A 57671-nucleotide genomic window follows, 5' to 3' on the forward strand; every position below is an offset into this window, starting at 1 on the left:
TGGCTGACATGGCATCGCGCAACGTAGACGGCCTGAGCGCCGGCGCGATGCTGAACTCACCAAGGCTCGCGCCCATGATCGAGGGTTTGAAGGAGACTCCGGCGATTCTGCTCGGCTCGGGGGCTATCCGGGAGATGAGTCGATCGACCAATCCCTCGGATGCCGTCTCGTCGACAACCATCCAGCGATGCTTCGAGGCCATTTTGCCAAGTTCCGTGAGCATCACCGTCTTGCCGCTGCCGCGCGGTCCGGTGATAAGCATGAGCCGGTCGGGGGCGCCGGGGCCGTCGCCAAGTCCCTCATCGAAATCGTCGATGACCGATTCTCGCCCGATCAATACCGGAGGCATGACTCCGGCTGTCGGTTTGAACGGATTTGCCGGAAACGTCATAGAGGTCTCCCTTCTTTATATTCAGGGCGAATATTTTCCCATTATACCCAAAAATAGAACATATAGAAAATTAATAGAATAGTATGCAGTATCCAAACGATATGAGCGAGAATGTCTTGTATTGCAATGATACTGGCGATTTCTATGTAGAAATATAGAACAAATAGAACAAATAGAACATTGTGCCGAGTGCATCTCATCTCCGTGCCGCAATGCCCCGTTCGTCATCGATCGTAGGTAAACTGCCCCGTAACAACTCCAGCGAGGGAGTACAGCAATGGAGAACTTCGATTTCGTGCGCGACGTGTTTCCGGGTACGAACATCATCGACGACATGCTTGCGATTCTCGATAGCGTCAAGCGATCCGCGATTCCGCTGAGCAAGGCCGCGTGACCGTGTTCGGGCGTTCGTGTGTGACGTTGCCTCGAGGAGTCCTCTCCTCCGTGAGGTGATACATCCTCCACGGCGGTGCTGATTACGATATATCCATGCAAGCGCTATCACTCAAGTGATTGCTGAGATTTGATCGTTCTGACACGCCAATTATCGAACCGGTTTGATAAACGTGTTCGCTGAGAGTACACTGAATTTCGACCACACACATGCGTCAGACTGGAACGAAGGAGTTTCCCATGGCCAAAGCAGCCAAGTCCGCAACCGATTCCGTGTACAACGACCGTCTCGCCCGCCACTCCGCCGAACTCGACTGGCTGTTCATGGAGCTGTACAACGATCGTGCCGCTCTCGATGATCTCAAGGCCGCCATGGCCGACGCCTACGCCGCCCGCCCCGCCGACCTCAAGAAGCTCGACGCCAAGCGCGAGGCCGACCCCGACTGGTACAAGCGCGGCGACATGTTCGGCATGACCATGTACACCGACCTGTTCGCCGGCGACCTCAAGAAGCTCGCCGACCGCGTGCCCTACCTCGAGGAGCAGAAGCTCACCTACCTGCACCTCATGCCGCTGCTGCAGATGCCGCACCCGCAGAACGACGGCGGCTACGCCGTGGAGGACTTCGACAACGTCGATCCGACGCTCGGCACCAACGAGGACCTCGCCGCGCTCACCGCCAAGCTGCGCAAGGCCGGCATCAGCCTCTGTCTCGACTTCGTGATGAACCATACCGCGTCGAGCCACCGTTGGGCCAAGGCCGCACAGGCCGGCGACCCCGAGTACCAGGACTACTACTTCTGCTACGACGACCGCACCATCCCCGACCAGTACGACGCCGTGGTGCCGCAGGTGTTCCCCGGCACCGCGCCTGGCAACTTCAGCTGGAACGAGCAGATGGGCAAGTGGGTCATGACCCAGTTCTACCCGTTCCAGTGGGATCTCAACTACCGCAACCCCAAGGTGCTCATCGCCATGCTCTCCAGCGCGCTGCACCTCGCCAACCTCGGTGTTGAGGTGCTGCGCATCGACGCCGTGCCGTACATCTGGAAGGTGCTCGGCACCAACTGCCGCAACCTGCCCGAGGTGCACACCATCGTGCGCATGCTGCGCATCGCGCTCGAATGCGTCTGCCCGGCCGTGGTGCTCAAGGGCGAGGTCGTCATGGCCCCCAAGGAGCTCGCCGCCTACTTCGGCACCCCCGAGGCGCCCGAGTGCCACATGCTGTACAACGTGTCGATCATGGTGAACCTGTGGAGCGCGCTCGCCAGCCAGGACGTGCGTCTGCTCAAGACGCAGATCGACAAGCTCAACGCCCTGCCCGAGAACTGCTGGTTCGTCAACTACCTGCGCTGCCACGACGACATCGGCTGGGGTCTCGACGAGGACGTGGAGAAGGAGATCGGCATCGATCCGCTCAAGCACAAGGAATTCCTCTACCACTTCTACGAGGGATGCGTGCCCGGCAGCTGGTCCATGGGCGAGCTGTACAACTACGATCCAGCCACCAGCGACGCCCGCAGCTGCGGCACCACCGCCAGCCTGTGCGGCGTGGAGAAGGCGATCATCACGCATGACAAGCCGGCGCTCGAGATCGCCGTGGACCGCGACCTGCTCATGCATCGCGCCATGTCGTTCCTGCGCGGCTTCCCGATGCTCAACTGCGGCGATGAGATCGGCCAGCTCAACGGCTGGGACTACAAGGAGGATCCGGACCGCGTGGAGGACAGCCGCAACCTGCACCGCAGCAAGTTCGACTGGGAGAAGGCCGCGCTGCGCGAGGAGCCCGGCACCCTGCAGAACCAGCTGTGGGAAGGCATGGAGGGCCTGCGCGAGATGCGCGACGACCCGTGCTTCGCGCCCGACGCCTGGGTGTCCACTTGGGACACGCACAACGACGCCGTGCTCGCCGTGGTGCGCAAGTCCGGTGCGGACACGCTCGTTGGCCTGTTCAACTTCTCCCGCGCGACGCAGAACGTGTGGCTCGACGGTGCTGACGGCCTGATGCCGCGCAACGGTGCCGAGCTCGCTCCGTACGAGGCGCGCCTGGTCCGCTTCCACAACTGAGCGGTCGGCTGAAGACTGAAGCAAGTCCCCGAACCTCCCCCGAGGTCCGGGGACTTTTGCGTGTGAGGAGTGGGACGTGCCGGCCGCGCGTAGGGCATTGTAGCTGTGGCTCCCCTCCCCTCGGAGAGGGGAGCTGGCTGCCGGAGGCAGACTGAGGGGAGGGCTCCCATCCCATCCGCCGAAATACCCTTCCGGCACTACTCTGATCTCAGAAACCAAAACATCGTGAATCGCCCCGCGTGTGGATGAGCTCCCCGCTTTTCCCCGTATCGCCGTATCGCGATCGCCGTAGCCACACCGTAACCATACAAAGGAGCAACCAATGCCGATCCTGGGACTGGGCCATGACGTGGTGGACGTGGTGGCATTCTCCGAGCAGCTGGGCGAGCCAGGCGGCGGCATGCGGCGGCTCTTCTCCGCGCGGGAACTTCGACAGGCCTCCATGCGCGCGCGTGCGAAGCATGATGGTGAGGCCGTGCATCTGGCCGCGCGCTGGGCCGGCAAGGAGGCGGTGCTCAAGGCATGGTGCGAGGCTCTGGGAGACGGCCCTGCACCCTATACGCTCGATGACTTCCCGTGGGCCTTCATCGAAATCCTCGACGACTCGCGAGGCCGTCCGCAGGTTACGCTTGCAGCCCCTGTGCGGCAGGCTCTTGAGGCCTCGATTCCTTCTATGGGCGGCACTCTGCCTACGCCGGCAGCCACTCTCATCTGGCATATCTCTCTGAGCCACGACGGGCCGATCGCCTCCGCGGTGGCCATACTCGAAACACTTGAACACTGAGGTGCCGTTGCCGTGCAAGGCAGTAGTGAGGCGACAGAAACGCGAAGGCTGTCGATACCCTTTCCGGTCTCGGGTTCCTAGACTTTGTCATACCGATCAATCGTGAGAGGCGGGGCCTCGAACACGGTTCCGCCGCCGTGAAAGGAGGAACCACGATGACCAACTCCCATGGGTATCCCAATGATCCCAATCGTCCCAACTTCAATGGCACTCCCGGCGGTGGTCCCTCCGGCAGCGGTGCAGGCCCCGATCCCCGCGGTGAAGGCCCGTTCACGTCGGACAGCATCTACCAGCCGGTGGATCCGTTCCGCCTGATCGTTGAGGATCTGCCCCGCCGCGCCACGAACATCATCCGTTCGATCTACGGCGTGGTGGGTGCCGTGGCCATTCTCGCCGGACTCGCACTGTTGATCATGCCGGGCAAGACCATGCGCGTGGTGGCCGTGGTGCTCGGCATCTACTTCATCGTCTCCGGAGCGATGCGCGCGATCGGCGCCCTCGTCGAACCGTTCCTGCCCGGTGGCTGGCGCGTGCTCGACCTGCTGCTCGGCACCCTGCTGGTGATCGGCGGCGTGGTGATCATGAAGGACACCGCATTCTCGTCCGAGGCGCTCGCCCTGGTGGTGACCATCACCGTGGGTATCGGCTGGATCATCGAAGGCATTCTCACCTTGGCCGAATCGTGGGCGCTGCCAAGGTCCGGCTGGGCCATTGCGGCGGCGATCCTTTCGATTCTGGCCGGAGTGATCGTGCTGGTCAGTCCGGTGCAGTCCACCGTGTGGCTGGTCATGTTCGCCGCCTGCGCGCTGATCGTGCTCGGCGTGGTCTCCTGCGTGCGATCCTTCACCTTCGGCCGCAGCAAGTAGCGCAATGGTTGAGGCTCCCCTCAGCGAGGGGAGCCTCAGCGGGTTTGCGTGTTGCTAACCCACCTCATCCGTCACGCTTCGCGTGCCACCTTCTTCGGCAAGAATTGACGGACTTCGTCCGGCGTGTTCCCGCTCGCCTGTCAGCTCGCCTGAGTCCTACAAACGCCGCTGGCGTTTGCTATACGGACTCAGCCTTAGGGGAAGGATATGTATGGTGTCTTCCTCAACGAGCGAAGTCACGCAGTTGGCTCGTCCTCAGAACACGTATTCGCTCAGGCGGTGCATGGCTTCCTCCACGCGCGACTTGGGCAGCGCCAGGTTCATGCGGATCGCGCACGGATGCTGGAACTGGCGTCCGTCCTGCCACGCCACGCCCACATCCGAACCGCGCTTCTCCAGCTCCTCAAGCGTCACGCCATGTGCCGCACACCAATCCGTGCAGTCGAGGAACAGCATGTACGTGCCCTCCGGCTTGGCCACGCGAATCCCCTCGAAATGCGAACGAATGTAGTCCACCGCATACTCCACATTCTCGGTGAGCACGGCCCGCAGCTCGTCCACCCACACGTGCCCCTCGGGCCGGTACGCGCCGATCAGTGCGTGCATGGACAGCACGTTCATCGCGTTGTAGTGCGTCTTGCCGCTCACCGCGAGCACGCGGTCGCGCAGATACTCGCTGTAGATGATGTGGTAGCTGCCCACGAGTCCGGCCAGATTGAACGTCTTGCTCGGCGCATAGAACGCGATCGTCCGGTTGCGCGCGTCGTCGCTCACCGACTGCGTGGGAATGTGCTTGTGGCCGCCGAGGATGATGTCGGACCAGATTTCGTCGGAGATCACCACGCAGTCGTTGGCGCGGTACACCTCCATCGCCCTCTCGATCTCCCAGCGTTCCCACACGCGGCCGCACGGGTTGTGTGGACTGCAGAACACGGCCACATGGATGTTGTTCTCCTTGATTTTGCGATCCATGTCGTCGAAGTCCATGCGCCACACGCCGTCGGCGTCACGCACGAGCGGGCTGTGCACGATCCGGTAGCCGTTGTCACCGATCGAATGCGTGAACCCGATGTACGTGGGGGAGTGCAGCAGCACCGCGTCGCCGGGCGTGGCGAACGCCTTGAGCGCGCTGACCACACCGCCGAGCACGCCGTTCTCGTAGCCGATGTGCTCCGCGGCGAGTCCGGTCACGCCGTTGCGAGTGCGCTGCCAGTCGATGATCGCGTTGAAATACTCGTCGGTCGGCTGGAAGTAGCCGAACATCGGGTGCTGCGCGCGACGAATGATCTCCTCCTGGATCGTCGGCACGGTCGGGAAGTTCATGTCGGCCACCCACATGGGGATCACGTCGAATCCGGGTTTGGGCGCGGCCGGCGCCATGCCGGGCACGCGTCCCACGCCGTCCACCGCGATGGCGTCCTTGCCGTGTCGGTCGATGATCGAAGTGAAATCGTACGTGCTCATGTCAGCTCCTTTACTTCGTGGACGGGCCGCCGCGTGCGGTCCCGCATGGCCGTGTGTCGTGCCGTGTGTGGCGCTCCGACGTCCTTCGTCGTCGGAGGGCGCGGGGAAACAGGGCCATTGTACGGGGCGAACATCGTGCGTGTGCGAATCTTTCCACGGAATGCCATGCGTCGCCGCGAACGACTGATCGTGTGGAACACGCGGTCCGCGCACGGTTTGGCAAAATCGCGCAGGTATGTAATAATCGTGACTCGGAAGTTTGACTTGTCGACTTTCACGCGGATGTAGCTCAATGGTAGAGCCTCAGTCTTCCAAACTGATTACGCGGGTTCGATTCCCGTCATCCGCTCCAGAGAACCGTTGGGAAGCCAACGGTTTTTTTGTATCCGGCGTGCACCCGCCGCGTGCGTTGACGACGGACGGCCACGGCGCGACGGATGACGACCCGCGACGACCGACCTTCCGGAGGGCACATGGCAACCGAACAGCAGTCCACAGCACAGCAGTCCGCGGATTCCATGGAAACGGATCCGGCGACAACGAATTCTCCGACGACCGATCCGGCGACGACCGATCCGGACACGCAGATCGGCCCCGGACACCGTCCCGTCAAACGCACCGACCCGCGCGCCTCGCACCCGCGAGCGCTGTCGATGGCCGAGCGCGAACGCAAGGAATGGCACAAGGGCCGCTGGATCGTGTTCATCGTTTCGCTGCTCGTGGCGATCATCGTGCCGTACTGGGTGGGCCGATACATGGCCATGAACGGCACTCAGACCGTGGTCGACGCGATCTCGCCGATCGACCCGCGCGGCGCCGCGCTCATCTCGTGGGTGGTCACGTCGATGACGTTCATGACGCTCGGCATGGCGGTGATGGAGACGCGCAAGGTGATCTGGCGCGTGCTGTTCATCCTGTCGCTGGCCGTGGAGCAGCTGATCGCCGGCGTGTGTCTGCTGCGATTCAACTTCTGGTATTCCACGTACGTGGTGTACGGCAACGCGTCGCCGCCGATCAACGCGGCGAACCTCGGCATCCTCGCGTCGGCGATCGGCCTGGCCGTGTTCGCCGTGCTGTATGTGGGTCTGCTCGTGCTGATCCGTAAGGACTCGCCGCTCAACGTGCTCACGCGCAGCTGGTCGGCGCTCGCGATCTTCTTCGTGATCGAGCTGGCGGCGCTCGCGGTGGTGATGTTCGGCGGTCTCGTCACCGCGGTGTGACCTCGTTTTCTTCCTCTCCGCCGGATCGCGCTGACGGGTCGGAGAGGGGAACGCGAGTCGTGGTCCGAGGGGTGTGTATACTTGAATTTTGGCGTGTTTCGCCCGCGGATAGAGAGCGCCATGAGTATTCCGCTGATGGCACCGCGCAACAAACCAGACATAAGGAGGAGCTGTGGCTCTTAGCACCGCTGAAAAGCAGGCAATCATTTCCGAGTACGCTACGCACGAGGGCGACACCGGCTCGCCCGAGGTCCAGGTGGCGCTGCTGTCCAAGCGTATTTCCGACCTGACCGAGCACCTCAAGCAGCACAAGCACGATCACCACTCCCGTCGTGGCATGCAGCTGATGATCGGTGACCGTCGTCGTCTTCTCGACTACCTGAAGCGCAACGACATCGAGCGTTACCGTTCCCTGATCGAGCGCCTCGGTCTGCGCCGATAATGTATTCTTCCGCCCGAGCATAACCTGCTCGGGCGCTTTTGCATGCCGGCTTTCGGACGGTGGGATGACAAACATGAGGGGCCCCGAGAGGTTAGTGAGGGGCCGGGGAAGTATGGAATTCTGATGCGAGGAGCACGCGGCCAGGTATGCCGCGCCCGGTGTGCTGAGATGGTGAAGCGAACGGCCGACGGAACGAATGCGGCCGAAAACTGAACAAATCGCAATAATTGAATACATCGCGATAACTGAAGAACTTCAATAACTGAAGAACAAACAAGAACACGCAATAATCAAGCAAGTTCGAGTACGAAAAAAGGAGGAACCCGTGGAGGGTCCCGAAATCAAGGCCGTAGAGGCCGTAATCGACAATGGTTCATTCGGCAAGCGCACGCTGCGCTTCGAGACCGGTCTTCTCGCCCAGCAGGCGGACGGCGCCGTCGCCGCCTATCTTGACGATGATTCGATGATTCTGTCTACCACCACCGCCGGCTCCAGCCCGAAGGAGAACTACGACTTCTTCCCGCTGACCGTGGACGTGGAGGAGAAGATGTACGCCGCCGGCAAGATCCCCGGCTCCTTCTTCCGCCGCGAGGGTCGCCCGAGCTCCGAGGCCATCCTGGCCTGCCGCATCATCGACCGCCCGCTGCGCCCGCTGTTTCCGCACACGCTGCGCAACGAGGTGCAGGTCGTGGAGACCGTGCTCGCCGTCAACCCCGACGACGCGTACGACGTGATTGCCCTGAACGCCGCCTCCGCCTCCACCATGATCTCCGGCCTGCCCTTCGAGGGCCCGGTGTCCGGTGTGCGTCTGGCCCTGATCGACGGCCAGTGGGTCGCCTTCCCGCGCTGGAGCGAGCGCGAGCGCGCCGTGTTCGAGATCGTGGTCGCCGGCCGCGTGATCGAGAACGGTGACGTCGCCATCGCCATGATCGAGGCCGGCGCCGGCAAGAACGCCTGGAAGCTCATCTACGAGGACGGCCAGATCAAGCCCGACGAGACCGTCGTGGCCGGTGGTCTCGAGGCCGCCAAGCCGTTCATCAAGACCATCTGCGAGGCCCAGGACGAGCTCAAGCGCATCGCCGCCAAGGAGACCAAGGAGTTCCAGCTCTTCCCGGAGTACACCGACGATCTGTACAACCGCATCGACCAGATCGCGCACGGCGACCTCGACGAGGCCCTGTCCATCGCGGAGAAGCTGCCGCGTCAGGACCGCATCGCCGAGATCAAGCAGCACGTGAAGGACACCCTTGCCGGCGAGTTCACCGAGATGGACGACGCCGAGAAGGAAAAGGAGATCGGCAACGCGTTCAAGGAGCTGCAGCGCCAGATCGTGCGTCGCCGCATCCTCACCCAGGACTACCGCATCGACGGCCGTGGCCTGCGCGACATCCGCACCCTGTCCGCCGAGGTGGACATCGTGCCCCGCGTGCACGGCTCCGCCCTCTTCCAGCGTGGCGAGACCCAGATCCTGGGCGTCACCACGCTGAACATGCTCAAGATGGAGCAGCAGATCGACGCGCTGTCCGGTCCGACCACCAAGCGCTACATGCACAACTACGAGATGCCGCCGTACTCCACCGGTGAGACCGGCCGCGTTGGCTCCCCGAAGCGCCGCGAGATCGGCCACGGCGCCCTCGCCGAGAAGGCCATCGTGCCGGTGCTGCCGGATCGCGAGGAGTTCCCCTACGCCATCCGCCAGGTCTCCGAGGCCATCGGCTCCAACGGCTCCACCTCCATGGGCTCCGTGTGCGCCTCCACCCTGTCGCTGCTCGCGGCGGGCGTGCCGCTGAAGGCCCCGGTGGCGGGCATCGCCATGGGTCTGGTCTCCGGCGACGTGGACGGCCAGCACATCTACAAGACGCTCACCGACATCCTGGGCGCCGAGGACGCGTTCGGCGACATGGACTTCAAGGTCGCCGGTACTTCCGAGTTCATCACCGCCCTGCAGCTTGACACCAAGCTCGACGGTATCCCGGCCGACATCCTGGCCGCCGCCCTGCAGCAGGCGCACGAGGCCCGCGCCACGATCCTCGACCTGATCAACGAGTGCATCGACGAGCCGGCCGAGATGAGCGAGTTCGCCCCGCGCATCATCACCACCACCGTTCCGGTTGAGAAGATCGGCGAGGTCATCGGCCCGAAGGGCAAGATGATCAACCAGATCCAGGAGGACACCGGCGCCGAGATCGCCATCGAGGATGACGGTACCGTGTTCATCTCCTCCGAGGGTGGCGAGGCCGCCGAGAAGGCCAAGGCCATCATCGACCAGATCGCCAACCCGCACGTGCCGGAGGCCGGCGAGCAGTACAACGGCAAGGTCGTGAAGACCACGTCGTTCGGAGCGTTCGTGAACCTGACCCCGGGCACCGACGGTCTGCTGCACATCAGCCAGATCCGCAACCTCGCCAACGGCGAGCGCATCGACGCCGTCGAGGACGTGCTCAAGGAAGGCGACACCGTCGAGGTGGTCGTGCAGGGCGTGGACGATCGCGGCAAGATCTCGCTGGCCATCCCCGGCTTCGAGGACCAGGAGTCCGGCGCCGGCCGTGGCGCCTCCCGCGGTGGTGACCGTCGTGAGCGCGATGACCGTCGTGGCGGACGCCGCGATGACCGTCGTGACGACCGTCGCCGTGACGATCGCGAGGATCGTCGTCCGCGTCGTCGTCGCTACGATGACGATCGTTACGATCACGACGATCGCGACTACGATCGCGATGACCGTCGCCGTGGCGACCGTTACGATCACGATGATCGTGATGATCGTCGTGGCCGTCGTGATGACCGTTACGATCGCGATGACCGTCGTGGTGGCCGCCGTGACCGTGATGACCGTTACGATCGCGATGATCGCCGTGATGACCGTCGTGGTGGCCGTGGCCGTCGTGATGACCGCAACCCGCGCTACGCCGTGGATGACTCCTATGACGAGTACCGCGCCGACCGCGAGGAGCGTTCCGAGCGTCCGCGCCGTCGTGTGCGCCGCGACTTCGACCCCTTCGACGAGGACTGATCGCATCGGTCGCGTGATTGCAGTGTGATCGTGCCGACCGCGTCAGTCGTGTGACTGCGCGTTCGCACGATCGCGTAATCTGATCCCGTAATGCAAAGCCCGCCTAGACTCGACTCCCGAGCCAGGCGGGCTTTGCCGTATCCGATACGGCCGATCCTTATCCTTCCCCTAAGGCTGAGTCCGTGCAGCAAATGCCAACGGCGTTTGTAGGACTCAGACGAGCCGACAGGCGAGCGGGAACGCGCCGGACGCAGTCCGTCAATTCTTGCCGAAGAAGGTGTCAGCCGGCGGCTGACGGATGAGGTGCTACCTGATTGGATCCTGAACCTCCTGTGCACGTACCGTCTCTGCACCAAACTTGGTAGTCAATCCGAACCATTTTGGTAGTCACAACGAACTTGGAAGTCCAAACGCGACACTTTTCAGCATTTGTGCACGCTCACACGTCTCGTTTCGACTACTAAATCACAATGCGCGTCTCGTTCGGACTCCGAAAATCGTCAGCCTGCCCAAATCCAGCGCTTTTTCTACGCTGAACGTGGGTGCGGCCGCGCGTTCGGATGCTTCGAAAGTCCGACGCAGTCGCGGTTTTCGCACAGGACGGCACAGGACGTCGTGAACGACGACATGAACGAAGGAGCCAATATGACGTTGCAGCGCAACATCGGACCGTTTACTACTACGGCCATCGGCATCGGCGAGATGGGTCTGACCATCGAGGGCTATCCGAGCCACGAGCAGGCGCTGGAGACGATCCACGCCGGACTCGACGCCGGCGCCCGCATGATCGACACCGCGTGGGCGTACTATGCGCCGGGCGAGGAGGAGCAGACCGGCGAGAAGCTCACCCGCGAGGCGCTTGACAGCTGGAACGGCCCGCGCGACGAGGTGCTGGTCGCCACCAAGATCGGTCTGCGCCGCGACTTCGACGAGAACGGCAAGCCGATCTGGCCGCGTGACGGCAAGCCCGAGCATCTGCTCGAGTACGGCAAGCAGTCGGCGATGGCGCTCGGCGTCGACACGATCGACCTGCTGTACATGCACCGCCACGATCCGGAGGTGCCGTACAGCGAGTCGATCGAGGCGGTCCGCCAGCTGCTCGACGAGGGCGTGGCCCGCTACGCCGGCGTCTCCAACGTGACGATCGAACAGCTCGACATCGCGCGCGGCATTCTCGGCGACCGTCTGATCGCCGTGCAGAACCAGTATTCGCCGGTGCACCGCGAGACTCGTGACACGCTCGACTACTGCGCGAAGCTGGGACTGGCGTTCGTGTGCTGGAGTCCGCTCGGCGGCTTCCGCCACCCGTACGACGAGCACCTGTTCGACCCGTTCCGCGAGGTGGCGGCCGCGCGCGGCGTGAGCTACCAGCAGGTCACGCTTGCCTGGGAGCTGGCGCAGGGCGACCACATGTTCGTGATCCCCGGATGCCACCGTCCGGCCACGTTCCTCGATTCCTTCAAGGCCGGCGATCTCGTCCTCACCGACGAGGAGCTTGCCAAGCTCAACGCCTGAGCGTGCTCCGGCGTGGTTCATTGCTTAGGTCACCTCATCCGTCAGCCTTCGGCTGCCACCTTCCCCTCGAGGGGAAGGAAAGTGCGGAGCATTATGGTGTTGGCTCCCCTCCGGAGGGGAGCCTGCGCAAGGTGCTATAGCCCGCGCACCACGTCTGCGAGCTTGCGGGCGGCGGTCTCGAATTCCTCGGGCGTGGTGTACGCGTAGCTCAGACGCAGCGAATTGTCGCCCTCGAAGTCGTAGATGTCACCGGGGTTGAGCAGTATGCCCGCCTCCACGGCCTTGGTGAACAGCCGGTTCATCGGCATCGGCCGGTCGAACGTCAGCCAGATGTAGAAGCCGCCGTCCGGCACCGTCCAATGCGCACGGCATGCGTCGTCGGCACTCACTCCGTCGGCGCCCGCGCCGTCGTACATGCCGCACGTACCGTCCAGACCATTCCCGCCGAACAGGCGGCCAAGCGTATCCGACGCACTGTCGCGCCGGCGACGCAGCTCGGTCTTGAGTCCCGCCAGATACTCGTCGTACATGCCATTAGTGAGGAACCGGGCGAACACCCACTGTGAGAGCAGGCTCGCGCCGTAATCCATCTGCATCTTCACGTCGGCCATGCGATGCACGATCGGCTCGGGTGCCACGATCCACCCGATGCGCAGACCGGGGGCGAGCGCCTTCGACGCGCTGCCGAGGTAGATCACCATGCCGGTCTCGTCCATGGCCTTGAGCGGCAGCGGCTGACGGTCGCCGAAATACAGGTCCTGATACGCGCCGTCCTCGATGATCGGCAGACGGTGCGTCACGCAGCATTCGATGAGTTCGCGTCGCCGCGCCTCGCTCATCGTGCGTCCGGTGGGATTGTGGTTCGTTGGGATCGTGTACAGCACCGACCCCGATCCGCGTCGCCGTGCGCCCGCCGTGGCGCCGCTTCCGTTGCCGACGCCGCCTCCGCCGAGCGCTTCCGCCAGCCGGGTCACGTTCAGACCGTCGCCGTCCATGGGCACGCCCGTCAGATGCATGCCCGCCGACTGGAACACCTGCAGCGACTTGATGTAGCTGGGTGCCTCCGCGAACACGGTGGAGCCGGCGCCGAGCAGGCTCACCGAGATGATCTGCAGCGCCTGCAGCGCGCCGGACGTGACGAGGATCTGCGAGGCGTCGGTCTCGATGCCGAGTCCGCGCATGTGCTTGGCGATCGCCTCGCGCAGTTCGGGAATGCCCTCCGGTTCCGGGTATCCCATGGAATCGATCTCGTCGGCCGCCTGACGCATTACCGTGCGCCACATGTCGGTGGGGAACAGGCGCGGATCGAGTTCGCCGGTGCCGAGGCGGGCCATGTTCGGTTCGAATTCGAGACGGTTGATCGCCTGGATCGTGTCGTTGTTCGCCTTGAAGAAGCCGGACGACACGTAGTCGGCCCAGTCCGGCGCGCCGGGCAGCATGAGCGACCACGTGTTGCTTACGATGCGTGTGCCGGCGCCGTGCGCGCCCTCCACGATGCCGTAGTCGGCGAGCTCGTTCACGGCGGCGATCACGGTGGAGCGGTTCACTCCGAACCCGTCGGCCAGCGCGCGCTGCGAGGGCAATCGCGATCCGATGGGCCACGCGCCGCTGGAGACCTGCCGGCACATGTATTGCACGATCTGTTCGGTCACCGGCACGTTGAGCGTGCGGTCCGGTTTCCAGTCGATGACGAGCGGCGCCGGTCTGGCCATGATTCCCCTTTGTCTGGTTTCGTTTCTATTTTGGTTGGCTATTTGGCTGACGTGCCAAACATATTTTGGCTGGTTGCCAATTGTAATGTCACCCATAGAATGATGGATAGAAATTGACTGATTGCACTGTTTGCAACGATTGTGATCGTTGATGAATGGTGTGGAATAACGATTTTGGCTGAGTGTGTTTAATCCAACCAAAGCGATGTTGGATGACGCTGCGGCCGTGCTTGGATGGGAAGCGACAACTCATGGGATTCTACCTTCAGGGACTCACGATGGGATTGGCGTACATTGCGCCGATCGGCATGCAGAATCTGTTCGTCATCAACTCGGCGCTCACCAAGACGCGTCGCCACGCGCTCATGACCGCGCTGATCGTGATCGTATTTGATGTGTCGCTGTCGCTGTCATGCTTCTTCGGCATCGGCGCGCTCATGCAGCGTTACGACTGGCTGCGTCTGGCCGTGCTGGCCATCGGCGGCGCGGTGGTGATCGGCATCGGCGGCGGGCTCATGCGCCAGCGCGTGGACAATACGGCGCATGCCTCCGGCGTCGCGAAGGGCTCTGAGGGTGCTTCGGGTGCCAAGGACACGGGTGCGGCCGTCGCCAAGATCGAATCCCATGGCGACATGGCGCTGGGCAAGACCATCTCCACCGCATGCGTGGTCACCTGGTGCAATCCGCAGGCCATCATCGACGGCACGCTGATGCTCGGCGCGTTCTCCGCCACGCTCACCGCCGCCGAATCCACGCCGTTCATCGGGGGAGTGGAGACCGCATCCGTCGCATGGTTCATCGGGGTGACGCTGCTTGTCTCCGCGCTTCGTGACCGGTTCAGCTCCAAGGCGATCGGCGTGCTCAACAAGGTGTGCGGCGCGGTGATCATCGCCTACGGCATCAAGCTGCTCATCCAGTTCGCGCTCGCCGTGTTCTAGGGCGCCGCAGCCTACCTTTGCAGCTTCCGACCTTGCGCTCGCCGTGTTCCGGACTCGTTCCTTGGACGCGAGCCCCGTTTTTGGGCTTGTGTGTGGAATTGAGCGCATTTTTGGGAGGGAATGTTTGGTTTTTGGGAAGTGTGGTTGTTGGACCATTCAGAACTTGGAGATTGCTCCCTGATTCCCCCGAATTTGAGGAGCAATCTTCGAGTTCTGAATGGTCCTGTTTTTACACCCCAATATCCACGTTCAAAACCTCACATTCCCGCCCATAATATGGTGGGTTTTGTTCCCCCCCCCCTGAAGCCTCTGAAGGAGTAACGGTCAACGACCCCGCTCCCAAGGTCGTAAAAGGTCATCAAAACCAGGGCCGAGGATTCCCGAGCGTCTCCCTGGGACGCTCGCCGCCCTGCCTGTGCCTGACGCTAGACTTATGGGCGCTATGAACGTTATGAATGAATCCCTGAACACCGCGCCGGCCATGATCCGCCGCACCTCGCCCGAGGTGCTCGCCCCCGCCGGCAACCTCAAGTCCTTCAAGGCCGCCATCGACTTCGGCGCCGACGCCGTCTACTGCTCCGGCAAGATGTTCGGCATGCGCTCGGCCCCCAAGAACCTCTCTCTCGAGGAGATCGCCGAGGCCCGAGACTACGCCCACGCCCGCGGCGCCCGCATCTACATCACCTGCAACATCCTGCCCCGCAACGAGGAGATCGAGGGCATCCGCGAATACATCGGCCAGCTCGCCGACATCGGCGTGGACGCGATCATCGTCACCGACATCGGCGTGATGATGATGGCCCACCGCATCGCCCCGAACATGGAGCTCCACGTGAGCACGCAGGCCGGTGTGACCAACTGGCTCGCCGCGAACGAGCTGCACGAGCTCGGCGCCAAGCGCGTGGTCCTCGCCCGCGAGCTCAGCCTCGACACCGTGCGCGGCATCCGCGCCAACGTGCCCGACGACCTCGACATCGAGGCGTTCGTGCACGGCTCGATGTGCATGGCGTTCTCCGGCCGCTGCCTCATCTCCAACTACTTGACCGGCCGCGACGGCAACCACGGCGAATGCGCCCAGCCCTGCCGCTGGAAGTACCATCTGGTGGAGGAGAAGCGCCCCGGCCAGTACTTCCCGATCGAGGAGACCGACAAGGGCTCCTACATCTTCAACTCGCAGGACATGTGCATGCTCGAACATATTGGCGACGTGATCGACGCCGGCGTGACCAGCCTCAAGATCGAGGGCCGCGCCAAGAGCGTCTACTACATCTCCGCCATGACCAACGCGTACAAGTGCGCCGTCAACCTGTGCATGGAGGCCGACGACCCGCGCGACGTGCAGCTGCCCGACTGGCTCAAGGCCGAACCGTACAAGGTGTCGCACCGCGACTACAGCACCGGCTTCTGGTACCCCGAGCACAAGGTCGCGCAGAACGCCGACCGCAACGGCTACTACCGCGACTGGGTGCTCGTCGGCGAGACTCGCAGCTGGCAGGACGGCCGACTCACGTTCATGGGCCACAACAAGATCACGCCCGGCCAGACCGTGGAGATCCTTCGCCCCGGCCAGCCCCCGGTGCGCATCGAATCGGCCGACGACTCGTTCCTCGACGCGGACGGCGTACCCGTCGCCGCGGCCGCATACCCCACGCGCACGTTCTCCATGGCATGCCCCGAGCCGGTGGCGGACGGCCTCATGATGCGCTCGCCCGCACCCAACCGCACCCTCAGGCCGAATGATCCGGGCGGCCGAACACTTGATAATCGAATAGTTCAACGACTGAATAAACGAGATAAGGACCATACATGTCCAACGACAACACCACTGAATACGACAACGAAATCCTCAACAGCAGCACGATTCCCAGCCACGACAAGGCCGGCCGCCCCATCCCGGTGACCATCCCGATCCAGCTCGCCCCCGGCATCAAGGTCGTGTATACCACCCGACTCGGCGGCGTCTCCACCGGCGACTGGGCCGGCCTCAACCTCGGCGGACGCGGCGGCGACAACCCTGCGCACGTGGCCGCCAACCGCCAGGCGCTCGCCGACGAACTCGGCGTGAAGCTCTCCCTGATCGGCCAGGTGCACTCCGGCCTCGCCGTGGACGCCGACGAACTCTGGGAGGAGAACGCCCCCTACGGCTTCGACGCCTCCGGCACCGCCCTGCCCGACGGCACCGAGGCCCGTCGCGTGGAGGCCGACGGCCAGGTGACCAGCCAGCGCGGCGTGGCCCTCGGCATGTTCGCCGCCGACTGCCTGCCCGTGCTGTTCGCCGACCCCGAATCCGGCGTGATCGGCGCCGCCCACTGCGGCCGTCGCGGCCTGCAGCGCGGCGTGATCGGCGCCACCGTGGATCTCATGGTGGCTAAGGGCGCCAAGCGCGAATCCATCGTCGCCACGCTCGGCCCGTGCATCTGCGGCGAATGCTACGAGGTGGGCGAGGAGATTGCCGAGGACTTCCAGAAGCGCTTCCCGCTCACGCGCACGGTCACGCGCTTCGGCGGTGCCGGCGTGGACCTCAATGAGGCCGCGATGATCGACCTCGCCTTCGCCGGCGTGACCAAGGTGGGCCAGTCCCTGCCGCGCGTGAACGCCGCCACCCAGTACCTCGACGCCGACGAGGAGCTCGCCGAGCTGTGCCGCACCGACGGCGAAGGCCCCGAAACGCTGCGCGAACGCCTCGAGCAGATCCGCCACAGCATGTGCACGCTCGAGAACCCGCTGTGGTACTCGCACCGCCGCGCCACGCTCGCCGGCAAAACCCACGAAGGCCGCCTCCTAGCCCTGATCGTCCGCGAATAACTGCCCTCCCCGCTCCGAGGCCGGGGCCACCGTGATTTCCCAAAGGGAAGAGCCCACCCGCTACGCCCCATATACCTCGTATCGGAACGGCCGCAATTTCCCAACGGGAAGAGCGAAAGGCCGGCATATGGTGCTCGACTGTATCAGCGGAGGCGATGTGATACGCTCTGCGATCACATCGCCGGAGCGAGGCCAAACGGCCCGAGTGTGTCGAGCACCATATGCCGGCCTGCAGCGCCCCTCCATCGCCTGCAGCGCCCCTCCATCGCCTGCAGCGCCCCTCCATCAACCTTCGCAATCCCAAACCTTCGCAATCCTACCCAGCCTCCGCCCGCCCCAACCCCGCCCCCATACCTTCGAACACATCCGAACACCTCCGCACATCGCAAGTGAAAAATTCGGGCAGTTGTCGGCGGGTGGGCGTGGCATCCCCCCGAAGCGGCTACGGTGGTGCCCATGTGTGAGAAGAGCGATGTTTCCCAGAACGATGTGACCGTCCAGCAGCCGTCCGAACAGCTGCCGACCGACGTGCCCGTGGTGGCCGTGGTCCTGGCCGCCGGATTCGGCACCCGCTTCGATCCGGACAACCCCAAGCAGCTGGTGTCGGTGGGCGGCAAGGAGATCGTGCTCTGGTCCATCGAGGCGTTCGAACACAATCCGCTTGTTTCCGATATCGTCGTCGTGGTCAATCCGCGCGTGCACGAGCAGGTGGAGAATCTGATTATCTCCAACGGCATGAGCAAGGTGCGCATGGTGATCGAAGGCGGCGCCGAGCGTTCCGACAGCACGCAGATCGCATTGCAGACGCTGGCCGACGCCGGCATTCCCGGCGATGCGAAGGTACTGATCCACGACGCCGTCCGTCCGTTCGTCGAACAGTCCGCCATCCGTGGATGCATCGAGACGCTTAATCAGTTCCGCGCCGCAACCGTGGCCGTCCCGTCCACCGACACCGTGCTGCTGACGCAGGATCTCGGCGACCGCAAGATCATTTCGTCGGTGCCCGAACGTCCCGACACGTTCCGTGCGCAGACCCCGCAGGCGTTCCGTTTCTCCACGATCCGCGAGGCGTACGCCAAGGCGATGGGCGACCCCGACTTCCATCCCACCGACGACACGCGTGTGGTGGTCGACTATCTGCCCGGCACTCCGGTGGCCATCGTGGCGGGCGCCGACACGAATCTCAAGATCACCACCCTCGCCGACATCCCCGTGGCGGAGAGCATCGCTTCGAACCTGACCCAGGGCATGTCGAAGGAGGAGGCGCGCGCCCGCATGCACGCCATGCTGTCCGGCGCGCTCGACCAGATGCGTCGTTGATCGTGCGATTGCAACGGTAGTTACACTAGGAAATATGCAAGAATTCAACGTCGTCATTTCCGGATTCGACCATTACGAAGACATCGACATCAATCCGTCGGCCGAAGTGTGCGCGGCGCTGGAATCGCGCGGCGTGGAACCGTCTGAGGACAGTGCCGGCGACGTGCGCATCAACGTCACGTCCGTGCTGATTCCGCTGAGCTTCCAGAACGCGTGGCCCACGCTGCTGGAAACGATCGACCGCGTGCATCCGGACATGGTGCTTGCCACCGGACTCAAGACGCACGCGCACTCCGTGGCGTTGGAACGTTGCGCCACGAATCTGATCGACGCCACGCGCCCCGACGCGGACAACATCCAGCCGCGTCGCGCGCCGATCGACCCGGACGGTCCGGCCGCCTACTGGACGCGTCTGCCGTTGCGTACGATCCTGCACGACTTCTCCGACCAGAACATTCCCGCCACGTTGAGTTCCGACGCCGGCACGTTCGTGTGCAATTCGCTGTTCTACCGTCTGCTGGACTGGAACTCCACGCAGTCCACGGCGCTGTCCGGATTCCTGAGCTTCCCCAAGGTGAACGATGGCGGCAAGTACGGCTCTGGTCTGTCGTTGGATCAGATGATCGCTGCCGCGCAGGATGTGATCCGCGCCACCGTGGACTATGCGGTCCGTCCCGTTTCCGACGAGATCTGATCGCGGTCCGTCGAATCGGCGGAATCGGTGGAAATTCTGACGAGAATCGACGGTACTGGACCGACGATCCAAGCAATATTCAGGCCTGATGCGACCTCGTGTCGGGCCTGATTCAGTGATGCCGACCGCGATGTCGACGATAGCGTTAACAGCGGGCGATGACGCCCATCGAACAGCCTGTGATAAGTGTGTGTGACATCTGTGCCGAGTATGAGCGGTTGCGGCGCGGCAGAACGATGTGTGCGCTAAAGTTCCAAGCAGTCGGGGGTGAATTCATGCTCCCGTGCAATCGATCGAAGGTAGTGGCAAGGCAGGAGCTGTTATGGCAGAGGAATTCCCCGTCGTTCTGCGTGGATATGACAAGGAGAGGGTCGACCAGGCGATGGCCGGCATGCGCGAGAACACCGAGCGCATGCGCGAGCAGATCAAGGCGTACGATCAGCGTATTTTGCAGCTGGAGGCCGAGCTGCGTGAGGAGAAGTCCCGCAAGGCCGCTCCTCAGAAGAACTCCTTCGCTTCGCTGGGCGCCTCCGCCCAGCAGCTGCTCGCCTCCGCCGAGCAGACCAGCCGTGAACTGCTCGACCGTGCCAAGCAGGACGCGGCCCGCATCCGCAAGACGGCCCAGGAGAAGGCCGACACGATGCTCAACAACGCTTCGATCGACGCCTCGCAGGTGCAGGATGACGCCAAGACCGAGGCCGACGCCCTTCTGGCCAAGGCGCACACCGAGGCCGACACCATTCTTGCCTCCGCCAAGCAGACCGCCCAGCAGCTCAAGTCCGTGGCCGAGAAGCGCGCCTCCGAACAGCATGAGACCCTGCAGCTTGAGCTCGCCACCGCCCGTTCCGATCAGGAGAAGCAGCTGGCCGCCGAGAAGGCCGAGCATGAGCGCAAGCTCGCCGAACAGCGCACCGAACTGACCCGTGAGATCGCCGAGCAGCGCAAGACCGCCGACGAGGAGATCGCCAAGAAGAAGGCCGAATCCGACGACCGTATCCAGAAGGCGCTGGATCAGGCCAACGTGCGTCTCAACGAGATGCGCGACCAGGCCGGCAAGATGCTGTCGGACGCCAAGCGTCAGTCCGGTGAGATTCTTGAGAAGGCTCGCGCCGACGCCCGTCGTCTCACCGACGCCGCCGACGTGGAGCGCGCCGACAAGCTCGCCAAGGTGGGCGCCGAGGTGGAGCAGATCCGCAAGGACATCGCCGCCCAGCAGGACGAGGCCACCGAGAAGGTGAAGGAGGTGCTCGCCAACGTCAAGGAGCGTAGCGAGCAGGCCCGCCGCGAGGCTGAGGAGCTGCTGGCGCAGGCCAAGAAGGCTCGTTCCCAGGCCGACGACTACTCCGCGTCCAAGCATGCCGAGGCCGACAAGCAGACCAAGGAGCTGATCGAGGAGGCCACCCGCAAGGCCGAGGCCCAGGTTGAGCAGCGTCGTCAGGCCGCCGAGAAGGAGATCAACGGCCTGCAGGAGCACATCACCGCGCTGCAGAACCGCGAGGCGTCCATCACCGCGCGTGTGGACGAGCTGCGTTCGATCTTCGCCAACGCGTTCGGTTTCGGTGGCGTGGCCGGTGCCGCGGCCGGTGTGTTCGGTGCCGCCAGCGCCGAGAAGGAGGCCGTCGAGGGCGCCGCGTCCGAGGTGGCCGCTGCCGCCAAGTCCGATGACGAGGCCGCCGAGGATGAGGCCGCACTGTCCAAGTCCCAGGGTGAGGCTCCGGACGTGCCGGTGGCCAACGCCGTGGCCGAGCCCGAGCAGGTCGAGGAATCCAAGGAGAACCGCTGATGGGCAACACCGCTGATTTCGCTCCGCTGTCCGACGCCCGGCTGGCCGAGCTGCGCGAGGGCTTCGACTCCCGTGAGGCCAACCGCATCGCTATGAACGCGGTCACCGACGCCGGCATCGACAAGGTGGCCCGCAACTTCGACCGTGCCCGTCTGCTGCAGCGTCGATTCTCCGTCACCGTGGACAACGGCCAGGTCACCTCGCAGGCGCGTTCCGGCCGCTGCTGGCTGTTCAGCTCGCTCAACGTGGCCCGCTTCGTGGCCAAGAAGAACCTCGGCATCAAGGACTTCGAGTTCTCGCAGAGCTACGCCATGTACTTCGACAAGCTCGAACGCGTGAACTACTTCATGCAGGACGTGGCCGCGCTCGTGGCCGCCGGCGAGCCGTCCGACTCCCGTCTGGTGCAGCACCTGCTGCACGACGTGATGGGCGACGGTGGCCAGTGGACCATGGCGCTCAACGTGTACGTCAAGCATGGCGCCGTTCCCAAGGACCTGTTCCCGGAGACCGCGTCCAGTCAGAACACCGGTCAGATGAACACGAATCTGCGTGCGCTGCTGCGTGGCGCCGTGTGCAAGCTGTACGCGGGCGAGGACGCGCAGTCGGTGATCGACGAGACGCTGGCCGCCGCGCATCGCATTCTGACGATTCATCTCGGCACTCCGCCCACCAGCTTCGACTGGGAGTGGACGGACGACGATGGTGAGTTCCACCGCGTTGGCGAGATCACGCCCGTCGAGTTCTGGCACAAGTACGTGGACGCCGGTCTTGAGGACTACGTGTGCCTGGTGGACGATCCGCGTGCCGAGCATCCGAAGGGTCGGAAGATCGGCATCGAGCATCTGGGCAACGTGGTGGGCGGCGTCCCCACCGAGTACCTGAACGTGCCGGTCGAGTTCATGAAGGACTGCGCGCGCAGGATCATGTCCGAGCAGGGCATTCCCGTGTGGTTCGGTGCCGACTGCCATCCGATGATGGACCGCGAGAACGGTGCGTGGGCCACCGACCTGTTCGAGTACGGCCGCGTGTACGACGTGGATTACGCGATGGACAAGGAGGAGCGCGTGCGCTTCGCCGACTCCGCCATGAACCATGCGATGGCGTTCGTGGGCGTTGATGTGGCCGACGACGGCACGACCACTCGTCGTTGGCGTGTGGAGAACTCGTGGGGCGACAAGATCGCCGACAAGGGCTACTTCACGATGAGCGACGACTGGTTCAGCGAGTACGTGTACGTGTACGAGGTCGCCGTCCCCAAGTCCATGCTCCCCAAGGAATACCAGGAAGCCCTAACCCAGCCCGCCCTAATGCTCCCGGCCTGGGACCCGATGGGCGCGCTGGCCTGACGCCGAAGGTGGCAGGCCAGCGCGAGGAAACCGTAAAGCGAAACAGTCCAGTGGACTGTTTCGTAGGTTTCCCGTGGTGAATTGCCGACGCAATTCACCACAAACGCTTTGGTCCGATGCAGCGGCATAGCCTCGCGTCGGCCAATACGCGCGGAGGCGTTGGGAGACAGTCCAGTGGACTGTCGAGTAGCCGACCACGGAGTGCCGCCCGCCAAGGGCGGCACGCAGTCAGTAATACTGCCGGCCTATGGCCGTCAGTATGGAGGAAACCGTAAAGCGAAACAGTCCGGTGGACTGTTGATGCAATTGAGCGCATTCCCTCCCTCAGTCACGCTTCGCGTGACAGCTCCCTCCCGTGGAGGGAGCACTCGCCATATACCAATGTGCTCCCTCCACGGGAGGGAGCTGGCCAGCCGAAGGCTGGTCTGAGGGAGGGATACGCTCAAATCCCTCGCAATGACATAGGTCTGTGGTCGATGCCATTGCATCTGGCACATACACAATGAGGTCTCGATCCGCATGTAACGGATCGAGACCTCATTTTCGTATATCGACGGACTCTCCGCAGCCGGAGAGTCTAAATCACGCGTAGATGTTGCGGGCGCGCATGTCGCTGGGCAGACCTTCAAGCAGGTGGGTCACGGAATCGCTTTCGAACACGGAGCGGATGCCGGCGGCCAGCAGCGGGGCGATGGACAGCACGGTCACGCCGTCGAAACGCTTCTCGGCGGGCACCGGAACGGTGTCGGTGAGGATGATCTCACGGGCGCCGCAGGCCTTGAGTCGTTCCACGGCCGGGCCGGACAGCAGGCCGTGCGTGGCCACAAGCGTCACGCTCTTGGCGCCGGCGCCGCGCAGCACCTTCACGGCCTCACAGATCGTGCCGGCGGTGTCGATCATGTCGTCGACGACGATGCAGTCGCGGCCTTCGACCTCGCCGATGATGCCATGCGCCTCGGCGTGGTTCGGGCGGGTGATGTCGCGGGACTTGTGGATGAACGCAAGCGGACGGTTGTCGAGCTTGGCGGCCCAACGCTCGGAGACCTTGATTCGGCCGGCGTCGGGGGAGACGATGGTCACGTTGTCGAGCTCGCAGTGGTTGCGCACGTAGTCGATGAGGATCGGCATGGCGGTGAGGTGGTCGACGACGCCGTCGAAGAAGCCCTGCTCCTGCGAGGCGTGCAGGTCCACGGTCATGATGCGGTCCGCGCCGGCGGTCTTGAACAGGTCGAACACCAGTCGTGCGGTGATGGGCTCGCGGCCCTGGTGCTTCTTGTCCTGACGGGAGTAGCCAAGGAACGGCACGACGGCGGTGATGGAACGGGCGGACGCGCGCTTGAGGGCGTCGATCATGATGAGCTGTTCCATGATCCACTTGTTGATCGGATCAGTGTGGCTCTGGATCACGAACACGTCGGCGCCGCGCACGGGCTGGGTGAATCGCACGTACATCTCGCCGTTGGCGAAGTCGTAGGCGGTCGTCGGAAGAATGTCAAGTCCCAGACATTTCGCCACTGCCTCGGAGAGTTCCGGGTATGCGCGTCCAGTCACGACGGCGAGTTTGCGAATGGGGGTTTCTTCCAATACCGTGGCCATGTTGGCGATCTCCTTTCGACCTCAAGACATAGTAGTAGGTCGGCGCGTCATTTCCTCTATACAGGGTACGGGAATCTGTGGCGCGAATGGCCGAGGTCAGGCTTTTTCGTCAAACTCGTCCACGTTACGCACACGTAACCATTCGTTCATCCCACATTGTGGGACTTGGCTGCGTTTCGATCATCACTCCTCAGTGTGATCACACTGAGAAAACCGAACGGCGAGAATGTGAGACAAAACGGCGGTTCCCGCAACGGTCGTCTATAGTGGGGGAGTCCGTGCCCATGGGAGGGACGGTGATCGCGGGCGGTTCCCGCGACGATACGAATGCTATCCAACACATAGCAGTTTGAAAGAGGTGAGAAATATGGCAGCTCTTCGCGGACCTGACAGCAGCGAAGACGAACGGCGCAATCTCTCGGAGCGCGCGGTTTTTCCCGAAACGATGGATGTGAACATCTATCAGCTTGACCCTATTCCGGCACCTCGCTCCTTTATCCGTGACATCCCGCTGTCCGACAAGCAGCTTGATCTGGTGGCGCGTTCCCGTCAGGAGATCCGCGACGTGCTGCACGGCCGTGACGACCGTCTGCTTGTGGTGGTGGGGCCGTGCTCGATCCACGATCCGAAGGCTGCGCACGACTACGCGCAGCGTCTGGCCGGTCTCAAGAAGGAACTCGCCGACGATCTGGTGATCGTGATGCGCGTGTACTTCGAGAAGCCGCGTACCACGATCGGCTGGAAGGGTCTGATCAACGACCCCGATCTGGACGGCACGTTCAACATTCGCAAGGGCATGTTCCTGGCACGCAAGGTGCTGTCGGACGTGCTCGATCTGGGCGTTCCGGCGGCCACCGAATGGCTCGACCCGATCACCCCGCAGTACCTGTCCGACGCGATCAGCTGGGGCGCGATCGGCGCGCGTAACACCGAAAGCCAGGTGCATCGCGAGCTGGCCAGCGGCCTGTCGATGCCGGTGGGCTTCAAGAACTCCACCGACGGCTCGATCAAGGCGGCCGCCGACTCCTGCTACGCGTCGAGCTTCGAACACCACTTCCTGTCGATCAACCTCGACGGTCATGTGATCGCCGCCGAGACGAAGGGCAACCCCGACTGCCATCTGATCCTGCGCGGTTCGAGTCAGGGTCCGAACTACGACGCTGAATCGGTGGCCGCCTCGCTCGAGGCGCTGCGCAAGGCGAACGCGCCCGGCCCGAGCAAGGTCGGCCTGATCGTGGACGCCGCACACGGCAACTGCGGCAAGGACGAGGTGGTGGAGGCCCAGGTGGTCGAGAACCTCGCCGAGCGCCTCGCTGCGGGCGAGCGCGGCATCACCGGCATCATGATGGAGAGCTTCATCGAGGCCGGATCGCAGAAGCCGGCGCCGCTCGACCAGCTGGTGTACGGCAAGTCCGTGACCGATCGTTGCGTGCCGTGGGATCGCACCGCCGAACTGCTGCGCACGCTGGCCAAGGCCGTGCGCACCCGCCGCGAGAACGGCATCGACGTCACCGTCGCCGAGTAGCGGGGACCTGATTGGGGATCTGGGTATAACCGGATCACGAAGAGACCGATATGTCGTCCTTCATGATGCGGTTATACCCAGATTCGTTTGTAATCATGCGGTTTGACCCAGAACCAGTGTCCGTTTGACCCAGAACCCTGGTAGAACTCCGGCAGAATTCCGGCCGTTCACGGCGAACCGCTGAATTCCTTGCCAATTTTTGGCAACATGCGGCATTGTCATACTGGCGTTGGGCACGTTCTGCGAGACAATGAGTACGGCAATAATCATTTCCATGCGAAGAGGCAGAGAGAATATGAGTAACGAGACAGTCGTCGTGGTAGTGGAGAGCAAGGCCCCCACCAAGTTGAAGATCAATGATCGCAACCAACCGGTCGATCTGGAGCCGGGCAGCGTGCCCGTGCTGCGCTGGACGGTGCCGCTGGTGGACGTGGGCGTGGTCGTCGCAGGGGATGAAGCGACCGCGATCAACACTGTCGTGGCGTATCAGGTGATCGTGTCGTCCACGTACGACAAGGCCGAATCCGGTCATGGCGACGTGTGGGACTCCGGTCGCGTGGACGACAACGGATTCAATGGCGTGGCGCTCACCGATCTCGACATGTCGGCCAGCCGCCGCTACTGGGCGTCCGTGCGCGTGTGGCGCGGCACCGAGGACTCCAGCAAGCCCACCGCGTGGAGCGAACCCACCACGTTCGGCACCGGCGCGGGCGAGCACTGGTCCGCAGCCGAGCCGATCTGGGCCGATCCGCTCACCGCCAGCCCGTACCAGACCGTGGAACTGCCCGAGTCGATCGCCGGCGAGAACCGCGAGATCAGCACCGACGACCAGTTCGCCAAGCGCCCCGAACCCATGACCAGCGAACACAACTCGCGCGGCTGGGCGCTGTTCCGCGGCCGCATCACGCTGCCGAAGAAGCCGATCCGCTGGGCCACGCTCAACGCCACCGCATCCAGCGGCGCCCGCGCCCGCCAGTTCGTCTACCGCATGTGGCTCAACGGCCACTTCGTGGGCTTCGGCCCCACCTTCCCGATCGACGGCGAGACCCGCTACGACGGCTACGACGTGACCAGGTATCTGGTGTCCGGCCGCGACAACTTCGTGGGCGTGATCGCCTACGCGCTCGAGGATCAGCGCTTCATGGCGCAGCTCGACGTCATGTACGAGGACGGCACGCTCGCCCACTTCGGCACCGGCGAGGACTGGCTGTCCCGTGTGGGCAACAACGTGTGGTTCGACGGCGCCACCGTGGGCACGCATGTGTACGAGCTGCCCGCCGAGAACATTCAGGCCGCCGTCTACCCGCGCGGCATGTCCGAAGTCGGCTATGACGACATTGACTGGGCCGTCTCCAAGGTCAAGCCGGCCTTTGACGATCTCAAGGCCACGCCGTTCGACAAGCCCACCCTGCGCGAGCGCGAGGCCGTGAAGAAGTGGATCACCGACGATGGTCGTCTGATCGTCGACTTTGGTCGTGCGGTGGCCGGCGGCATCCGTCTGGCCGCGCGCGTGAGCCGTCCCACCGATCTGGTCATCCGATTCGGCGAGCGCCTGAACGATCAGGGAACCGTGCAGTACCGTCTCGACGCGTACAACGAGTACCAGGACGTATGGCATTACGTGCCGAACAAGCTCAACGTGCCGGTCACCGCACGCACGTGGGGACTGCGCGTGTTCCGCTACGTGGAGATCCTGCCCACGGAGAACAACGATGAGAACGCCGCGCTGCTGCGCGAACTGCTCGACAGCGACACCGCGCTCGAGGCGCAGGCCCTGCTCTACCCGTTCCACGGCCCGACAGACGGCTTCACGTCGAACAACGACACGCTCAACCAGGTGTGGCAGCTGTGCCGCAACACCGTCGAATCGCTCAACGTGAACATGTACGTGGACTCGTGGACTCGCGAACGCATTCCGTACGAGGCCGACGCATGGCTGCAGCAGCGCGCGCACATGTCGTTGGACGCCGACTCCAGGCTGGGCGAATACTCCATCGACTACCTGCTCGCCAACCGCACATGGCCCACTGAATGGCCGCTGTATCTGGTGCTCGCCGTGTACGACGCGTGGGTGCAGACCGGCTCTCTGCAGCAGGCCGCCGAGCAGTGGGACAGGATCGTCGCGATGCTGCCCGACAAGTATCTTGACGACAAGACCGGCCTGATCATGAAGGATCCCGGCAAGAGCAGCACCACGGACGGCGATCTGGTGGACTGGCCGCCGGTCGAGCGTGACGGGTTCGTCTTCGGCCGCGTGAATACGGTGATCAACGCGCTCGCCGCGCAGAGCTATGGCTGCGCTGGTGTGCTCGCCATGAGGCTCGGCAAGATCGACGAGGGCCGCAGGTACACGCGCATCGCGTCCCGTATGCGCAAGGCCATCAACAAGTATCTGTGGAACGACGAGGTGGGCGCCTACGCCGACGGTCTTGACACCGGCGTGGACGGCAAGCAGATCGCGCACTGCTCCGAGCATGCGTCCGCGTTCGCGCTGGCGTTCGCGCACGTGCCGGCCGACCGTCTGCCGCGCGTGGGCGCGTTCATCCGTTCCAAGGGCATGGCGTGCAGCGTGTACGTGGCGGCCGTGCTGCTCGAAGGTCTGTATAAGGGCGGTCAGGGCGTGTACGCGAACGAGCTGATCGCCGCATCCGAGGGCGAGCGTACGTGGAAGCACATGATCGATGCGGGTGCGGGCGCCACCATGGAGGCGTGGAGCCACGAGCTGAAGAGCAACACCACGTATTCGCATCCGTGGGCCGCGTCGCCGGCGTTCCTGCTGCCGCGCTACATGGTGGGCGTGCACCCGCTGGAGCCCGGATTCAGCGAGTTCGTGGTGGCGCCGCAGCCCGGTTCCATCAGCGAGGCGAGCGCCAAGGTGCCGATCGAATCGGGTGTGATCGAGGCCGGATACAAGGTGCTGGGCGACACCGTGCCCACGGCCGAGGACCAGACGGTGGACGGCATCGAGATCACGCTGGTCGTGCCGATCGGAACGACCGCCGACGTGATCGTGCCGCCGACCAAGTCCGGTGCGCCGATCGTGCTTGACGGCGTGGAGACCGTGGTCGCCGACGCGCGCTACGGCATTCCGTCCACGATTCCGCAGGGCGCGTACCCGGAGGGCGCTCGCCGCATCCACGGTCTGACCGCGGGTCGCCACGTCATTCAGGCGTAGCGGCTTTCGGAGCCTTGGGCTTTTCGCTCCCCTCATTGCATGGATCCGCACGATTCGTACAATGAAGGGAGCTTTTTCATATGAGACATGTGCATGATTGACGTGACGGTGATCGTCATGTCGGGGGAGGAACGCGATGACGGAGAATATTGAGCATACGGAACATACGGTGAGCGGGGCGAATGGCGGGGAGTCCGCCGACCGAGGCGAGGAGCTGCGTGCCATCCGTCGGGCTCTGGGCGAGGGCAAGAACCCGCTCAACGTGCAGGGCATTCCGCGTTGGGAAGACCAGGTGGGCATCAGCCGCATCGTCAACCGACGCATCATGGAGCTCGACCCGCTGCCCACGCCGGCCGAGGTGCTGTCCAATCAGCCGTTGGAGGGTGCGGCCCGCGAACTGGTCGCATCCTCTCGTGACGAGGTACGCGCCTGCCTGTACGGTCAGGACGATCGCCTGCTTGTGATCGTCGGCCCCTGCTCGGTGCACGATCCCAAGGCCGCGCTCGACTACGCGCGTCGGCTTTCCGCACTCAACAAGGAGCTCGACGGCGAACTCATGATCGTGATGCGCGTGTACTTCGAGAAGCCGCGCACCACCGTCGGCTGGAAGGGCCTGATCAATGATCCCGACGTGGACGGCAGCCACAACATCCGCAAGGGTCTGCTGCTCGCCCGTCAGATTCTGCTCGACGTGCTGGACGCCGGCCTGCCCGCCGCCACTGAGTTCCTGGAGCCCACCTCGCCGCAGTTCATCTCTGACGCCGTGACATGGGGCGCGATCGGCGCGCGCAACACCGAAAGCCAGATCCACCGTCAGCTTGCCAGCGGCCTGTCCATGCCCGTCGGATTCAAGAACGCGACCGACGGATCCGTCAAGGCGGCCATCAACGGCTGCTACGCGGCCGCGCAGGAGCACACGTTCTTCGGCATCGACCACATGGGTCGTGCCGCCGCCGTCGAAACGCTCGGCAACCCCGACTGCCATGTGGTGCTGCGCGGTTCGAGCCACGGCCCGAACTACGACGCCGAATCCGTGCGCGTCGCCATGGACGCGATCCGCGACGAGATGCCCGCCGACTCCGCCGCCGCCCACGGGCTCGTGATCGACGCCTCGCACGGCAACTCCGGCAAGGACGAGCATCGTCAGGCCGAAGTGGTGCGCAACATCGCCGCACGCGTGGCCGCAGGAGAGACCGGCATCACCGGCATCATGATGGAAAGCTTCATCGAGGGCGGCAACCAGCCGGCCGCGCCGCTGCCGCAGCTCGTGTACGGCAAGTCCATCACCGACAAGTGCATCTCCTGGCCCGAAACCGAGAAGCTGCTGCGCGAGCTCGCCGCCGCCGTGAGCGAGCGCCGTTGGAGGTGAACGGCCTGAGCCGCCTGCGGGTGGCTAAGCTGTGGCTAAGCTGTTGCGTGAATACAACCGAGTGAAATATATGAATATATGCGCAAAGGAGACGCTATGAGCAGGACGATCGCGATCATCGGAGCCATGGACGAGGAGGTCGCGTTCATCGCGCGCTCGCTGACCGGCGCCGCGACGCATGCCGAAGCCGGACTGAACGTCACCGAGGGCACGTTCGTCGGCGGTGAGGGCGAGACGCTGCATGTGGTCGCCACCGTCGCCGGCATGGGCACGGTCAACGCGGCCGCCACCACGCAGCATCTGATCGATGTGTACTCTCCCGAGGCCGTGATCTTCTCCGGCATCGCCGGCAACCTCAACAAGGATCTGCACATCAACGACGTGGTGCTCGGCGGCACGCTGCGCTATCTTGACACCGACATGCGCCTGATCGCCCAGTCCGCGCCCAAGACCGATGAGTTCCACTCCGATCCGCATCTGCTGGCCGTGGCGGGCGAGGCACTGGACGAGATGGGCATCACGCACATCACCGGCGTGATCGCCACCGGCAACTACTTCGTGGAGGGCGACGAGAACACCGCCAAGGTGAAGGCCGCCACCGGCGCCGATGCCGTGGAGATGGAGGGCGCCGCCGTGGCGCACGTGGCCGCGCGCAACGAAGTGCCCGCGCTGGTGATCCGCGCGCTGAGCGACAACGCCGACACCGAATACGAGACGTTCAAGGACTTCGACATCAGCGAGTACGCCGACACCGCCGCCAAGCTCGTGATCAACATCCTCGGCCGTTTGTAGATTTCCCGGTTCTTCCTCTCATCCTTCCCCTTGAGGGGAAGGTGTCAGCCGGCAGGCTGACTGATGAGGTGACAAACGGGTTGGCTGATCACCTCATCCGTCGGCTCCGCCGACACCTTCCCCTCAAGGGGAAGGCGGCATATGGCTATTCGATCTCATACGGATAAGCCGGCTTCCCCTTGAGGGGAAGCTGTCAGTCGAAGACTGACTGATGAGGTGGCCGACCGACCAGTTCGGCACCATAACAATCGAAACTGGGTATATCCGTATCATTTGGAGACCGAAAATGGGGTCTACATGATGCGGATATACCCAGTTTTGTCGTTTGTGTCCGGTTTTACCCAGAAATAATGATCCGGTTTTACCCACATTCGATCCAACCGAAAACCGAATGATGAACGAACGGTGAATCATGGTGAACGGAGGGTAGCGCAGTACTGATTTCTTCCTATCCGCCGGTGTGGGGCGCGCACGGCTGGCCCACACTGGAACCGCAGTATGCCGATGACGCCAAGAGGAGCGCATCGGCATTTTCCATATTCACTGTGAGGATTGGAAGATCATGACACATGCAGCAATCACAGCCAAGGCGATGAAGGGGGCCCTCGCCGGGTTCGTCGCCGTGGCCATGCTGACGCCGCTCGCCGCATCCACGGCGTCGGCCGCCACCACCGACGCGACCGCCGGCAACCAGCAGAGCTTCATCCAGTACGACGTGGCCAAGAGCCCGGCCGCCGACTCCGGCAAGGGAATCACCTCCCTGCTCACCGATTTCACCACCTACTGGACGCCGAACAAGGGCGTGACCGACGGCGGAGTCGCCACCCTGCAGCACGACGACGAGCTGACCGAAAGCATCAACAACGCCGCGTACGGCGCCGACGGCAAGACCGCGCAGGACCAGCGTGCCCTGTCCGACGCCCAGATGAACTCCACCAACACGCTGTACGACGCGCTCGGCCCCACCATCGGCGGCTACTTCAAGGCCGACATGGAGGCCGGCAAGCTGCCCAAGACCGCCGCCTACCTTAAGGCCATGAACAAGTCCGCAAGCACCGGCGACGCCAAGGGCACCTACGCGCACCCGCGTCCGTACGTGGACCGCGCCAACTACAAGGGCGAGCAGCTCGACCTCAAGGGCCTCAAGAGCACGCTCGACATCAAGAAGGTCCCCGGCTACGAGAACTTCGACTGGGGTGACGGCGAAGCCCCCGACAACGAGTACGAGGGTCTGGCCGAATCCGGATCCTTCCCGTCCGGCCACACCACGTTCGCGTTCACGCAGGGCGTGGGCCTGTCCGCCATCCTGCCTGAACTCGGTCCGCAGATCATGACGCGTGTGTCCGAGGCGGGCAACAACCGCATCGTGCTCGGCGTGCACTACCCGCTCGACATCATGGGCGGCCACATCGCCGGCACCTACGGCGTGGCCACCGCGTTGAGCGATCCCGCCACTGCCAAGCAGGCTCAGGAGGCCCGCGCCGAACTGCAGTCCGTGCTTGGTGCCGACTGCCAGGCCAACAAGGTGACCAAGGACGCCGGCCTGCACTCCTGCATCAACGCGACCAACGCCAACGGCCAGTCCAGCAAGCAGCCGTACGGCGGCTACACCAACTCCTTCACCGACGCCGTGTCCACCAAGCCCGTCACCGACGAGGCCTCCGCGCTCGACGCGTACACCGCCCGCATGACCTACGGATTCAAGCAGACCGGCGACACTTCCAAGCGTCCGGTCGTGCCCGAGGGCGCCGAGAACCTGCTCGCCAACGTCGACTACTTCAACACCGACGATCCGGCCAACGGCAAGCTCAAGCTCAGCACCGACGAACTGCGTCAGGTGATCGCCGCCAGCGAGATCCAGTCCGGCTACCCGCTCGACGCGAGCAGCGACGGCTGGGGCCGCATCAACCTCGCGAAGATCTACACCGCGCGCGTGACCTTCGACAAGGCCGACCCCGCCACCCGCAAGATCACCGACATCTCCTTCGGTCACCACCGCGACGAGGTCGTGGTGCCCACGGTGCCGACCCAGCCCAAGGCCGACGCCCTGTCCAACCTGCTCAAGGACTACAACACGTACTTCGACTTCTACAGCGCCAACGGCGTGCAGAACACCGAGGTCGCCAAGTCCACGACCAAGCACGACGACGATCTGACCGCCGCCATCAACAACAAGGCGTTCGGCGTCGACGGCAATACCGCGCAGGACCAGCGTGCCCTGTCCGACGCCCAGATGAACTCCACGAACACGCTGTACGACGCGCTCGGCCCGGTGCTCGGCCAGTACTACAAGACCGCCATGGACAACGGCAAGCTGCCGCAGACCAAGGCGTTCCTCGCCGAGATGAACAAGTCGGCGAGCACCGGCACGGCCAAGGCCTACTACCAGCACCCGCGCCCGTACATCGACCGCGTGAACTTCCAGGGCAAGACCCTGAACATCGACAACACGCTGCAGAACCGCATCAAGAAGGCCCCGGGCTACGAGAACTTCGACTGGGGTGACGGCGAGGCTCCCGACAACGAGTACGAGGGTCTGGCGAACTCCGGTTCGTTCCCGTCCGGCCACACCACGTTCGCGTTCACGCAGGGCGCCGGCCTGTCCTACATCCTGCCCGAGCTCGGCCCGGAGATCATGACGCGTGTGTCCGAGGCGGGCAACAACCGCATCGTGCTCGGCGTGCACTACCCGCTCGACATCATGGGCGGCCATATCGCCGGACAGTACGGCGTGGCCACCGCAGTCAGCAGCAACGACCAGGCCAAGGCCGACGCCGCCGCAGCCCGCACCGAGCTCGTGAACTACCTCACCGCCCAGTGCAAGGCCGACGGCCACGGCGACACCCTCGACGCCTGCATCGCCAACACCGGCGCCAACAACGACAAGGGCTACGCCAACGACTTCACCGACGACGTGGTGAAGACCGCCGTGACCGACCGCAAGAGCGCCATCGACGCCTACACCGCCCGCATGACCTACGGCTTCGTCCAGACCGGCAAGTCCGGACAGGACGCCGTGGTGCCCGACGCCGCCGTGAGCATGCTCGACAACGTGGCCGCGTTCAAGAACCTCACCGCCGACCAGAAGAAGGCCGTGCTCGCCGCAACCGAAGGCGACTCCGGCTACCCGCTCGACGCCAGCAGCGAAGGCTGGGCCCGCATCAACCTCGCCAAGGCGTACAGCGCCAAGGTGACGCTCGACAAGAGCGGCAAGGTCGTCAAGGTTGAGCCCGGCCAGACCGAGCCGTCCGTCGTGACCGCCGGTGACAACGGCAACAACGGTGGTCAGAATGGCGGCCAGAACAACGGCGGCCAGTCCGGTGAGAACAACGGCCAGCAGAACGGTCAGAACGGCAACAGCCAGAACCAGAACGGTTCCACCAACAACGGCGCCGCATCCAACGGTTCCAACGGCCAGAACGGCGGTTCCAACGGTTCCAAGACCCCGGCCAGCGCCACCGGTAAGACCACGGCCAAGACCGGCAAGCTCAGCCGCACCGGTACCGCCGTCGCGGGCATCGCGGTCGCCGTCGCGGTGATCGCACTCGCCGGCATGACCCTGGTCATCCGCCGCCGCAACGCCTGATCTGGGAGGATCGGGGCTGGTTGGCAGGTCACCTCATCCGTCCGGCTTCGCCGGCCACCTTCCCCTCAAGGGGAAGGCTGCCTATAACCATTCAGGCTCATGCGGTTAAGCCGGCTTCCCCTTGAGGGGAAGCTGTCAGCCGACAGGCTGACTGATGAGGTGATCGACCGACCAGTCCGCCACCATCACCATCACAAACTGAAACTGGGTATATCCGCATCATAAAGAGGCCGAAAACAGGCCTTTCATGATGCGGATATACCCAGTTTGCTGTTTAACGTCCGGTTTTACCCAGAGATAATGGGTCGGTTATGCCCACGAACTGACCTAGGGGGCGAACCTAGTCCCCGATCGTGGCGACGGAGCCGCGGTCGATCAGACGCGGGTCGATCATGATGTGACGAGCCGGCCAGTCGGGATGCTCGAGACGCCACAGCAGCGTGTTCAGGCATTCGGCGGCGAACTCATGCTGCGGGGAACGCAGCACGGTCAGCGGGCGAGAGCTCGGCGTGGCATAGCCGTCCACCGAGATGATCGAGATGTCCGCGGGCACACGCTTGCCATGCCGTTCGAGCGACTGGGCGAGCGCGATCGCCAGATAATCGGAGTGCACGAGCAGACCGGTCACGTCGGAATCGATTGTGCGTTCCACGATCTCCTCCACGCCATGCGTGTCGTAGGGCTGGATGCCGTCGAACACGAACGGGCATTCCAGCAGGTTCGTCTTGTCGACGAGCTGATGCCACGCCTCCTCGATGATCTCCGAGGTCGGCGTAAGCGTGAACGCAGCCGCCACGTGACGGTGTCCGCGCTCGCGGAAGTGGTTGATGGCCTTGCGTACGCCGTACGGATGGTTGGTGCGCACGGAGTCGTGGAACACGTTGGACGAGTACGGCTGGTCGCGCTCGGCCACGACCACGGGCACGGGGGAGTGGTCGATCCAGTTCCACGACGCCTGCGAGACGTCCTCCTCGGAGCTGGGGCAGGCGATGATGCCGCGCAGGTTCGGCACCGAGCCGAAGGTGTCGAGGATCTCGTTCTCGCGGATGCGCTCGTAGGAGGATTCGCGGATCTCCACGCGGTATCCGAGCTTGGCGGCCTCGGTGTGGATCTCGGCGATCACGGTGGGCCAGAAGAAGCTGGGTTCGGGGAACATGAGGCCGATCACGCCCTTGTCGCGGCTGTCGCGCTGGGGGATGACGGGCTGTGGGACGCCGATGTGCATGTCGCGCAGATCCTCGTCGTTCAGCGGCAGGATGGTGCGGTCGAGCTGGTCGATGGTGTCGGTGTTGAGCAGCGGTTCGACCGTCGGAGTGGTGGCGGATGCGGTCGGGGTCGTGCCACCCGATGCGGCGGTCTTCGAAGAGGGGGACTGAGCGCCCGGGGTGGCGGGCGAGCCGTCGGTGCCGTTGCTGCCCACCGACATGGCGCCGCCGCGTACCCTGCGCAGCAGTCCGGCCTCGGCAAGCACGGACAGGTCTCGTCGCACGGTGATTTCGGTGGTATTGAGGTACTTCGCCAACGCGGGGACGGTCACCACGTTTTCACGGGTGAGCAGGCTCAGGATCATATCCTGGCGTTCTGCGGGCAGATAGCTGCGCTGCGGTGCGGCTGCGTTGCCGTCCGAGGAGGCGTGAGGGGTGGGCATGATGATTCCTTGCACTACTGTTTTCGTCGAATGTTCATCGAACTGTATATAAGTATACCGTTTTGATCACAAACAATCATACCAGCACGAGAGAAAATGATGATCGATATTGTCTATTTTCTTTGAAATTACAATGATTTTTAACGGTTGTCAGATGTCTTATTTTCCTATTCTGCACCTATGGCAGTGTGTCGTTATGATCGAAGGCAAAACAAACTGTGGAAAATGATTAAAAGTGATTATTGCTGAACAAAAGTGCGTTATACTGGAGTGGTCAGCAATGGAAGAGCGTGGTCGGCAACGAGGCGACCGCGAAACAAGACAAAGGACAGTCATGGCAGACGATTCCGTACTCACCGCAGCACAGGCCCGATACGCCAATGAATTCTGGACGGCCACCTCCGGTGACCTCAAGCAGCGTCGCGAAACGATCAGCGCTCCCGAGTATGTCGCCGAACCCGGCGACGCCACCCCGATCGTGATCGATCCGGCCGACCGCAAGCAGCCGTGGATCGGTGCGGGCGCGGCCATCACCGACGCCGCCGCATCCCTGATCTGGGGATCCATGGACGCCGAGCAGCGTCACGCATTCCTCGACGACTGCTTCAACCCGGCCAAGGGCGGCTTCTCCGTGATCCGCATCCCGCTCGGCTCCTGCGAACCCAGCGCCCAGCCGTACTACACGTACGATGACCTGCCCTTCGGTGAGCACGACAACGCGCTCACCAAGTTCTCGCTCGGCACCGGCGAACCCGGCGCGCCCGACGCAACCAAGGACTTCAAGTACATCATCCCCGTGGTGCTCGAGATCCTCAAGATCAACCCGGCCGTGAAGATCATCGCCTCCCCGTGGAGTGCCCCCGCGTGGATGAAGAACACCGGCCACCTGTGCCAGGGCGGCCACCTGCGCTTCGACGAGTGGACCGGCAACGGCTTCGACCCGATGCTCGACAGCTTCGAGGGCTGCTACGCCCGCTACTTCGTCAAGTACGTCGAGGAGATGGCCAAGATCGGCATTCCGATCTGGGGCGTGACCGTGCAGAACGAGCCGAGCAACGCGCCGAAGTGGCCCGCCATGATGTGGACGCTCAAGCAGCAGGCCGAGTTCGCGCACAAGTTCCTGCGTCCGGCCATGAACGCCAAGTTCCCGGAGATGCGCATCTTCATCAACGACGACTCCACGCACAACATCCTGTGGCCGGTCAACGAGATCGTCACCCCGCAGCAGGCGGCCAGCATCGACGGCTTCACCGTGCACACCTACGAGGGCCCGTACTCCAACTTCTTCAACGCCTCCCGCTCGTTCCCGCACTGGATGTTCGGCATGACCGAACGTCGCTGCATGATCGACGAGACGCCCGAGGACGCCGCGCACATCATGCTCGGCATCATCGGCAACTGGCTCGTGCGCAACGGCGAGAGCTTCATCGCGCTGTGGAACCTCGCGCTCGACGAGCGCGGTCTGCCGAACCAGGTGGGGGCCACCGGCCGCCGCGGCGTGGTGACGATCCAGCATGAGACCGGCGAGGTGATCCGCAACCTCGAGTACTTCATGCTCCGCGCGTTCGGTCAGGACGTCAAGCCCGGCTCCGTGGTGGTGCGCTCCACCAACCACACGCCCGACGGATGGTCCGGCGGTCTGGGCTCGGTCGCGTTCCTCTCTCCCGAGGGCGACGTGGCCGCCCACGTGTACAACCCGACCGGCGAGCCGATCGAGGCCGCGGTGACGATCAACGGCCAGGGCGGCGCGTGGCAGAAGGTTACCGTGCCGGCGTGGGGCGTGGTCACCGTGCACAAGTCCAATGGCGCGATCAACGTGAGCGAGCCGCCGGCCGACGACGAGTTCGAGCTCAACCCCGCACCCAAGCACCTGCTCGGCGACGTGGCTCCCGGCAAGGTCCGCGTCTGGGGTCAGGACGAGTAAGGTTCCGTTATCGTAGGCTCCCCTCTGAGGGGAGCCTGTGTATGTAGGGTCCGCCCGGGTGTCGTGCTCGGTGCGGACCCGTTTGCATATATGAATAAACCCGCAGCGGGGGAGATTCCCCACTGCGGGTTTATTAATGCTCGGCGACGATCCCTACCCGAGTGCTACTCGAAGATGGTCTCGTCGTGATCGTCGGCGGGATGCGGCGTGTAGGTGATCTCGAACTCGTCGTCCGCCGGGGCCTGTGTGGTGTTCACGGACTCCTCGTTGGACTTGTGGAAGCTCACCGTGCCGTAGGCGGGTACGGTCACCGTCTGCCAGCGGGCGCCGTTGCCGTTCACCGTCACCGCGGCCTCGATGTCGGCGCCGGTCGGGTTGTACAGGAAGCCGGCCAGATCACCGTTCGGCGCGAGGAACGCGACCGATCCGAGTCCGCCGTGGCGTCCGTCGGGCGTGTGATTGGTGGAGGCCACGCGGCGGGAGCCCACGGCCACGTCCTGACCGTAGTTGCGCAGCATGAAATACTCGAGGTTGCGCTTCACCTTGCCGGTGCCCGAATCGATGGTGATCACGCCGCGGCGACCGGAGGTACCGGCCCACGACGGGAAGCCCTGCTCGTCGAGCGCCATGTTCCACAGGTTGATCAGCCCCACGCCGTTGCGCACGAGCCAGGTGCCGATCTCGCCGAACATCACGTGCGACGCCTCGGCCACGGTCTCGTCGAGCATGCAGCGGCGCTCGGTCATGGCGGCCTTCCACTGCGGGAACTGACGGGTGCCGTTGTGCACCCAGTGCGGCAGTCCGGAGTAGGTGTGGAACGCGGCACCGGCGAACGCCTGCGCCTGCGCGGGGGTCATGTATTCGCTGGCCGGGCGCTGCCAGAAGCGCAGCGAGTCGTCGCCGAAGTAGATCTCCACGTCGGGGTAGGTCTTGTCGAGCGCCGGGCGCAGGTAGTTCACGCCCCACGCGGTGAGTTCCTCGGGCGTCCAGACGGTGATCGGCCACGGGCAGCCGTTGCTCGGCTCGTTCTGCATGGTCACGGACGTGATCGGGATGCCATAGGACTCGTAGGCGGCGATGAACTTGACGAAGTACTGCGCGTACACGTAGTCGATGGTGTCCTGATAGCGGTAGCCGTTGCCCACGTATTCGCCGAGACGCAGACGTCCGGCGCCATCGAGACGGCCGCTGGTCTTCATCCACGCGGGCGCGCTCCACGGGGAGGCCATGACCTTGACGGCCGGGTTGATCGAGAGGATCTCCTGCAGCACGGGCACCACGTTCTTCAGATCCTTGGTGGCGTTCGGCGCGCCGGGCTCGCCCTCGCCGATGGAGAAGTAGTCGAGCGCGGCGTCTGCCGCCACGCCCTCGGGCAGATCGTCGTAGGAGTAGTAGGCCTGGCTGGAGAAGTCGCAGGCGCCGATGGAGATGCGCACGGAGGAGAAGCCGCCCTGCTCGGGGTCGAACATCTCGGTGAGGATGGCGTGGCGCTGCTCGGGGCTCATGGACTGCATGAACAGCGAGGCGCTGGAGTCGGTGATGGCCGCGCCGGCGCCCTCCCACAGCTGGTATTGACGGGTGGGGTCGATCACGATCCTGACGGCGTCCGCGGCGGCGTCGTTGCCCTGCACTTCCGGGGTGGGGATCGGCGCGCGACGGTCGGCGAGATCGCCGCTGGTGCGCGTCCAGTATTCCGTGCGGTAGCTGGTCATCATTGCTCCTTCTGCTTCCGATATATCAGGTGAGTGAGTTCATCATTGAACGATCTGCATTGATAAACTTACAATCAAATATAATCACGAATGAACATGCTTGAGATTGATCATTCGGCGTGTCGTGATCGAAAATGCACCCCCTGATGCCGTATGATCCTTAGAAAACAGTGGAGTTTTTCTCGATCATAACCGTGATCAAAACATGATGATCATGAAAATAATGGAGACAAATTTTGGCAACATTCCGAAGTGATCACAAATGAGCGTGTATGATCGAAGACAACAGATAACGAAAGACCCGACGGACGAACCGGCAGGCTGGTTCGGATGGGTTGACGGGACTCTGGAAACGGCAATGCAGCCGAAGTAAACGAAAGGAAGAACAATGAAGTTGAATCGCGTATTCAAGGCTGTCGCGGTAGCTTCTGTCCTGGGTCTGGCTCTGACCGGATGCGGTGGCGGTGGCGACTCCGCAGCCTCCAGCGGCTCTGACTCCTTCGATAAGAACGCCAAGACCGAGATCACCTTCGCCGGTTGGTCCCTGAGCTCCACCCCGGAGTTCCAGACCCTCGCCGACGCCTTCATGGCCAAGTACCCGAACGTCAAGGTGAACGTCAAGGAATACTCCGCCGACGATTACGACAAGCAGCTGACCGCCGATATCTCCTCCGGCTCCCAGCCCGACGTCTTCCCGATCAAGAACCTGCAGAAGTACTACACGTACTCCCAGTCCGGCGGTCTGGCCGATCTCGCCGACATCGCCAGCACCTACAAGTCCGACAAGAACATCGACATCTCCAACTACGAGCTGGACGGCAAGTACTACGCCATGCCGTACCGTCAGGATTCCTGGGTCCTCTTCTACAACAAGGACATGATGGAGAAGGCCGGTGTGGCCACTCCGGACGGCACCTGGACGTGGGACGACTACACCAAGGCCGCCGAGGAACTCAAGGATAAGCTGCCCGCTGCCGGCTACGACGCCAACTCCGTCTACCCGATCTACCAGCACAACTGGCAGTCCGTGGTCCAGGCCTTCGCTCTGGCCCAGACCGGCTACAAGCCCGACACCAACTTCTTCAAGGCCAAGTTCGACTACATGAAGCCGTTCTACCAGCGCGCTCTGAAGTGGCAGGACGAGAAGCTGACCATCGACTGGAACACCTCCAACACCACCTCCGTGCAGTACCAGGCTCAGTTCGGTACGCAGAAGGCCGCCATGATGCCGATGGGCACCTGGTACGCCGCCACGCTGGTGAAGCAGCAGAAGTCCGGTGACGCCGACCAGTTCACTTGGGGCATCGCTCCGATCCCGCAGAACCCGGATTCCAAGACCAAGTCCGACAAGCCGGTGACCTTCGGCGATCCGACCGGTCTGGCCGTCTCCTCCAAGGCCACCGGCCAGAAGCTGGCCGCCGCCAAGGAGTTCGTGAAGTTCTGCGCCGGTGAAGGCAGCGCCGAGGCCCTCGCCAAGATCGCCACCACCCCCGCCTACTTCTCCGATAACGTCGCCAAGACCTACTTCTCCGTGGATGGCATGGCCACCGACGACCTGACCAAGCAGGCCTGGCAGGAGCACGACACCAAGCCGGAGAACCCGGTTGGTGAGGGTTCCGATACCATCATCTCCCTGCTCAAGGATGCTCACTCCTCGATCATGACCGAGACTTCCAATGTGAACGACGCCCTCGCCAAGGCGACGCAGAACATCAAGGATCAGGGTCTGGTCACCGAGTGATGACACTCTTGGTCCCCGCCTAATGGCGGGGACCAACCCCACAACCTAACCTCTCTTCATATCTCTCCTAATTTCCTCTTTCCTCACAGGCACGGTCCTGGCTCATAACCCGGGCCGTGCCTTTTTAATGCCATAAATCGATCGCGAACCGCACAAAGTATAGAAAAACGAACAACATTGACGATGCGGTTCAAGCGAAAGGAGTCAGCGGTCATGTCCCACACGGCTGCACCGGCCGATTCGAAGACGGCCACTCGCGGGGGCGGGAACAAGCCCCAGCACAACAAGGGGAAGATGTCGAGCGCAGCTATTGCGCGGCGTAACTTCCTGCACGGCGTGGCGTTCATCACGCCGAACTTCCTTGGATTCGTCTTCCTTATGCTCATCCCTGTCTGCGTGCTGTTCTACATCGCGAATACACGCTGGAGCGCATTCGGAAGCCCGGTCTGGACCGGCATCACCAACTGGAAGCGTCTCCTTCATGACGATGTGTTCAAGGACGCCTTCTGGAACACCATCTACTACTCGGTCGTCCACATCCCGCTGACGCTGATCATCGCCTTCGGTCTGGCGGTGCTCCTCAACTCCAAGCTCAAGGGCCGCGCGTTCTTCCGTACGGTCGCCTTCTTCCCCTACATCACCTCGATCGTGGCCGTCGCCCAGGTGTGGAACATGCTGTTCGACGCCAAGACCGGTGTGATCAACCAGTTCCTCGGCATCTTCACCGACAACCTGCCTGGCTGGCTCGGATCCACTACGTGGGCAATGCCCGCCGTGATCATCGTGGCCACCTGGCGTGAGGCCGGCTACTTCATGATCCTGCTGCTCGCCGGTCTGCAGACCATTCCGAGCGAACTCTACGAGGCAGCCGAACTCGACGGTGCCAACGCCTGGCAGCGCTTCTGGAAGGTCACCGTGCCCTGCATGCGACCGACCCTGTTCTTCGTGATGGTCACCCTGACCATCGGCTCCTTCAAGATCCTTGATCTGACCCTGGTCATGACCAACGGTGGACCTGGTACCAGCACCTTGGTGCTCGCACAATACGTCTACCGTGTGGCATTCGAACGTAGCGACTTCGGCTACGCCAGCACGGTCTCGATGGTGCTGTTCGCGCTCTGCATGATCATCACCCTGATTCAGTTCTGGTACAACAACGCTAAGGAGAAGTGAGATGACTGCACAGACTGCATACCCGAACGCGGTCAGCTCCGCCGACGTTCCCTTCAATAAGAAGCCCACATCGCCCGCCAAGATCATCGGCACCGTCATCGGCTATGTCGCCATGATCGCGTGCTCCCTGTTCGTCCTGCTGCCGTTCATCTGGATGACGCTCGCCTCCGTGAAGCCCAACAACGAGGTCTTCATGGTCCCGATGAAGTGGCTGCCGAGCGTGTGGCACTGGGAGAACTACGTTAACATCTGGTCCGACTCCAACATGCTCACCTGGGTGGGCAACACGGTGTTCTTCGCCATCTGCGTGACGTTCCTGCAGGTGTTCACCGGTTCGTTCGCCGCCTACGGCTTCTCCAAGGTCAAGTTCCGCGGCCGCAACGTGCTGTTCCTGATCTACATCGCCACTTTGGCCGTCCCGTGGCAGGCCTACATGATCCCGCAGTTCAAGATCCTGTCCGCCATCGGCCTGTCCGACACCCGCTGGTCCATCATCCTGCTCCAGGCATTCGGCGCGTTCGGTGTGTTCATGATGAAGCAGTTCTACGACACCATCCCCGAGGAGCTTTCCGAGGCCGCCCGACTCGATGGTCTGTCGGAGTTCGGCATCTACCGCAGGATCGTGCTGCCGCTGTCCGGCCCGTCGATCGCCGCACTGGGCATCATCACCTTCACGAACACGTGGAACGACTACATGGGCCCGTTGATCTACCTGCGTAGCCCGAACCTCTACACCATCCAGCTTGGTCTGAAGACGTTCATCTCGCAGAACTCCGCGGATTACGCCATGATCATGACCGGCTCCGTGATGTCCGTGCTCCCGATCCTGGTGGTCTTCCTCATCGGTCAGAAGCAGTTCATCGAAGGCATCGCCACCTCGGGTATGAAGGGCTGACGGGCACAAAGACAGTCCGGTGGACTGTCGACTGCCCGTCAGGCGAAGGCCGCCCCGACGGGCGGCCGAAGCCAGCCAAACGGTGGCCAAAAGCCACTCCCCACTTGCGGGAGCGCCCCAACCACCGCCCACCTTCAACCCCTTGCTTCCCCTTGGGCTGAGCCCGTCAAGCAAACACCAGAGGTGTTTGTAGGGCTCAGACGAGCCGACAGGCGAGGAGAAGAAACGTCGGACGCAGTCCGGCAACTCTTGCTGAGAAGCTGTCGACGAAGTCGACTGATGAGGTGGTCCGGCGTCAGCCGGAGAAAAAACTGAATCGCCTTCGGCGATACAAATTCCATTCGCCACCTCATCCGTCCGGCTGTGCCGGACACCTTCCCCTCAAGGGGAAGGAAAACGTGCCAAGCAAATCTACCCACCCATCCAATCTCTTTTCCCTCCCACGAACAAAACGCGCAACCGTGTTTCTTCCTTCCTGTGGTTGCGCCGGCCGTTTTCGGAAGACCGCCTGCCAAATCGGCCTTTCGAAAACGGCCTCTTCCATATCTGGCCGCATATTCGGCCCGCCGCTACGCATCGCCTACCCGCATCCGACGTCCATCGTCCGCACCTATAAAACCGCACCCATCGTCCACCCGCCCATTCCAACCGTGAAGGAGTACCATGACGGCCATGGCAGAAAACACTCCGCAGAAGCAGTCGTCCTCGTCCTCGAATTTCGCCGGCACGTTTCTCACCGTGGCGAATTCCATCTTCGTGATCCTCGCGCTCGGATGGTGCACGCTGGTGGGCATGCTGCCGCTACTGCTGGTGTCGGGATTCGTGCACGACGTCACCTACTATCCGCTCTATCTGACCGCGCTCGCGTTGAGCGCACCGGGCATCGCCGCCCTGTTCGCCGTGTTCCGCGACCAGCCCACCCTGTTCTCCGGCAATTCCGCGCTGCGCGCCAAGGTGTGGCAGGACCACGCCGACGAGAAGGACTTCCCGCCGGACTGGATCGCCCAGCCGTACGTGGACCCGAACCACAACGCCGCCGTGATCAAGCCGTATTTCCGCGCCTACGCCCGCGTGTTCAAGCGCTCGCTGGCCATGGGATTCACGTTCGCCGTGCTCGCGTTCTGCTTCCTGTACAACATGCAGATCTTCGCGCAGATGCCGTTCGGCGTGTATGTGACGCCGATGCTGGCCGTATGCCTGGTGTTCCTCGCGCAGGCGCTGCTCATCGCGCTCGTGCTCGTGGTGGAGTATCCGAAGGCGAAGTGGCTGGTCACGCTCAAGAACGCGGTGATGCTCTCGGTGCGCCGCTTCTACATGATCTTCGTGTCGGGCATCGTGCTGGGCGCGTTCGGATTCGCGCTGGTCACGTGGAGCCCGATCCTGTTCCTGCTGCTCGGCACCGGCGTGGTGGGCTACATGCTGTGGGCGTCCGCCCGCTGGCAGGCCGACAAGCTGTTCGTGCTCATGGCCAACGAAAGCAAGGACAAGCGCATCATCGACATGTACAGCGCGCAGAGCCGCGGCAACAACTTCTTCAACGCCCAGTCCGACTGGCAGCAGTGAGCGGGGGAGAACCCTCCCTCAGTCCGCCGTTGGCGGCCAGCTCCCTCCCGAGGAGGGAGCACAGGCTCAGCTCCTACGTGCTCCCTCCCCGGGAGGGAGCTGTCACGCGAATGCGTGACTGAGGGAGGGGCACGTAACCAGTCCCTCTCCCTCTACAATCCGTCACGTCCGTCTCCGTCGTCTTCATCTACGCAGTGTCAGCGGCGTTCGCTTGGCGCCGATCATCAGCCATCAACACAATCAGGGGGTAATCATGGCATCGGTTTCCGAATCATCGCGGTCGGCGCAGTCGTCGTCGCCGCTCGGCACGGTCGACATCCTCATCGACGGCGACGCGGTGCGCAACGCCACGGCCAGCCGCCACGGTCTGACGTTCAAGGGATTCGGCGTGCTGTCCGGCAACGCCACGTCGAGCCTGCTCATGGACTACAAGGCCGAGCATCCGTCCGACTACTGGCGTCTGGTGGAGACGCTGTTCGGCGGCCCGCGCCCGATCATGAACCTCGTCAAGGTGGAGATGGGCAACGACCGCAACAATTCCACCGGCCCGAACGTGGCCACCATGCGCGACCGCGACGAATACCCGGCCGTACGCCGCGAGCCCGGATTCCAGCTCGCCGCCGACGCCCGCCGCTACCAGCCCGGCCTGCACGTGAGCATGCTGCGCTGGCACGCACCCACATGGGTCCGCACGAACGACGACGTCTACCACTGGTACAAGAACACGATTCTGGCCGCCTACCGCGAATACGGCTACATGGTCGACACGGTGAACCCCGACGTGAACGAACGAACCGCCGATCTGGCATGGGTGGCCGAGTTCAAGCGCCGCGTGGCCACCGACGAGACCGGCTTCATCGGCAACGGTCCGGACGACCCCAACGCCGGATTCCACAGCGAGCGCGAGCGCGAACTGTTCCACCGCATCCGCGTGATCACGTCCGACGAGGAGGTGACCGGCACGTTCGGCGGCGATCTGGTGGCCGATCGCGAACTGCGCGAGACGATCGACATCGCCGCCTACCACTACAGCGTGCGCGACGACGACGAGGGCAACTTCACCCGTCTGGCCGACGAGTTCGACAAGGAGATCTGGAATTCCGAGGCGCAGGCCACGTTCTCGAACTCCGCCGACCGTCCGAACAATACGATGGACGACGGTCGTGGCGCCGGCCGTGTGGGCACCCGACTGGGCGGCATCGGCTCGCCGCTGGAGATGGGCAACACGATCATCAAGGGATTCGTGAAGTCCCGCCGCACGAACGCGATCTACCAGCCGGCCATCGGCTCGTTCTGCGAGGGGCTCGAATACTCGCACAAGGAGCTGATCTCCGCGCGCGACCCGTGGAGCGGCTGGGTGTACTACGACGCCGGTCTGGCCGTGCTCGAGCATTTCTGCCGGTTCGCCGACCTCGGCTACGGCGAGCGCGCGTGGCGTGCGGTGCCCGAGTCGAGCGTGTGCGAGGTGGAGGGCAACAATCCGGTGTGCGGCGCCCGCCATGGCGAGCCGTCCGCGCTGACTTTGGTGTCGCCCGACGCGGCGGACTATTCCACGGTGATCGTGAACGACAGCGGCTACGAGCGCGTCTATCGCATCGCCGCACGTGACTTCGCTGGCGCCGGCCGTCCGCTCAACGTGTGGCGGACTCGTGCCGCCGAACCGGGCCGTCCGTACGACAGCGAGTATCTGCTGTTCAACGGCACCGTCGAGGCCGCGGACGACGTGTGCACGATCGTGGTGGAACCGTGGTCGGTGGTGACCGCCACCACGCTTTCGAAGGACGATGTTCCCGCGTTGGGCGTGCCGCATACGGACGAGCGCACGCGCGACGTGCTCGACATCGATCCGAACGGCACGTTGCTGTACGCCGACGACTTCAACTACGCCGACCAGCCGCCGGTGAACGTGTTCAAGCGCGACGCCCTGGTGGAGGAGGATTATCTGACCAGCCGCGGCGGCGACACGGGCGCATCCGCACGGTACACGACCGACACGAACGGCGCGTTCGAGATCGTATCCACCGATCTGCTGGTGGACAACGGGTACATCACTGGGGATAAGTCGCAGGGCCACGGCGGTCACCTGCTGCGCCAGCAGATCGACTGGAACCATGCGGGCAACGCGTGGATCGAAGGCGACCCGCGCACGTCGATCGGCGACCTGCGCTGGGCCAACTACCGTGTGGGCGTGGACGTGCTGTTCGAGGAGTACCCCGGCCGCGCGCCGTACGTGCTGATCGGCGCCCGTGAGATGGGCGGCTCCAAGTTCAGCACCGATCTGGCCGCCTACGACTTCAAGCTGCGCGCCGACGGCGTGTGGCTGCTGCGCAACTACGGCAACGAGGTGCGTCGCGGGCACGGTGTGGACCTGGACCTCGACGGCACCGGATTCAGGCCGGGCGCGGGGGAGTGGAACCGCGTTGAACTCGAGGTGGCCGGCGACACGATCACCGTGTTCGTCAACGGCGTGCGCGTGACCTCGTGGCGCGACCCGCATCCGCAGACCGCCGGACGCGTGCAGCTGGGCACCAGCTTCGACCACGTGCTGTTCGACGACCTGCGCGTGGAACGAGTGGCCGGGTTCGCGCCGTACTATCGTCATCTGATCGACGACATGCACATGACCTCGTGGGAGGGTTCCGACGACGGTCTTGTTGGAGACGCCTGCGCCGACGGCGTCGACGAATCCGACGTCGTGGTGCCGACGCTCGACTATGCGGGAGAGTGGACGCACGACAACGGCAAGGGCATGTATACGTATCAGCGCACCGCGTCGGTGGCGCTCGCGGCCGGCGCCACGGTGAGTCTGACGACCGACGGCTCCGGCGCGGACCTGTTCGGTCCGAGCGACGGCAGCGCGCGGCTCAACGCGTATGTGGACGGGACGCTGGTGCGTTCCGGCATGACGGCGCATCCGACCGCGGCCTCGCTGCGCACGGCGTTCCAGCTGCGGGGCCTGCCCGCCGGCACGCATCGTGTGACCTTTGAGCTCGCCGCCGGCAGTACTCCCTTCACCCTTGACGCCGTAGGCGTGCTGTAACGCCCATTCCGGTGTTCTCTCTCCGAGGGAGGGAGATGTCGCGGCGTATGCCGTGACAGAGGGAGGGATTTGGAGCTGGTTGGTTCCGTTCCCTCCCTCAGTCCGCCTTTGGCGGCCAGCTCCCTCCCTCGGAGGGAGCACGAGGGTGCCTCCCTTCAGTCGGGTATGCCGACAGCTCCCTCCCTGGGAGGGAGCACGGAGGGGGAGCCACGAAGGGGTTACCGCACGCGCAGGAGGTGGATGTCGGGGGAGGCGGGCGCGGTGCTGGCGCGCGGAATGAACGACGACTTGAGGAACTTCGTCGACGGCATGACCGACTCGGTCTGCGCGTGACGCAGCTGCGCGATGATCTCGTCGACCGCCTGCTCGGCCGGCTCCTTGCGAGGCAGACGAACCGTGGACAGCGCCGGCGCCACCAGCGAACTGATCGGGGTGTCGTCGATGCCGATCACGCTCACCTCCTCCGGCACACGGATGCCCTTGGCCTGCAACGCCTTGATGAACCCGATGCCCACGATGTCGTTGTACGCCATCACCGCGGTGGTCGGATTACGCATGAACTCGTCGGAATACCGGTATCCGCCGCTGTACGACGGCGCCTTGTACGCAATGCGGCGCAGACGCATGCCCGCCTTCGCACAGTACTGCGACAGCACGCGCCAGCGTCGGCCGTCCTGCCACGACGCCTCCGGTCCGGACAGGTACGTCAGCTCCGTATGGCCCAGCTTCATCAGATACTCCACCGCTTCGGCCACGCCCTGCTGCGCGTCGGGAACGATCGAATGCACGCCGCGAATCGGACGGTTCAGCACGATCAGCGGCTTGATCTCGGCGAGCTTACGAATCGTGGCGTCCGACGAGCGCGACGACGTGAGGATCAGGCCGTCCACATGATGCATGGCCAGCTTCAATGCCTTGCGTTCGATCAGATGCGTCTCCTCGAAATCGATGACCAGCAGTCCGAACCCCTTGCGCAGACACTGATGCTGCGCGCTCTTCACGTAGTCCGCGAAGATCGGATTGCCCAGATCGGCCACGGTGATGGCCAACAGACCGTTGAGCTGTCCGGTGTCGGTCATGTTCAGCGACGTGATCGCCTTGGCGCGATAGCCGAGCCGGTCGGCCGCGTCACGGATGCGGCGTGCGGTCTCCGCGCTCACACGACCCGGACGGGCGAACGCGCGGGACACCGTGGACGGCGAGACTCCCACCGCCTTGGCCACATCGCGGATCGTCGCGCTCTTGCGTCGGCCGTCGTTGGCGTCATCGCCGTCGATCACGCCGCCATTGGTCGCGATATCGTCCGTATCATTGGGATTTTCGTTGGTCTCGGGGTCTTCATTGGCGTCCATCGACGAGGTCATTACTGTTCACTCCTGATCGTTCTGTACTGATTTCTTACTTTAGCGGCACTGCCCAAAGTTCTCCATAAGCCATACGAACACATCAATGTGAACGATAACCGGACCATGACAACAGTCGTTGCCAAACCATGGCGAACAGTCGGCAAATAGTGGCAACACCGGAATGAATATGAACGGTCAACCCATAATCAAAAAGGAGGATATAGCAAACAAAGGAGTTTCCATGGTTAACGCTGATAGGCTGTTCCCCGCCGATCCCGCGCTGCGCGACATCACGCGCGAACTGTACGCGGAAGTCAAGGATCTGCCGATCATCTCCCCCCACGGCCACGTGCCGATCGAATGGTTCCACGACAAGGACTACCACTTCGCCAACCCCACCGAACTGTTCATCACGCCCGACCACTACGTGACCCGCATCATGCACTCGCAGGGCGTTGAGCTCAAGGATCTGGGCGTGAACCAGAAGGAGTTCACCCCGGAGCAGTCCAAGCACGCGTTCGAACTGTTCGGCAAGTACTGGTACGCCTACGCCGGCACCCCGATGCGCTACTGGTTCGAAGACGCGCTCGCTAACGTGTTCGGCATCGACAAGGAGTTCGGCCCCGACACCGCCGGCGAGATCTACGACGAGCTCGACGCGCTGCTGAAGACCGACGAGTTCTCCACTCGCGCCCTGGTCAAGAAGTTCAACCTCGAGTTCATCTCCACCACCGACGACACGTTCGACGACCTGCACCTGCACGACGAGACCAACGCCGACCCCGACTTCCCGGCCCGCCTGGCCCCGGCGTTCCGCCCCGACAAGCTGCTCGAGCCCAAGAAGACCCCGGACTGGGCCGCCCAGGTGGCCAAGCTCGGCGAGGTGACCGGCGAGGACACCTCCACCTACGAGGGCTTCTTCGAGGCCATGCGCAAGCGCCGCCTGTACTTCAAGGAGCATGGCGCCGTGCTGTCCGACCACTCGCATGACGACGTGCGTTCCGACCGTGTGCCGGACGACGAGCTGCCCGCCCTGTACAAGGAGGCTCTCGACGGCACGATCAGCGAAGAGGACGCCACCCGTCTGCGTCGCACGTTCTTCAACGATCAGATCCGCCTCGCCCAGGAGGACGGCCTGGTCATGACCGTGCACCCGTCCGTGTTCCGCAGCTATGACAAGGGCAACCTGGCCGTGTACGGTCCCGACACCGGCGCCGACATCCCGGCCCGCGCCGAGTTCGCCGCCGCCCTGCAGCCCATGCTCAACCAGTACGGCTCCAACAAGGACTTCCACTTCGTGGCCTTCACCATGGACGAGACCGTGTACTCCCGCGAGCTCGCCCCGCTGGCCGGCTTCTACCCCGGCTTCTACGTGGGCGCCCCGTGGTGGTTCATCGACTCCCCGGAGCCGATCCTGCGCTACCTGAACGCCGTGACCACCGCCGCCGGCTTCACCAAGCTGTCCGGCTTCATCGACGACACGCGCGCCCTGTGCTCCATCCCGGCCCGTCACGACATGAACCGTCGTCTGACCTGCCGCTTCGTCGCCGGACTGGTGGCCGACCACCGTCTGAGCCTCGAGGAGGGCAAGCGCGTGGTTCGCGACTCCGTGCAGGCCGTTCCGCGCAAGGTCTTCAAGCTCGACTGAGCTGATTGATTCGGCCTGTGACCGATGCGGGGGAGAACGCCTCCGCACACCGGTCACGGGCCACTTTCATGCCGCATCCTTGTGGCAAACCATGGCTACTTGCCGATATCGAACACGAATTCACATAGACTGAGAATCAGCGACACACGCCAACGACGGTGCGTGCCAATCAATGGAAGGAAAACGTCACTTATGGTTCTTCATCTGACCGATGACTTCAAGGCCAACGCCGCCGAATGGGAAGCAGCGGGCGTTGCTCTGCCGCAGTACGATCCGGAGGCCGTGAAGGCCTACACCGCCGAACACCCCTACTGGGTGCACTTCGGCGCCGGCAACCTGTTCCGTGAGGTCCACGCGCTCATCGCCCAGAGCCTGCTCAACCAGGGTCTGACCAAGTCCGGCGTGATCGTCGCCGAAACCTTCGACGCAGACATCGTCACCGACGCGTTCAAGCCGTTCGACAACCGCGGCCTGTCCGTCATCCTCAAGTCTGACGGCTCCATCGAAACCGAACTCGTGGCCTCCGTCGCCGAATCCTTCGGCGTCAAGAAGCACGACGAGGTGTGGGACGGTCTGGTCAAGGTCTTCACCAACCCCGAACTGCAGTTCGTCACCGTCACCATCACCGAGAAGGGCTACTCGATCAAGAACAACGACGGCGAGCTGCTGCCGTGGATCAAGCCCGAGGTCGAGAACGGCCCCGACTCCGCCGTGTCCGCCATGGGCGCCATCACCGCCCTGCTGTTCGAGCGCTTCAAGGCCGGCGCCAAGCCGATCGCCATGGTCAGCACCGACAACTTCTCCCAGAACGGCGACCGCTTCCGCGCCGTGATCGTCGAATTCGCCCAGCTGTGGGCCGAGAAGGGCTTCGTGCCGGACGACTTCGTCGCCTACGTGGACGACCCCGACAAGGTGGCCTTCCCGCTGAGCATGATCGACCGCATCACCCCGAACCCGGCCGAGTCCGTCTCCAAGCTGCTCGCCGAGAAGGGATTCGCCGACCACGAGATCTTCCACACCGCCCGCGGCACCAACGTGGCGCCGTTCGCCAACTCCGAGGAGACCTGGTACCTGGTGATCGAGGACACGTTCCCGAACGGACGCCCCGAGCTCGAGAAGGCCGGCGTGTTCCTGGGCGACCGCGACACCGTGAATGACTCCGACGAGATGAAGGTCACCACCTGCCTCAACCCGGTGCACACCGCGCTGGCCACCACCGGTCGCCTGATGAGCTACGACTCCATGAGCAAGACCATCGCCGACCCGGATCTCAAGGCTCTGGCCGAGCGCCTGTCCTACGTGGAGGGCCTGCCGGTCGTGGCCGACCCGGGCATCTTCTCCCCGAAGGAGTTCGCCGAGAAGGTCATCGACGTGCGCGTGCCGAACCCGAGCCTGCCCGACTCCCCGGCCCGCATCTCCACCGACACCTCGCAGAAGGTGCCGATCCGCTACGGCGTGACCATCAAGAAGTACATCGAGTCCCCGGACCACGACGTGAACGACCTGGTCGCCATCCCGCTGGCCATCGCCGCATGGCTGCGCCTGCTGCTCGGCAAGGACGGCAAGGCCACCGACGACAACGGCAACGAGATCACCCTGAGCCCGGATCCGCGCATGGCCGAACTGCAGGACGCCCTGAGCCCGCTCAAGCTGGGCGGCGACCTGTCCAAGGCCGACGAGGTGCTCAAGCCGATCCTCGCCGACGAGACCCTGTGGAACGTGGACCTCACCGAGACCCCGCTCGCCGCGAAGATCGTCAAGTACTTCAAGGAGTTCGCGGCCGGTACCGGCACCCTGCACCCCGTCCTCGAGAAGGAACTCGGCCTCTGAGTCTCGGACTCCGTGCCCATAGGCTCCCCTCCAGGGGAGGGGAGCTGTCGGCGAAAGCCGACTGAGGGGAGGGATCACATCCCTTCCCGCCTCTAACACGTAAAAAACAAAAACCGAACAAACCGACAACAAGCAAAGGATCACCACTATGAAGATGGGTTTCCGCTGGTACGGCGAGGGTAACGACACCATTTCGCTGGACGACATCCGCCAGATCCCCGGCGTCGAAACGATCGTCTGGTCCCTGCACCACAAGCAGGCCGGCGAACTGTGGGAGCCGGAGGAGATCGAGCATGAGATGAAGCTCATCACCGGTCTCTCCGAGGACGACCGCAAGCGCGGCGTCACCAAGACGTTCAACGCCGACGTCGTCGAATCCGTGAACGTGCACGAGTCCATCAAGACCGGCAAGACCATGCTCGGCATGAGCCGCGACGAGGCGCTCGACAACTACATCAAGACCATCGAGAACCTCGGCAAGGCCGGCGTGAAGGTCGTCACCTACAACTTCATGCCCGTGTTCGACTGGCTGCGCACCGACATGTTCCACCCGAGCCCGGACGGCTCCACCGCCCTCTACTACGACGCCCACAAGGTCGCCCAGCTCACCGACCCGCAGGCCCTGATCGACGAGACGCTCAACGGCGCCGGCAACCTGACCATGCCGGGCTGGGAGCCGGAGCGTCTGGCCCACCTGCCGGAGTTCATCGAGGCCTACAAGGGCATCGACCACGACAAGTACTACGAGAACTACAAGGTGTTCCTGGACGCCGTCATCCCCACCTGCGAGAAGTACGACGTCAAGCTCGCCGTGCACCCCGACGACCCGGCCTTCGACCTGTTCGGCTGGCCGCGCGTCGTGTCCTCCAAGGAAGGCATCCAGCGCGTGCTCGACCTCAACCCGAGCCCGTACAACGGCCTGTGCCTGTGCCTCGGCTCGTTCTCGTCCCGCCGCGGCAACGATCCGGTCGACGCCGTCAAGACGTTCATGGACCGCATCCACTTCAGCCACGTGCGCAACATCAAGTTCCTCGACGAGGCCGGCTCCTTCTCCGAGGTGGGCCACCGCGCATCCGAGGGCGACGTGGACACCATCGGCATCATGAAGGCGTACGCCGAGGCCGACTACCAGGGCTACATCCGTCCGGACCATGGCCGTCACCTGTGGAACGAGAACACCCCCGAGCACCGTCCGCGTCCGGGCTACGGCCTGTACGATCGCGCCCTCGGCATCCAGTACCTGCTGGGCGTCTGGGACACCGTCAAGTACAACAAGTAGTCCGTCAGTCCGTTCCCGCCGGTCGACCCGACTGTCCGGCATCAGGACGGTTTTCTCCCACTCCAGTCGGCGCGGTCATGAATCGTCGCCACACCGACTGATCTTCCGTTGATCGAAGGCCTCCCCGCGCATTCCCGCGCCGGGAGGCCTTCGTCATATCCGCATCCGTCACGCTCGTCACGAACACGCGTCAAACCCGCACCGAGCGCACCGTTACGATGCGGTCGTCATGCGAGCGCAACGGACCCGCACTGAACGCGCCGAGTGCACCTCCACACTGCGGGTTCGTCGTTCATCCACGTCGGACCCGCACTGTAAGGCTCATTCGCTGCACGCGTGCGTCAAATGGGAACCGGACGTGACGCTACGGTGTTTATCCGACGCATGCGTGCGTCAAATACACCCTGAAATCGATCGTATGCGGCTTATTTGCCGCGTACGTGCGTCAAACAGGCCTCGGAAGCGTCTCTACGGTGTCTATCCGACGTATATGTGCGGCAAATAAGCACCGAGAGTGTCTCTTGGCGTGCGTATGCCGTGCGAGGGGGCGCCACGATTACGTTCCGTTGCGTCCAATGAACGATACGCATCCGACGCGAGTGCTGCGAGTACGTTCCGATGGAGAAGCGAAACGGAACGTACTCGAAAAGGACGATACGGTTACGTTCCGTCGTGAGTGCGGGACGAAACGTAACCGAATGTAGTGCCACGATTACGTTCTGGTGTGAGTATGAGACGAAACGTAACCAAACGTAGTGCCACGGTTACGCTCCGTTGCGGATGATGGACGGAACGTAACCGAAGATACGAAAAAAGCTCCTCTCGGAGGGGAGAGGAGCTGAGCTGTGCCACGACTACCGCGGTATGGGCTTATCTATCGGAGTGACTGAGCGTCCACGGTAGCGTTTGCCGAGGTGACCGAGCGTCACTCCACGTTGGCGTGATTGGCGTTGGCCTGGGCGTCGGACACGTTGTCGCGACGGGAGAGCATGAGGCACAGGGCGTCGAGTGCGATGTGCACGCTCTGGTCGAACAGCGAGCTCAGCAGCTGGATCGAACCGCCGGCCTCGCCCTTCACACGACCCGGCACCAGGATCACGGCGTCCGCGGCGGCGGCCAGCGGCGACTCTGGCTTGGACGTGACGGCGATCACCTTCACGCCGAGCTTCTTCGCGGCCTCGGCGTCCTCCACGGTCTTGCGGGTCTTGCCCGAACCGGAGATGGCGAGCAGCACGTCGCCTTCGTGCATGGACGGGCAGATCGTCTCGCCCATCATGTAGCTCGTGTAGCCGATGTGCATCATACGCATGGCGAAGCTACGTGCCTGGAATCCGGAACGACCCTCGCCGGTGGCGTACACGCGGTCGTTGCGGCCGATCACATCGCGTGCGGCGGTCAGATCGGCCTCGTCCATCTTGGCGATGACGCCCTGGATCTCCTCAACGATCTGGTCGAGAATGCGCGGTTCGGTGGTGGTTTCGTTGGTCATGATGATTCTCTTTTCTGTGTGATCTTTTCCGTGTGTGTGGTGAAGTGGATGATTGATTGACGACGAGGAATCGGCCCCGTTCAGCCGCACAGCCCCTTGCATTCGGCGCAGGCGGCGGCGATATCGTCGGCCTTGGTGATGGCCGAACCCATGATCGTGATCTCCACGCCCTCGGCGGCCAGTCCGGCGAGCTGGTCTTTCTTGATGCCGCCCGCGATGGCGATGCGACGGATCTGCGGATACTTCGCCTTGAACGCACGCACCTGGCCGACCGGATCAGCGGTTGCGCCCGAATCGATCGACGTATGCAGACAGTACACGGCGTTCTCGAATCCGGAGATCTTCTCGATGCGATCCTCGTCGCACTCCAGAAGATCGATCATCATCACACCGTCGTGCGTTTCGGCCGACGCGTAGCACACCTCGAGCGTGCCGAGCGATGACGAGCCCATCACGGTCAGGTACGCGAATCCGCAGTCGAAGCCGAGATCGAACTCGTACTTGCCCTCGTCGCACGTCTTGATGTCGCCGAGCACGGCGGTGCCGTCCGCGGCCTCGATCAGCGGGCCGAGCGCACGCACGCCGAACTCCTTGGTCAGCGACGTGCCGACCTCGATCACATCGGCCGTACCGGCCACCTGACGAATGATCTCCACCGCGCGCGGGATGTCCACGCGGTCGATTGCAACCTGCAGTTTCACAGCGATACTTCCTTCCTGGGGGTGTTGGCGATGAACGATTCCAGCTGTTCGCGGGTGGGCAGGCCCTCCGAATCGGAGACGTTGGTCACCTGGATGGCGCCCACGGCGTTCGCGCGCTCAAGCAGACGCTCGGCCGGCAGACCCTCCAGCAGCGCGGTGATCGCACCGGATGCGAAGCCGTCGCCAGCGCCCACGGTGTCGACCACGTCCACCACGAAACTGGGGACCACGGTCTCCACTCGCTCGCCGTCCGCGTTGCGGGAGAACAGTGCGGATCCGCTGGCGCCGAGCTTGATGATGACCTGCTTGACGCCCATGTCGAGATAGAAGTCGGCCACGTCGCGCGCGTTCTCGCGTCCGGAGAACATCTGGCCTTCGGACAGGCCCGGCATGAACACGTCGCACTTGGCGGCGAGCTTGTTGGTGGCGGCGATCATCTCCTCCTCGCTCGGCCACAGCGTAGGGCGCGGGTTCGGGTCGAACGTGACGAGCGCGCCGTGCACGCGGGCGGCGTTGACCAGTCGCTCGATGGTCTCGTACGTGTTTTCGGCGAGGGCCGCGAACACGCCGGACACGTGCAGGATCTTCAGGCCGCTGAAGTCGATGCCGTCGACGATGTCGGGCGTGGTGCGGCTGGCGGCCGAGCCCTTGCGGAAGTAGATGACCTTGGGGTCGCCGTCGGGCAGGACCACCTTGAGCTGGGAGCCGGTGGCCGCCTCGTTGCTGCGGCGGATGTTGGCGGTGTCGATGCCGGCGTTGGTCATGTAGTCGACGATCATGTCGCCCTGCCAGTCGTTGCCGAGCGTGGTCACGTAGCTGACGGTGTGGCCTTGACGGCGTACGCCGATGGCGACGTTGAATTCGGCGCCGGCCATCTGGGTGGGCAGCG

Annotated in this window: 38 protein-coding genes and 1 tRNA gene (1 of these 39 running past the window's edge); 29 read left to right on the forward strand and 10 right to left on the reverse strand. The window is 63.6% G+C overall.

What is annotated here, in order from left to right; translation table 11 throughout:
• Positions 1-391: ATP-binding protein (locus Tam10B_RS08000; RefSeq protein ID WP_143248601.1), on the reverse strand; the 391-nt coding region annotated here is incomplete at its 3' end.
• Between the two features lie 633 nt (positions 392-1024).
• On the opposite strand from Tam10B_RS08000, the gene Tam10B_RS08005 reads away from it, so the two are divergent.
• The 3 genes from Tam10B_RS08005 to Tam10B_RS08015 all read left to right on the forward strand — a co-directional run bounded on the left by Tam10B_RS08005 (position 1025) and on the right by Tam10B_RS08015 (position 4501).
• Positions 1025-2851: an alpha-amylase family protein gene (locus Tam10B_RS08005; RefSeq protein ID WP_093960728.1), complete on the forward strand. Its 1827-nt coding sequence runs from the start codon at positions 1025-1027 to the stop codon at positions 2849-2851.
• 322 nt (positions 2852-3173) lie between these two features.
• Positions 3174-3635 (forward strand): holo-ACP synthase, encoded by a 462-nt coding sequence (locus Tam10B_RS08010; protein ID WP_093960729.1) that lies wholly within the window; start codon positions 3174-3176, stop codon positions 3633-3635.
• A 155-nt stretch (positions 3636-3790) separates the two neighbouring features.
• Positions 3791-4501 carry an HdeD family acid-resistance protein gene (locus tag Tam10B_RS08015; protein ID WP_093960730.1) on the forward strand — a complete coding sequence of 237 codons (711 nt, stop codon included), beginning with the start codon at positions 3791-3793 and terminating at the stop codon, positions 4499-4501.
• A 255-nt stretch (positions 4502-4756) separates the two neighbouring features.
• Here Tam10B_RS08015 and Tam10B_RS08020 read toward each other — a convergent pair whose 3' ends face one another.
• Positions 4757-5965 (reverse strand): MalY/PatB family protein, encoded by a 1209-nt coding sequence (locus tag Tam10B_RS08020; RefSeq protein WP_093960731.1) that lies wholly within the window; start codon positions 5963-5965, stop codon positions 4757-4759.
• A 278-nt stretch (positions 5966-6243) separates the two neighbouring features.
• Between Tam10B_RS08020 and Tam10B_RS08025 the strand changes: the two genes are divergently transcribed.
• The 5 genes from Tam10B_RS08025 to Tam10B_RS08045 all read left to right on the forward strand — a co-directional run bounded on the left by Tam10B_RS08025 (position 6244) and on the right by Tam10B_RS08045 (position 12152).
• A tRNA-Gly gene (locus tag Tam10B_RS08025) sits at positions 6244-6317 on the forward strand.
• Between the two features lie 121 nt (positions 6318-6438).
• A complete protein-coding gene (locus tag Tam10B_RS08030; RefSeq protein WP_093960732.1) occupies positions 6439-7185 on the forward strand; it encodes a hypothetical protein in 747 nt (248 codons plus the stop codon).
• A gap of 172 nt (positions 7186-7357) precedes the next feature.
• Positions 7358-7627 carry a 30S ribosomal protein S15 gene (gene rpsO / locus Tam10B_RS08035; RefSeq protein WP_093960733.1) on the forward strand — a complete coding sequence of 90 codons (270 nt, stop codon included), beginning with the start codon at positions 7358-7360 and terminating at the stop codon, positions 7625-7627.
• 325 nt (positions 7628-7952) lie between these two features.
• Positions 7953-10637 carry a polyribonucleotide nucleotidyltransferase gene (locus Tam10B_RS08040; RefSeq protein WP_093960734.1) on the forward strand — a complete coding sequence of 895 codons (2685 nt, stop codon included), beginning with the start codon at positions 7953-7955 and terminating at the stop codon, positions 10635-10637.
• 645 nt (positions 10638-11282) lie between these two features.
• On the forward strand, positions 11283-12152 hold the full coding sequence (locus tag Tam10B_RS08045) for an aldo/keto reductase (protein ID WP_093960735.1): 870 nt from the start codon (positions 11283-11285) through the stop codon (positions 12150-12152).
• A gap of 134 nt (positions 12153-12286) precedes the next feature.
• Here Tam10B_RS08045 and Tam10B_RS08050 read toward each other — a convergent pair whose 3' ends face one another.
• Positions 12287-13864, reverse strand: a complete 1578-nt coding sequence (locus Tam10B_RS08050; RefSeq protein WP_093960736.1) for an aminotransferase-like domain-containing protein — start codon at positions 13862-13864, stop codon at positions 12287-12289.
• A 251-nt stretch (positions 13865-14115) separates the two neighbouring features.
• On the opposite strand from Tam10B_RS08050, the gene Tam10B_RS08055 reads away from it, so the two are divergent.
• From Tam10B_RS08055 to Tam10B_RS08085, 7 genes are all read left to right on the forward strand, one after another.
• Positions 14116-14802: a LysE/ArgO family amino acid transporter gene (locus Tam10B_RS08055; protein ID WP_093960737.1), complete on the forward strand. Its 687-nt coding sequence runs from the start codon at positions 14116-14118 to the stop codon at positions 14800-14802.
• Between the two features lie 451 nt (positions 14803-15253).
• Positions 15254-16702, forward strand: a complete 1449-nt coding sequence (locus Tam10B_RS08060; protein WP_408606649.1) for a peptidase U32 family protein — start codon at positions 15254-15256, stop codon at positions 16700-16702.
• The gene (locus tag Tam10B_RS08065) at positions 16609-17607 is read left to right on the forward strand and encodes a polyphenol oxidase family protein (RefSeq protein ID WP_093960738.1); all 999 of its coding nucleotides are present in this window, start codon (positions 16609-16611) and stop codon (positions 17605-17607) included. Before Tam10B_RS08060 ends, Tam10B_RS08065 begins: the two co-directional genes overlap by 94 nt.
• Before the next feature lie 456 nt (positions 17608-18063).
• Entirely contained in the window at positions 18064-18927 is an 864-nt protein-coding gene (locus Tam10B_RS08070; protein WP_093960739.1) for an IspD/TarI family cytidylyltransferase, read from the forward strand.
• A gap of 34 nt (positions 18928-18961) precedes the next feature.
• Complete coding sequence (locus Tam10B_RS08075; protein WP_093960740.1) at positions 18962-19621, forward strand: pyroglutamyl-peptidase I; 660 nt, start codon at positions 18962-18964, stop codon at positions 19619-19621.
• Positions 19622-19943: 322 nt separating this feature from the next.
• A complete protein-coding gene (locus Tam10B_RS08080; protein ID WP_093960741.1) occupies positions 19944-21404 on the forward strand; it encodes a coiled-coil domain-containing protein in 1461 nt (486 codons plus the stop codon).
• Positions 21404-22750 (forward strand): C1 family peptidase, encoded by a 1347-nt coding sequence (locus Tam10B_RS08085; protein WP_198947563.1) that lies wholly within the window; start codon positions 21404-21406, stop codon positions 22748-22750. The genes Tam10B_RS08080 and Tam10B_RS08085 overlap by 1 nt, the downstream gene beginning before the upstream one ends.
• A 582-nt stretch (positions 22751-23332) precedes the next feature.
• On the opposite strand, the gene Tam10B_RS08090 is transcribed toward Tam10B_RS08085, so the two are convergent.
• Positions 23333-24346, reverse strand: coding sequence for a ribose-phosphate diphosphokinase (locus Tam10B_RS08090; protein WP_093960743.1), 1014 nt, complete (start codon positions 24344-24346; stop codon positions 23333-23335).
• Positions 24347-24713: 367 nt separating this feature from the next.
• Here Tam10B_RS08090 and Tam10B_RS08095 point away from each other — a divergent pair, with 367 nt between their 5' ends.
• From Tam10B_RS08095 to Tam10B_RS08115, 5 genes are all read left to right on the forward strand, one after another.
• Complete coding sequence (locus Tam10B_RS08095; protein ID WP_093960744.1) at positions 24714-25871, forward strand: 3-deoxy-7-phosphoheptulonate synthase; 1158 nt, start codon at positions 24714-24716, stop codon at positions 25869-25871.
• 295 nt (positions 25872-26166) lie between these two features.
• Positions 26167-29046, forward strand: coding sequence for a family 78 glycoside hydrolase catalytic domain (locus tag Tam10B_RS08100; RefSeq protein ID WP_158214168.1), 2880 nt, complete (start codon positions 26167-26169; stop codon positions 29044-29046).
• A gap of 136 nt (positions 29047-29182) precedes the next feature.
• Positions 29183-30415, forward strand: a complete 1233-nt coding sequence (locus Tam10B_RS08105; RefSeq protein WP_093960746.1) for a 3-deoxy-7-phosphoheptulonate synthase — start codon at positions 29183-29185, stop codon at positions 30413-30415.
• A 96-nt stretch (positions 30416-30511) separates the two neighbouring features.
• Entirely contained in the window at positions 30512-31207 is a 696-nt protein-coding gene (gene mtnN, locus Tam10B_RS08110; protein WP_093960747.1) for a 5'-methylthioadenosine/S-adenosylhomocysteine nucleosidase, read from the forward strand.
• Between the two features lie 562 nt (positions 31208-31769).
• On the forward strand, positions 31770-34793 hold the full coding sequence (locus tag Tam10B_RS08115) for a phosphatase PAP2 family protein (RefSeq protein ID WP_093960748.1): 3024 nt from the start codon (positions 31770-31772) through the stop codon (positions 34791-34793).
• Between the two features lie 340 nt (positions 34794-35133).
• Here the strand turns inward: Tam10B_RS08115 and Tam10B_RS08120 are convergent, their stop codons facing one another.
• Positions 35134-36441, reverse strand: a complete 1308-nt coding sequence (locus Tam10B_RS08120; protein WP_093960749.1) for a substrate-binding domain-containing protein — start codon at positions 36439-36441, stop codon at positions 35134-35136.
• Positions 36442-36775: 334 nt separating this feature from the next.
• Here Tam10B_RS08120 and Tam10B_RS08125 point away from each other — a divergent pair, with 334 nt between their 5' ends.
• Positions 36776-38365 (forward strand): glycoside hydrolase family 30 protein, encoded by a 1590-nt coding sequence (locus tag Tam10B_RS08125; protein WP_093960750.1) that lies wholly within the window; start codon positions 36776-36778, stop codon positions 38363-38365.
• Positions 38366-38529: 164 nt separating this feature from the next.
• On the opposite strand, the gene Tam10B_RS08130 is transcribed toward Tam10B_RS08125, so the two are convergent.
• Positions 38530-40080 (reverse strand): glycoside hydrolase family 30 protein, encoded by a 1551-nt coding sequence (locus Tam10B_RS08130; RefSeq protein ID WP_093960751.1) that lies wholly within the window; start codon positions 40078-40080, stop codon positions 38530-38532.
• 385 nt (positions 40081-40465) lie between these two features.
• Between Tam10B_RS08130 and Tam10B_RS08135 the strand changes: the two genes are divergently transcribed.
• From Tam10B_RS08135 to Tam10B_RS08155, 5 genes are all read left to right on the forward strand, one after another.
• Positions 40466-41818, forward strand: a complete 1353-nt coding sequence (locus Tam10B_RS08135) for an ABC transporter substrate-binding protein (RefSeq protein ID WP_093960752.1) — start codon at positions 40466-40468, stop codon at positions 41816-41818.
• 294 nt (positions 41819-42112) lie between these two features.
• Positions 42113-42991: a carbohydrate ABC transporter permease gene (locus tag Tam10B_RS08140; protein WP_233133660.1), complete on the forward strand. Its 879-nt coding sequence runs from the start codon at positions 42113-42115 to the stop codon at positions 42989-42991.
• Position 42992: 1 nt separating this feature from the next.
• The gene (locus tag Tam10B_RS08145) at positions 42993-43886 is read left to right on the forward strand and encodes a carbohydrate ABC transporter permease (RefSeq protein WP_093960754.1); all 894 of its coding nucleotides are present in this window, start codon (positions 42993-42995) and stop codon (positions 43884-43886) included.
• A gap of 672 nt (positions 43887-44558) precedes the next feature.
• Positions 44559-45449, forward strand: coding sequence for a hypothetical protein (locus Tam10B_RS08150; protein ID WP_143248602.1), 891 nt, complete (start codon positions 44559-44561; stop codon positions 45447-45449).
• 253 nt (positions 45450-45702) lie between these two features.
• Positions 45703-48489 (forward strand): family 16 glycoside hydrolase, encoded by a 2787-nt coding sequence (locus Tam10B_RS08155; RefSeq protein ID WP_093960756.1) that lies wholly within the window; start codon positions 45703-45705, stop codon positions 48487-48489.
• A 218-nt stretch (positions 48490-48707) separates the two neighbouring features.
• Here the strand turns inward: Tam10B_RS08155 and Tam10B_RS08160 are convergent, their stop codons facing one another.
• Positions 48708-49841: a LacI family DNA-binding transcriptional regulator gene (locus tag Tam10B_RS08160; protein ID WP_158214169.1), complete on the reverse strand. Its 1134-nt coding sequence runs from the start codon at positions 49839-49841 to the stop codon at positions 48708-48710.
• 235 nt (positions 49842-50076) lie between these two features.
• Here Tam10B_RS08160 and uxaC point away from each other — a divergent pair, with 235 nt between their 5' ends.
• The 3 genes from uxaC to uxuA all read left to right on the forward strand — a co-directional run bounded on the left by uxaC (position 50077) and on the right by uxuA (position 54592).
• A complete protein-coding gene (gene uxaC / locus Tam10B_RS08165; RefSeq protein WP_233133661.1) occupies positions 50077-51483 on the forward strand; it encodes a glucuronate isomerase in 1407 nt (468 codons plus the stop codon).
• Between the two features lie 192 nt (positions 51484-51675).
• Positions 51676-53313 (forward strand): mannitol dehydrogenase family protein, encoded by a 1638-nt coding sequence (locus Tam10B_RS08170; protein WP_093960758.1) that lies wholly within the window; start codon positions 51676-51678, stop codon positions 53311-53313.
• Between the two features lie 148 nt (positions 53314-53461).
• A complete protein-coding gene (gene uxuA / locus Tam10B_RS08175) occupies positions 53462-54592 on the forward strand; it encodes a mannonate dehydratase (protein ID WP_093960759.1) in 1131 nt (376 codons plus the stop codon).
• A gap of 925 nt (positions 54593-55517) precedes the next feature.
• Here uxuA and hxlB read toward each other — a convergent pair.
• From hxlB to Tam10B_RS08190, 3 genes are all read right to left on the reverse strand, one after another.
• Positions 55518-56081: a 6-phospho-3-hexuloisomerase gene (gene hxlB, locus Tam10B_RS08180; protein WP_093960760.1), complete on the reverse strand. Its 564-nt coding sequence runs from the start codon at positions 56079-56081 to the stop codon at positions 55518-55520.
• An 80-nt stretch (positions 56082-56161) separates the two neighbouring features.
• Positions 56162-56782 carry an orotidine 5'-phosphate decarboxylase / HUMPS family protein gene (locus Tam10B_RS08185; RefSeq protein ID WP_093960761.1) on the reverse strand — a complete coding sequence of 207 codons (621 nt, stop codon included), beginning with the start codon at positions 56780-56782 and terminating at the stop codon, positions 56162-56164.
• Positions 56779-57671: the 3' portion of a sugar kinase gene (locus Tam10B_RS08190; RefSeq protein WP_093960762.1), read on the reverse strand. It continues 79 nt past the right edge of the window; the window shows 893 of its 972 coding nt (coding positions 80-972); its start codon lies off the right edge, out of view; the stop codon is at positions 56779-56781. Before Tam10B_RS08190 ends, Tam10B_RS08185 begins: the two co-directional genes overlap by 4 nt.

Origin of the sequence: Bifidobacterium vansinderenii (assembly GCF_002234915.1) — a bacterium.
GTDB classification, from domain to species: Bacteria; Actinomycetota; Actinomycetes; order Actinomycetales; family Bifidobacteriaceae; genus Galliscardovia; species Galliscardovia vansinderenii.

Excerpts from the sequence above, each read along its gene's own strand:
- Tam10B_RS08005 (WP_093960728.1), top strand. The coding sequence starts at position 1,025 with ATGGCCAAAGCAGCCAAGTCCGCAACCGATTCCGTGTACAACGACCGT.
- Tam10B_RS08010 (WP_093960729.1), top strand. The coding sequence starts at position 3,174 with ATGCCGATCCTGGGACTGGGCCATGACGTGGTGGACGTGGTGGCATTC.
- Tam10B_RS08015 (WP_093960730.1), top strand. The coding sequence starts at position 3,791 with ATGACCAACTCCCATGGGTATCCCAATGATCCCAATCGTCCCAACTTC.
- Tam10B_RS08020 (WP_093960731.1), bottom strand. The coding sequence starts at position 5,965 with ATGAGCACGTACGATTTCACTTCGATCATCGACCGACACGGCAAGGAC.
- Tam10B_RS08030 (WP_093960732.1), top strand. The coding sequence starts at position 6,439 with ATGGCAACCGAACAGCAGTCCACAGCACAGCAGTCCGCGGATTCCATG.
- Tam10B_RS08045 (WP_093960735.1), top strand. The coding sequence starts at position 11,283 with ATGACGTTGCAGCGCAACATCGGACCGTTTACTACTACGGCCATCGGC.
- Tam10B_RS08050 (WP_093960736.1), bottom strand. The coding sequence starts at position 13,864 with ATGGCCAGACCGGCGCCGCTCGTCATCGACTGGAAACCGGACCGCACG.
- Tam10B_RS08055 (WP_093960737.1), top strand. The coding sequence starts at position 14,116 with ATGGGATTCTACCTTCAGGGACTCACGATGGGATTGGCGTACATTGCG.
- Tam10B_RS08060 (WP_408606649.1), top strand. The coding sequence starts at position 15,254 with ATGAATGAATCCCTGAACACCGCGCCGGCCATGATCCGCCGCACCTCG.
- Tam10B_RS08065 (WP_093960738.1), top strand. The coding sequence starts at position 16,609 with ATGTCCAACGACAACACCACTGAATACGACAACGAAATCCTCAACAGC.
- Tam10B_RS08070 (WP_093960739.1), top strand. The coding sequence starts at position 18,064 with ATGTGTGAGAAGAGCGATGTTTCCCAGAACGATGTGACCGTCCAGCAG.
- Tam10B_RS08075 (WP_093960740.1), top strand. The coding sequence starts at position 18,962 with ATGCAAGAATTCAACGTCGTCATTTCCGGATTCGACCATTACGAAGAC.
- Tam10B_RS08080 (WP_093960741.1), top strand. The coding sequence starts at position 19,944 with ATGGCAGAGGAATTCCCCGTCGTTCTGCGTGGATATGACAAGGAGAGG.
- Tam10B_RS08085 (WP_198947563.1), top strand. The coding sequence starts at position 21,404 with ATGGGCAACACCGCTGATTTCGCTCCGCTGTCCGACGCCCGGCTGGCC.
- Tam10B_RS08090 (WP_093960743.1), bottom strand. The coding sequence starts at position 24,346 with ATGGCCACGGTATTGGAAGAAACCCCCATTCGCAAACTCGCCGTCGTG.
- Tam10B_RS08095 (WP_093960744.1), top strand. The coding sequence starts at position 24,714 with ATGGCAGCTCTTCGCGGACCTGACAGCAGCGAAGACGAACGGCGCAAT.
- Tam10B_RS08100 (WP_158214168.1), top strand. The coding sequence starts at position 26,167 with ATGAGTAACGAGACAGTCGTCGTGGTAGTGGAGAGCAAGGCCCCCACC.
- Tam10B_RS08105 (WP_093960746.1), top strand. The coding sequence starts at position 29,183 with ATGACGGAGAATATTGAGCATACGGAACATACGGTGAGCGGGGCGAAT.
- mtnN (WP_093960747.1), top strand. The coding sequence starts at position 30,512 with ATGAGCAGGACGATCGCGATCATCGGAGCCATGGACGAGGAGGTCGCG.
- Tam10B_RS08115 (WP_093960748.1), top strand. The coding sequence starts at position 31,770 with ATGACACATGCAGCAATCACAGCCAAGGCGATGAAGGGGGCCCTCGCC.
- Tam10B_RS08120 (WP_093960749.1), bottom strand. The coding sequence starts at position 36,441 with ATGCCCACCCCTCACGCCTCCTCGGACGGCAACGCAGCCGCACCGCAG.
- Tam10B_RS08125 (WP_093960750.1), top strand. The coding sequence starts at position 36,776 with ATGGCAGACGATTCCGTACTCACCGCAGCACAGGCCCGATACGCCAAT.
- Tam10B_RS08130 (WP_093960751.1), bottom strand. The coding sequence starts at position 40,080 with ATGATGACCAGCTACCGCACGGAATACTGGACGCGCACCAGCGGCGAT.
- Tam10B_RS08135 (WP_093960752.1), top strand. The coding sequence starts at position 40,466 with ATGAAGTTGAATCGCGTATTCAAGGCTGTCGCGGTAGCTTCTGTCCTG.
- Tam10B_RS08140 (WP_233133660.1), top strand. The coding sequence starts at position 42,113 with ATGTCGAGCGCAGCTATTGCGCGGCGTAACTTCCTGCACGGCGTGGCG.
- Tam10B_RS08145 (WP_093960754.1), top strand. The coding sequence starts at position 42,993 with ATGACTGCACAGACTGCATACCCGAACGCGGTCAGCTCCGCCGACGTT.
- Tam10B_RS08150 (WP_143248602.1), top strand. The coding sequence starts at position 44,559 with ATGGCAGAAAACACTCCGCAGAAGCAGTCGTCCTCGTCCTCGAATTTC.
- Tam10B_RS08155 (WP_093960756.1), top strand. The coding sequence starts at position 45,703 with ATGGCATCGGTTTCCGAATCATCGCGGTCGGCGCAGTCGTCGTCGCCG.
- Tam10B_RS08160 (WP_158214169.1), bottom strand. The coding sequence starts at position 49,841 with ATGGACGCCAATGAAGACCCCGAGACCAACGAAAATCCCAATGATACG.
- uxaC (WP_233133661.1), top strand. The coding sequence starts at position 50,077 with ATGGTTAACGCTGATAGGCTGTTCCCCGCCGATCCCGCGCTGCGCGAC.
- Tam10B_RS08170 (WP_093960758.1), top strand. The coding sequence starts at position 51,676 with ATGGTTCTTCATCTGACCGATGACTTCAAGGCCAACGCCGCCGAATGG.
- uxuA (WP_093960759.1), top strand. The coding sequence starts at position 53,462 with ATGAAGATGGGTTTCCGCTGGTACGGCGAGGGTAACGACACCATTTCG.
- hxlB (WP_093960760.1), bottom strand. The coding sequence starts at position 56,081 with ATGACCAACGAAACCACCACCGAACCGCGCATTCTCGACCAGATCGTT.